The 56,590-nt window shown below is 62.7% G+C and carries 53 protein-coding genes (1 of these 53 cut by a window edge); 24 read left to right on the forward strand and 29 right to left on the reverse strand.

The annotated features are described in order from the left end of the window. Window positions 1-713: 713 nt before the first annotated feature. Window positions 714-1,511: a nucleotidyltransferase domain-containing protein gene (locus FIV39_RS21935; RefSeq protein WP_090403603.1), complete on the reverse strand. Its 798-nt coding sequence runs from the start codon at window positions 1,509-1,511 to the stop codon at window positions 714-716. Further along, the gene (locus tag FIV39_RS21940) at window positions 1,508-1,987 is read right to left on the reverse strand and encodes an AAA family ATPase (RefSeq protein WP_090403601.1); all 480 of its coding nucleotides are present in this window, start codon (window positions 1,985-1,987) and stop codon (window positions 1,508-1,510) included. The genes FIV39_RS21935 and FIV39_RS21940 overlap by 4 nt, the downstream gene beginning before the upstream one ends. Window positions 1,988-2,144: 157 nt before the next feature. Between FIV39_RS21940 and FIV39_RS21945 the strand changes: the two genes are divergently transcribed. Together FIV39_RS21945 and FIV39_RS21950 are read left to right on the forward strand one after the other, a co-directional pair. Next, window positions 2,145-2,558 (forward strand): DUF2231 domain-containing protein, encoded by a 414-nt coding sequence (locus tag FIV39_RS21945; protein ID WP_090403599.1) that lies wholly within the window; start codon window positions 2,145-2,147, stop codon window positions 2,556-2,558. Continuing rightward, window positions 2,555-3,847, forward strand: coding sequence for a PQQ-dependent sugar dehydrogenase (locus FIV39_RS21950; RefSeq protein ID WP_090403597.1), 1,293 nt, complete (start codon window positions 2,555-2,557; stop codon window positions 3,845-3,847). Before FIV39_RS21945 ends, FIV39_RS21950 begins: the two co-directional genes overlap by 4 nt. 30 nt (window positions 3,848-3,877) lie before the next feature. Here FIV39_RS21950 and FIV39_RS21955 read toward each other — a convergent pair whose 3' ends face one another. Next, the gene (locus FIV39_RS21955; protein ID WP_090403595.1) at window positions 3,878-4,786 is read right to left on the reverse strand and encodes a LysR substrate-binding domain-containing protein; all 909 of its coding nucleotides are present in this window, start codon (window positions 4,784-4,786) and stop codon (window positions 3,878-3,880) included. Between the two features lie 93 nt (window positions 4,787-4,879). Here FIV39_RS21955 and FIV39_RS21960 point away from each other — a divergent pair, with 93 nt between their 5' ends. Then, window positions 4,880-5,869 (forward strand): DMT family transporter, encoded by a 990-nt coding sequence (locus tag FIV39_RS21960; protein WP_090403593.1) that lies wholly within the window; start codon window positions 4,880-4,882, stop codon window positions 5,867-5,869. 56 nt (window positions 5,870-5,925) lie between these two features. Further along, window positions 5,926-6,846 carry a bifunctional helix-turn-helix transcriptional regulator/GNAT family N-acetyltransferase gene (locus FIV39_RS21965; RefSeq protein WP_090403591.1) on the forward strand — a complete coding sequence of 307 codons (921 nt, stop codon included), beginning with the start codon at window positions 5,926-5,928 and terminating at the stop codon, window positions 6,844-6,846. A 257-nt stretch (window positions 6,847-7,103) separates the two neighbouring features. Here the strand turns inward: FIV39_RS21965 and FIV39_RS21970 are convergent, their stop codons facing one another. Beyond that, the gene (locus FIV39_RS21970) at window positions 7,104-8,507 is read right to left on the reverse strand and encodes an MFS transporter (protein WP_090403589.1); all 1,404 of its coding nucleotides are present in this window, start codon (window positions 8,505-8,507) and stop codon (window positions 7,104-7,106) included. A 520-nt stretch (window positions 8,508-9,027) separates the two neighbouring features. On the opposite strand from FIV39_RS21970, the gene proP reads away from it, so the two are divergent. Then, window positions 9,028-10,530, forward strand: a complete 1,503-nt coding sequence (gene proP, locus FIV39_RS21975) for a glycine betaine/L-proline transporter ProP (RefSeq protein WP_090403587.1) — start codon at window positions 9,028-9,030, stop codon at window positions 10,528-10,530. A gap of 51 nt (window positions 10,531-10,581) precedes the next feature. Then, window positions 10,582-11,088 carry a GAF domain-containing protein gene (locus FIV39_RS21980; RefSeq protein ID WP_090403585.1) on the forward strand — a complete coding sequence of 169 codons (507 nt, stop codon included), beginning with the start codon at window positions 10,582-10,584 and terminating at the stop codon, window positions 11,086-11,088. On the opposite strand, the gene FIV39_RS21985 is transcribed toward FIV39_RS21980, so the two are convergent. After that, window positions 11,063-11,986 (reverse strand): AraC family transcriptional regulator, encoded by a 924-nt coding sequence (locus tag FIV39_RS21985; protein WP_090403583.1) that lies wholly within the window; start codon window positions 11,984-11,986, stop codon window positions 11,063-11,065. The genes FIV39_RS21980 and FIV39_RS21985 overlap by 26 nt on opposite strands. A 169-nt stretch (window positions 11,987-12,155) precedes the next feature. On the opposite strand from FIV39_RS21985, the gene FIV39_RS21990 reads away from it, so the two are divergent. Both FIV39_RS21990 and FIV39_RS21995 read left to right on the forward strand, forming a co-directional pair. Further along, on the forward strand, window positions 12,156-13,178 hold the full coding sequence (locus FIV39_RS21990) for an alpha/beta hydrolase (RefSeq protein WP_090403580.1): 1,023 nt from the start codon (window positions 12,156-12,158) through the stop codon (window positions 13,176-13,178). Beyond that, window positions 13,175-14,380 carry an MFS transporter gene (locus FIV39_RS21995; protein WP_090403577.1) on the forward strand — a complete coding sequence of 402 codons (1,206 nt, stop codon included), beginning with the start codon at window positions 13,175-13,177 and terminating at the stop codon, window positions 14,378-14,380. Before FIV39_RS21990 ends, FIV39_RS21995 begins: the two co-directional genes overlap by 4 nt. Here FIV39_RS21995 and FIV39_RS22000 read toward each other — a convergent pair. Then, entirely contained in the window at window positions 14,332-15,075 is a 744-nt protein-coding gene (locus FIV39_RS22000; protein WP_090403574.1) for an SDR family NAD(P)-dependent oxidoreductase, read from the reverse strand. The two genes, FIV39_RS21995 and FIV39_RS22000, sit on opposite strands and share 49 nt — an antisense overlap. A 138-nt stretch (window positions 15,076-15,213) precedes the next feature. On the opposite strand from FIV39_RS22000, the gene FIV39_RS22010 reads away from it, so the two are divergent. Next, window positions 15,214-15,546 (forward strand): winged helix-turn-helix transcriptional regulator, encoded by a 333-nt coding sequence (locus FIV39_RS22010; RefSeq protein WP_208603998.1) that lies wholly within the window; start codon window positions 15,214-15,216, stop codon window positions 15,544-15,546. Window positions 15,547-15,612: 66 nt separating this feature from the next. Beyond that, window positions 15,613-18,222, forward strand: coding sequence for a bifunctional diguanylate cyclase/phosphodiesterase (locus FIV39_RS22015; protein ID WP_090403570.1), 2,610 nt, complete (start codon window positions 15,613-15,615; stop codon window positions 18,220-18,222). On the opposite strand, the gene FIV39_RS22020 is transcribed toward FIV39_RS22015, so the two are convergent. After that, the gene (locus FIV39_RS22020) at window positions 18,179-19,000 is read right to left on the reverse strand and encodes an AraC family transcriptional regulator (protein ID WP_090403569.1); all 822 of its coding nucleotides are present in this window, start codon (window positions 18,998-19,000) and stop codon (window positions 18,179-18,181) included. The genes FIV39_RS22015 and FIV39_RS22020 overlap by 44 nt on opposite strands. A 111-nt stretch (window positions 19,001-19,111) precedes the next feature. Here FIV39_RS22020 and FIV39_RS22025 point away from each other — a divergent pair, with 111 nt between their 5' ends. Continuing rightward, complete coding sequence (locus FIV39_RS22025) at window positions 19,112-20,323, forward strand: MFS transporter (protein ID WP_090403567.1); 1,212 nt, start codon at window positions 19,112-19,114, stop codon at window positions 20,321-20,323. Window positions 20,324-20,432: 109 nt separating this feature from the next. Further along, window positions 20,433-21,608: a GGDEF domain-containing protein gene (locus FIV39_RS22030; protein WP_090403565.1), complete on the forward strand. Its 1,176-nt coding sequence runs from the start codon at window positions 20,433-20,435 to the stop codon at window positions 21,606-21,608. Here FIV39_RS22030 and FIV39_RS22035 read toward each other — a convergent pair. Both FIV39_RS22035 and FIV39_RS22040 read right to left on the reverse strand, forming a co-directional pair. After that, on the reverse strand, window positions 21,590-22,033 hold the full coding sequence (locus FIV39_RS22035; protein ID WP_090403562.1) for an MAPEG family protein: 444 nt from the start codon (window positions 22,031-22,033) through the stop codon (window positions 21,590-21,592). The two genes, FIV39_RS22030 and FIV39_RS22035, sit on opposite strands and share 19 nt — an antisense overlap. Then, a complete protein-coding gene (locus tag FIV39_RS22040) occupies window positions 22,026-22,331 on the reverse strand; it encodes a DUF2834 domain-containing protein (RefSeq protein WP_090403559.1) in 306 nt (101 codons plus the stop codon). Before FIV39_RS22040 ends, FIV39_RS22035 begins: the two co-directional genes overlap by 8 nt. 83 nt (window positions 22,332-22,414) lie before the next feature. Here FIV39_RS22040 and FIV39_RS22045 point away from each other — a divergent pair, with 83 nt between their 5' ends. Next, complete coding sequence (locus FIV39_RS22045) at window positions 22,415-23,200, forward strand: helix-turn-helix domain-containing protein (protein WP_090403557.1); 786 nt, start codon at window positions 22,415-22,417, stop codon at window positions 23,198-23,200. A gap of 56 nt (window positions 23,201-23,256) precedes the next feature. Beyond that, the gene (locus FIV39_RS22050; RefSeq protein ID WP_090403555.1) at window positions 23,257-24,963 is read left to right on the forward strand and encodes an amidase; all 1,707 of its coding nucleotides are present in this window, start codon (window positions 23,257-23,259) and stop codon (window positions 24,961-24,963) included. 350 nt (window positions 24,964-25,313) lie between these two features. Here the strand turns inward: FIV39_RS22050 and FIV39_RS22060 are convergent, their stop codons facing one another. From FIV39_RS22060 to FIV39_RS22070, 3 genes are all read right to left on the reverse strand, one after another. After that, window positions 25,314-25,598 carry a RidA family protein gene (locus tag FIV39_RS22060; RefSeq protein ID WP_090403554.1) on the reverse strand — a complete coding sequence of 95 codons (285 nt, stop codon included), beginning with the start codon at window positions 25,596-25,598 and terminating at the stop codon, window positions 25,314-25,316. Then, the gene (locus tag FIV39_RS22065) at window positions 25,595-25,813 is read right to left on the reverse strand and encodes a DUF6434 domain-containing protein (protein WP_090403551.1); all 219 of its coding nucleotides are present in this window, start codon (window positions 25,811-25,813) and stop codon (window positions 25,595-25,597) included. The genes FIV39_RS22060 and FIV39_RS22065 overlap by 4 nt, the downstream gene beginning before the upstream one ends. A 101-nt stretch (window positions 25,814-25,914) precedes the next feature. Then, complete coding sequence (locus FIV39_RS22070; RefSeq protein WP_090403549.1) at window positions 25,915-27,009, reverse strand: SMP-30/gluconolactonase/LRE family protein; 1,095 nt, start codon at window positions 27,007-27,009, stop codon at window positions 25,915-25,917. Between the two features lie 222 nt (window positions 27,010-27,231). Here FIV39_RS22070 and FIV39_RS22075 point away from each other — a divergent pair, with 222 nt between their 5' ends. After that, window positions 27,232-27,660, forward strand: a complete 429-nt coding sequence (locus FIV39_RS22075) for a nuclear transport factor 2 family protein (RefSeq protein ID WP_024075865.1) — start codon at window positions 27,232-27,234, stop codon at window positions 27,658-27,660. A gap of 23 nt (window positions 27,661-27,683) precedes the next feature. Here the strand turns inward: FIV39_RS22075 and FIV39_RS22080 are convergent, their stop codons facing one another. Next, window positions 27,684-29,009, reverse strand: a complete 1,326-nt coding sequence (locus FIV39_RS22080; protein WP_090403548.1) for an aminotransferase-like domain-containing protein — start codon at window positions 29,007-29,009, stop codon at window positions 27,684-27,686. An 89-nt stretch (window positions 29,010-29,098) separates the two neighbouring features. Here FIV39_RS22080 and FIV39_RS22085 point away from each other — a divergent pair, with 89 nt between their 5' ends. Further along, entirely contained in the window at window positions 29,099-29,989 is an 891-nt protein-coding gene (locus FIV39_RS22085; protein WP_090403546.1) for a DMT family transporter, read from the forward strand. Here the strand turns inward: FIV39_RS22085 and FIV39_RS22090 are convergent. Next, on the reverse strand, window positions 29,986-30,543 hold the full coding sequence (locus FIV39_RS22090; RefSeq protein ID WP_090403544.1) for a YceI family protein: 558 nt from the start codon (window positions 30,541-30,543) through the stop codon (window positions 29,986-29,988). The two genes, FIV39_RS22085 and FIV39_RS22090, sit on opposite strands and share 4 nt — an antisense overlap. 87 nt (window positions 30,544-30,630) lie before the next feature. Here FIV39_RS22090 and FIV39_RS22095 point away from each other — a divergent pair, with 87 nt between their 5' ends. Next, the gene (locus FIV39_RS22095; protein WP_090403542.1) at window positions 30,631-31,125 is read left to right on the forward strand and encodes a PaaI family thioesterase; all 495 of its coding nucleotides are present in this window, start codon (window positions 30,631-30,633) and stop codon (window positions 31,123-31,125) included. Window positions 31,126-31,169: 44 nt separating this feature from the next. Beyond that, window positions 31,170-32,057 (forward strand): YghX family hydrolase, encoded by an 888-nt coding sequence (gene yghX, locus FIV39_RS22100; protein ID WP_090403540.1) that lies wholly within the window; start codon window positions 31,170-31,172, stop codon window positions 32,055-32,057. Between the two features lie 159 nt (window positions 32,058-32,216). On the opposite strand, the gene FIV39_RS22105 is transcribed toward yghX, so the two are convergent. Then, window positions 32,217-33,095, reverse strand: a complete 879-nt coding sequence (locus FIV39_RS22105; RefSeq protein WP_090403538.1) for a LysR family transcriptional regulator — start codon at window positions 33,093-33,095, stop codon at window positions 32,217-32,219. A 127-nt stretch (window positions 33,096-33,222) separates the two neighbouring features. Here FIV39_RS22105 and ampC point away from each other — a divergent pair, with 127 nt between their 5' ends. Further along, window positions 33,223-34,377 carry a class C beta-lactamase gene (gene ampC, locus FIV39_RS22110; RefSeq protein ID WP_090403536.1) on the forward strand — a complete coding sequence of 385 codons (1,155 nt, stop codon included), beginning with the start codon at window positions 33,223-33,225 and terminating at the stop codon, window positions 34,375-34,377. A gap of 55 nt (window positions 34,378-34,432) precedes the next feature. Here ampC and dctM read toward each other — a convergent pair whose 3' ends face one another. The 8 genes from dctM to FIV39_RS22150 all read right to left on the reverse strand — a co-directional run bounded on the left by dctM (window position 34,433) and on the right by FIV39_RS22150 (window position 42,935). Then, a complete protein-coding gene (gene dctM, locus FIV39_RS22115; protein WP_090403534.1) occupies window positions 34,433-35,713 on the reverse strand; it encodes a C4-dicarboxylate TRAP transporter large permease protein DctM in 1,281 nt (426 codons plus the stop codon). Continuing rightward, entirely contained in the window at window positions 35,713-36,345 is a 633-nt protein-coding gene (locus tag FIV39_RS22120; protein ID WP_090403532.1) for a TRAP transporter small permease, read from the reverse strand. The genes dctM and FIV39_RS22120 overlap by 1 nt, the downstream gene beginning before the upstream one ends. Window positions 36,346-36,393: 48 nt before the next feature. Next, window positions 36,394-37,377: a TRAP transporter substrate-binding protein gene (locus tag FIV39_RS22125; RefSeq protein ID WP_090403531.1), complete on the reverse strand. Its 984-nt coding sequence runs from the start codon at window positions 37,375-37,377 to the stop codon at window positions 36,394-36,396. A gap of 156 nt (window positions 37,378-37,533) precedes the next feature. Continuing rightward, entirely contained in the window at window positions 37,534-38,346 is an 813-nt protein-coding gene (locus tag FIV39_RS22130; RefSeq protein WP_090403529.1) for an HpcH/HpaI aldolase/citrate lyase family protein, read from the reverse strand. Window positions 38,347-38,360: 14 nt separating this feature from the next. Continuing rightward, window positions 38,361-39,554 carry a CaiB/BaiF CoA transferase family protein gene (locus FIV39_RS22135; RefSeq protein ID WP_146371608.1) on the reverse strand — a complete coding sequence of 398 codons (1,194 nt, stop codon included), beginning with the start codon at window positions 39,552-39,554 and terminating at the stop codon, window positions 38,361-38,363. Between the two features lie 9 nt (window positions 39,555-39,563). Beyond that, complete coding sequence (locus FIV39_RS22140) at window positions 39,564-40,913, reverse strand: MmgE/PrpD family protein (RefSeq protein ID WP_090403525.1); 1,350 nt, start codon at window positions 40,911-40,913, stop codon at window positions 39,564-39,566. Between the two features lie 10 nt (window positions 40,914-40,923). Beyond that, window positions 40,924-42,087 carry an acyl-CoA dehydrogenase family protein gene (locus FIV39_RS22145; protein WP_090403523.1) on the reverse strand — a complete coding sequence of 388 codons (1,164 nt, stop codon included), beginning with the start codon at window positions 42,085-42,087 and terminating at the stop codon, window positions 40,924-40,926. A gap of 29 nt (window positions 42,088-42,116) precedes the next feature. Then, window positions 42,117-42,935, reverse strand: a complete 819-nt coding sequence (locus FIV39_RS22150; protein ID WP_090403521.1) for an FAS1-like dehydratase domain-containing protein — start codon at window positions 42,933-42,935, stop codon at window positions 42,117-42,119. An 805-nt stretch (window positions 42,936-43,740) separates the two neighbouring features. On the opposite strand from FIV39_RS22150, the gene FIV39_RS22155 reads away from it, so the two are divergent. Together FIV39_RS22155 and FIV39_RS22160 are read left to right on the forward strand one after the other, a co-directional pair. After that, window positions 43,741-44,631, forward strand: coding sequence for a LysR family transcriptional regulator (locus FIV39_RS22155; RefSeq protein ID WP_090403519.1), 891 nt, complete (start codon window positions 43,741-43,743; stop codon window positions 44,629-44,631). Between the two features lie 33 nt (window positions 44,632-44,664). Continuing rightward, window positions 44,665-45,153, forward strand: coding sequence for a GFA family protein (locus FIV39_RS22160; RefSeq protein ID WP_090403517.1), 489 nt, complete (start codon window positions 44,665-44,667; stop codon window positions 45,151-45,153). Between the two features lie 79 nt (window positions 45,154-45,232). Here FIV39_RS22160 and FIV39_RS22165 read toward each other — a convergent pair whose 3' ends face one another. Beyond that, window positions 45,233-46,510: an ATP-binding protein gene (locus FIV39_RS22165; protein WP_090403515.1), complete on the reverse strand. Its 1,278-nt coding sequence runs from the start codon at window positions 46,508-46,510 to the stop codon at window positions 45,233-45,235. Further along, complete coding sequence (locus FIV39_RS22170) at window positions 46,511-47,218, reverse strand: response regulator (RefSeq protein ID WP_065928008.1); 708 nt, start codon at window positions 47,216-47,218, stop codon at window positions 46,511-46,513. A 157-nt stretch (window positions 47,219-47,375) separates the two neighbouring features. Between FIV39_RS22170 and FIV39_RS22175 the strand changes: the two genes are divergently transcribed. Beyond that, window positions 47,376-48,575, forward strand: coding sequence for an MFS transporter (locus FIV39_RS22175; RefSeq protein WP_090403513.1), 1,200 nt, complete (start codon window positions 47,376-47,378; stop codon window positions 48,573-48,575). On the opposite strand, the gene miaE is transcribed toward FIV39_RS22175, so the two are convergent. Continuing rightward, entirely contained in the window at window positions 48,531-49,133 is a 603-nt protein-coding gene (gene miaE / locus FIV39_RS22180; RefSeq protein WP_090403510.1) for a tRNA-(ms[2]io[6]A)-hydroxylase, read from the reverse strand. The genes FIV39_RS22175 and miaE overlap by 45 nt on opposite strands. 148 nt (window positions 49,134-49,281) lie before the next feature. On the opposite strand from miaE, the gene FIV39_RS22185 reads away from it, so the two are divergent. Further along, the gene (locus FIV39_RS22185; protein ID WP_090403508.1) at window positions 49,282-50,145 is read left to right on the forward strand and encodes a universal stress protein; all 864 of its coding nucleotides are present in this window, start codon (window positions 49,282-49,284) and stop codon (window positions 50,143-50,145) included. Between the two features lie 133 nt (window positions 50,146-50,278). Here the strand turns inward: FIV39_RS22185 and FIV39_RS22190 are convergent, their stop codons facing one another. Next, entirely contained in the window at window positions 50,279-50,749 is a 471-nt protein-coding gene (locus tag FIV39_RS22190; RefSeq protein ID WP_090403506.1) for a DUF1289 domain-containing protein, read from the reverse strand. Between the two features lie 395 nt (window positions 50,750-51,144). On the opposite strand from FIV39_RS22190, the gene acnB reads away from it, so the two are divergent. Beyond that, window positions 51,145-53,754, forward strand: a complete 2,610-nt coding sequence (gene acnB / locus FIV39_RS22195) for a bifunctional aconitate hydratase 2/2-methylisocitrate dehydratase (RefSeq protein ID WP_090403504.1) — start codon at window positions 51,145-51,147, stop codon at window positions 53,752-53,754. Between the two features lie 126 nt (window positions 53,755-53,880). Here acnB and FIV39_RS22200 read toward each other — a convergent pair whose 3' ends face one another. Beyond that, entirely contained in the window at window positions 53,881-55,530 is a 1,650-nt protein-coding gene (locus FIV39_RS22200; RefSeq protein WP_146371610.1) for a SulP family inorganic anion transporter, read from the reverse strand. Window positions 55,531-55,674: 144 nt separating this feature from the next. Continuing rightward, window positions 55,675-56,590, reverse strand: the 3' portion of a protein-coding gene (locus FIV39_RS22205; RefSeq protein WP_090403500.1) for a serine/threonine transporter. 362 nt of this gene lie beyond the right edge of the window; the window shows 916 of its 1,278 coding nt (coding positions 363-1,278); its start codon lies beyond the right edge, outside the window — the gene reads right to left on this strand; the stop codon is at window positions 55,675-55,677.

The raw sequence follows: 56,590 nt of genomic DNA on the forward strand, positions 1-56,590 counted from the left end.
CGCTGCCGATTCAAGCTCGAGTCGCGACCGACGCAGCCTCGCCGGGGCTCGGCAGCTGCTACGAATGCCAATCCACATCAAGGCCTCCCCCCGTAGCAGCTGCCGAGCGCAAGCGAGGCTGCGTCAGACGCGCTGCCGATTCAAGCTCGAGTCGCGGCCGACGCAGCCTCGCCGGGGCTCGGCAGCTGCTACGAATGCCAACCCCATCAAGGCCTCCCCCCGTAGCAGCTGCCGAGCGCAAGCGAGGCTGCGTCAGGCGCGCTGCCGATTCAAGCTCGAGTCGCGGCCGACGCAGCCTCGCCGGGGCTCGGCAGCTGCTACGAATGCCAATCCACATCAAGGCCTCCCCCCGTAGCAGCTGCCGAGCGCAAGCGAGGCTGCGTCAGACGCGCTGCCGATTCAAGCTCGAGTCGCGGCCGACGCAGCCTCGCCGGGGCTCGGCAGCTGCTACGAATGCCAACCCCATCAAGGCCTCCCCCCGTAGCAGCTGCCGAGCGCAAGCGAGGCTGCGTCAGGCGCGCTGCCGATTCAAGCTCGAGTCGCGGCCGACGCAGCCTCGCCGGGGCTCGGCAGCTGCTACGAATGCCAATCCACATCAAGGCCTCCCCCCGTAGCAGCTGCCGAGCGCAAGCGAGGCTGCGTCAGGCGCGCTGCCGATTCAAGCTCGAGTCGCGGCCGACGCAGCCTCGCCGGGGCTCGGCAGCTGCGGGGTTTTACGCGGTGCTGGATAAGACGGTATCTACGGTGGGTGAAGCCATCCAGTCCAGAAAAGCTCGAAGCCGCGTGGTGAAGTTTTCCAGCGTAGCGCCAGGGTTCCTGGCCTCAAAGAGAAAGAACGCAATGTGCGTGATCCGCTGCGGATACTCCCGGACGAACATCGCCACATGTTCTTCGAGGGTGTGCGGCCATGTCGACGCCTCTTGCGAACGCAATACCTGCGTAGACCTGATCAGCTTGCGTGAAGCCTCGCGCTGCAAGCGAAGTCGATCTGTCTCGGTATTGGCGCAGGCGATGCGCGTGAGGTAGGCGCTCAATACGGTGTGGAAATCACCATTGACCGCCAGCGCGATGTCACGGGATGGCCGAAACCGTTCGAACTGCAGCGATAGATCATTGCCCCATAGGCAGCGGCACTGGTGCTTGAGCCAGAAGCCCCAACTGTTGCGGTTTTCAGCCGCCACTACTTGCGCACGGTGGCCGATATCGAAATCCACCTTGGTGACATGCGGATGCCGCTGCTCCAGCGCACAGCGGACTACCTCCAGCCGCGCCGATAGATCCGCCGTCGCCGGCTCGCGCAGCACCAGGGTGAGGTCGAGGTCGGAAACACCGGGAGTGGCGCAGCCCCTTGCGACGCTGCCATAGAGGTAGATGCCGTCCAGGCCCAGGTCTTCCGTCGAGAGCGAGGCGCAGACATCCGCCAACAATGGCTGGTACTCACGCTGCACGGGGGTGTCGGCGACGGTGAGGATAAAGCCGTCCGCGTCGAGGCCCGTAGAAGGGTTATTCATGAGCGATGCACCTCGATCACCAGCCCCTCCTCCTCACTCGGCACGCAGAAATGCCTTGTGATTAGATCAAACTCGGCGTCCGTCGCCGCAAAATCGTGGTCGCCCCGCGCATTGCGCGCATGCAGCCGGGCGCGGCAGGTGGCGTCGTCCCGTTCGAGGTAATGCAGCCGATGCGGCACCTCGGCGGCTTGCGCCAACCCCAGCAGCCATTCGCGATTGGCCAGGGTGTTGGCCGGAAAATCCAGCACCACGTTGACCCCGGATTCAAGCAGGTTGATCACCAGCGGCCCCAACACCCCGCGAATCCGCTGGGCACAGCGCAGGTAGTCGGCAATCGAAAGGATTTCGCCGGGGTACAGTTGGGCGAGCCAGGTGTCTTCGCTGAGCAGGACAGCGGCGTGTCCGGCCACCAGGGTTTTGGCAAGCGTTGACTTGCCCGAGGCGATCTTGCCGCACAGCAGGTGCAGGGTTGGCATGAAGACGGCTCCTTATGTCAGGCCCCGAGCATGCCAGCTTTCAGGCTGATTCTTAATATTTCGACACGAATTATGCTGAACTATCTGACACCTAAGGCGTTCATTTCCTATGCGCAGCCCCGACCAGGGGCGTTGTACAACAAGGAGCCGCCTTACCATGACAACCCTCCCCGCCTATCGATACACACCGGGCCCGCTGCACGCGACCCTGCTGGCCGGCAGCGTGCCGCTGTTTCTCGGTGCGTTGCTCAGCGACATTGCCTACGCCCAGACCTACCAGATTCAATGGGCCAACTTCGCGTCCTGGCTGATCGCCGGGGCGTTGGTATTCAGTGGATTTGCGCTGTTGTTCGCACTGGTCAACCTGGTGCGTGCCCAACACAAGGCTGGGCAACCGCTCGCGTATTTCCTGCTGTTACTGGCGACCTGGGTCATCGGGCTGATCAACGCCTTCCAGCATGCCAAGGACGCCTACGCCATGATGCCCGCCGGCCTGGTGCTGTCGGTGATCGTGACGGTGCTGACGCTTGCAGCGACCTGGACCGGCCTGCGTTCGGGAGGTGCCCAATGAAAACGTCCAGCGCACTGACCCTGTTGAGCGCCGCGCTGTTGCTGAGCGCCTGCGGTGGCGAAGGTGACAAGACCCAGGCCCGTGGCCCCGACCCCAAGTTGCCGGAGCAACAAAGCAGCCTGTTGCCGAGCATGAAGATCGCCGAGCCCACTGCCTGGGGCGATCAGAAACCCAAGGTCCCCGACGGCTACAGCGTCACGGCCATCGCCACCGACCTGGCCATCCCGCGTCAGACCCTGGTGCTGCCCAACGGCGACATCCTGATCGCCGAAGGCCGTGGCGGCAGCGCGGCCAAGCTCAAGCCCAAGGATGTGATCGCCAGCCTGATCAAGGCCCAGGGTAATACCAAGGTCAAGGGCGGCAACCGCCTGACGCTGCTGCGCGACGCCGACGGTGACGGCACCTACGAGCTGAAAACCGTGTTCGCCGACAACCTCAACGCGCCCTACGGCCTGGCGTTTGCCGATGGCAAGCTCTACGTGGCCAACCAGGATGCGCTGGTGCGCTTCGATTACACCGACGGCCAGACCAAGGCCAGCGGCGCGCCGGTCAAAGTCACCGACCTGCCGGCGCAGATCAACCATCACTGGACCAAATCCCTGGCGGTGAGTGCCGATGGACGCCAGCTCTACGTGGGTATCGGCTCCAACAGCAACGTGACCGAACGCGGCATGGAAGTGGAAATCGACCGCGCCATGGTCTGGCAGATCGACGCTGCGACCGGCGCGCACAAACCTTACGCCACAGGCCTGCGCAACCCCACGGCACTGACCATTCAACCCGATTCCGGCCAACTGTGGACAGTGGTCAACGAACGCGACGAACTCGGCCCCGACCTGGTGCCCGACTACCTGACTTCGGTGAAAGAAGGCGCGTTCTACGGCTGGCCCTACAGCTATTGGGGCCAGAACGTCGACCCGCGCGCGCAACCGCAGAACCCGGCCAAAGTCGCCGCCGCGATCAAGCCCGATTACAGCCTTGGTTCCCACGTGGCCGCGCTCGGCGTGGACTTCTCCATCCCGGCCATGGGCGAGCAATTTGCCGACGGCGTATTCGTCGGCGAGCACGGCAGCTGGAACCGTGACAACCCGGTGGGCTACAAGGTGATCTTCGTGCCGTTCAGCAACGGCAAGCCATCGGGTGAGCCGATTGATTTCGCCACCGGTTTTCGCGGTGACGACGGCAAGACCCGCGGGCGCCCAGTGGGTGTGACGGTGGACCCGAAAGGCGCGCTGATCATCGCCGATGACCTGGCCAACACCGTGTGGCGGGTGACGCGAAACCGATAGCGCTGCATGACAGGGGCGATGACGCCCCTGTCATGCTTCACCCTGCAATTGCACCTTCAGCCAGTCGAGCAATGCCGTGATCTCGGCCCGACTGCCGCCGCCCTGCTGCCGGTAGACCGAAATCGCCTCGGGCAAATGCACACTCTCGGTACAGGGCCTGACCAGCGCCCCCGTTTCAATCAACCTGCTCGCGGTGCGCCGCCAGCCCATGGCGACACCATGTCCCTCCACCGCCGCCTGCAACATCAGCGGGTAACTGTCGAAGGTGGCTCCGCGCGTATCCGCGGCCACGGCCTGGTCGAACACCTGCAACCAACGGTCCCACTCCATCAAGTGCGGAGGATGGGAGCTGTGGTGCAACAAGGTGCATGCCTGCAGCCCGGCGAGCGACAGTGGTTTTGTCGTGCGCAGGTAGGCAGGGCTGCACACCGGGAACACTTCGTCAGCAGCGGTGAACATCAGCGGATGGGCGCCGCTGGCGCGGCCGGTACTTTGCAAGGCCACATCGAAGTGGTTGGTGAACTCCGTCAGGGGCCGGGTGGAGGTCACCACTTGGATTTCGATATGTGGGTATTGCTGGTGGAACGTCGACAGGCGCGGCATCAGCCAATAAAACGCTTCGCACAACTGACAGAGCAGCACCACCCGATGACTGTGCGGTGACATCCGCAGGCTGACGGCACTTTCGCTGATGCTGCGCAACGCTTCGCCGACCACCCTGCCCAGCTCCCGCCCCTCCTGGGTCAGGAACACCGCTCGGTTGCGCCGACTAAACAGCTTCACCCCCAGGTTGTCTTCCAGCCCGCGAATCTGGCGGCTGATGGCGGCCTGGGTGATGTGCAGTTCATCGGCAGCCTTGGAGAAACTGCCCAGGCGTGCCGCCGCTTCAAACGGCAACAGGCTGGCCAGGGGCGGTAGGGTCTTGCCGAGTGTATTCATAATCTGAGGTTATACATCCAGGGCCGAGAACTCGTTTGTAGCATACCCGCGTGACTGGGCACCATGGATCCATTACCTGATGGATGCCTCCAGATGAACGCTGCACAGACCTCCATTGCCGTCGGCGTGCTCCTCGCGATTGTCGCGACACTCGGCTGGGCGCTGAACTTTATCGCGCCCTACGTCACCGCTGGCTACAGCCTCTATGACCTGATGGCGGTGCGGTTTTTGATCGCAGGTGTGCTGGGCGTCATGGGGGTGCTGCTATGCCGGGCTCAGCTGCGCTTGCTTCGGCCCGGCCAGCGATACCTCGCCGCCGCCCTTGGGGCATTGGGTTGCCTGGGCTACGGCGTATGCATCGCCGCCGGGGTGATATTCGGCGGGCCGGTAATGACCCCGGCGTTTATCGGCACAGTGCCGGTGTTGTTGGCGCTGATGGGCAACGCCAGTACCAGGACAGTCCCGTGGCGTCGACTGGCAGCGCCCTTGTCATGCCTGACGGTGGGCCTCTTGCTGTCGAACATCAGCAGCTTCCATCAGCCTTCATTGGATACACGCTCTTGGTTGGCGGGGTTGTTTTTTTCCCTGGGTGCGATTGCTCTCTGGTTGTGGTTCAGCGTGATCAACCAAAAGCAGTTGACGCACCTTGCGGCGCAAGCCACCGGCCTGTGGACTGCTCTGATGATGGTTGGCACCGGCGTCGCTACGCTGTGCCTGCTGCCGTTCATACAGGTACTCGGCGTGTTCAAGCTGCCGACGCTCGGCTTCGGCCTTTCCCAGGCAGGCCCGCTCTATGCCTGGAGCCTGATCATCGCGGTGATGTCGACCCTCGTCGGCGCCTGGGCCTGGAACGCCGCGACCCGACGCCTGCCGATGGTACTCAGCGGCCAATTGATCGCCCTCGAATCCCTCTTCGCCACGCTGCTCGGCCTGGGTTTCCACGGGCGCTGGCCCACGTTCATGGAGGCCGCGGGCCTGGGCGCGGTGCTGATCGGCGTGGTCATGGCGATTCGGATCATGTTGACGAGCCCACGGGTGGCGGGCAGTGCTGGGATGAAGATGATCGGTGATCAAAGCCGTTGACATGCTTGCCTGAGGCAACAATATAATTGACTCAGGCAACCATTCGAGCATCCACCATGTCCACTCCCCTGCTTGTGGAACGCGCCGGCATCGTGCGCGGCTTCAATCGCTTCTATACCCATCAGATCGGCGTGCTGCAGGAACACCTGCTGCACAGCGATTATTCCCTGACTGAAATTCGCGTGATGTATGAGCTGTCGTCCCGTGGTGACCTCACCAGCGCCGACCTGTGCCAGATGCTCAGCCTCGACGCCGGTTACCTGAGCCGCCTGACCAGTGGCTTCGAGAAAAACGGCCTGATCCAGAAAGTCCGCTCCGCCACCGACGCGCGCGCGGTGCAATTGCACCTCACCGATCTCGGCCGCGCGGTCCTGGCGCCGCTGGAACAGCAGACCCAGGATGAAGTCATTGCCCTGCTCGACGGCCTGCCCGAACCTCAGCAACGGCAACTGACCGACGCCATGCAACGCATCCAGGCGCTGCTGCAAGGCAGCACGTCGAGCTACCTGCTGCGCGATCCACGGCCTGGGGATATGGGCTTGGTGGTGCGGCAGCAATCCGCGCTGTATGCCCGCGAATACCACTGGAACTGGGAGTTTGAAGCGCTGGTGGCGGAGATCGTCGCCAAGTACCTGCGCGAGTTCGACCCGACGCGGGAGCGCTGCTGGATCGCGGAGAAGGATGGCGAGGTGGTGGGTTCGGTGTTCGTCGTGCGCCATGACGAGACCACCGCCAAACTGCGCATGCTCTACGTGGATGCCAGTGCGCGGGGCCTGGGCATCGGCCAGCGCCTGGTGGACGAATGCCTGCGCTTTGCCCGCGATGCGGGCTACACCCGCATGATGCTGTGGACCATGAGCGCCTTGACCGATGCGCGCAAGCTCTACCAGAAGGCCGGTTTCGAGTTGGTGGAAGAGGAGCCCACCTTGAGTTTCGGCAAGCAGCTGGTCAGCCAGACCTGGGCGCGCATGTTGTAGAAAAGGCGCTTGAAGGAATGGGTCTCTACACAACGTTATGGGTGATTCGACGGACCTGTGGCGAGCGGGCTTGTCCCGCGTTGGGCTGCGCAGCAGCCCAAAAACCAGGCGCAGATGAGTGCCTGATACACCGCATCCAGCTTCATCAGGGGTGCTTCGCCCCCCAACGCGGGACAAGCCCGCTCGCCACAGAGGTCCCGGTTTGCTGCGCGACAGCGCTGCGGCGACGAGGTAATGGGGTCTCCCTCGCCACGGGTTTACAGGTCAGTGATTTCCTTATGGCGCGGCACCAGCGTCTTCATCACGCTCCAGGCCACCAGGTACGCCAGCGCACAGATCGCGAACATGATCATGTAGCCGGTGTGGATGTCATTGATGGACTTGTAGTAGTCGAACACCCAGCCGCCGATCTTGGTCATCACCACGCCGCCCAGGCCGCCAGCCATACCGCCGATGCCGACCACCGAGGCCACGGTTTTCTGCGGGAACATGTCCGACACGGTGGTGAAGATGTTGCACGACCACGCCTGGTGCGCCGAGGCGCCCACGCCGATCAGCAATACCGGCACCCAGAAGCTGATGTAGCCCAACGGCTGCGCCAGCAATACCACCAACGGGAACAGCGCGATCACCAGCATGGCTTTCATGCGGCCGTCATAAGGCGCATCGCCACGGGCCATGAAGTAGCTGGGGAACCAGCCGCCGCCGATGCTGCCGACCATGGTCATGCTGTACAGCACGGCCAGCGGCATCACGATATCGGCGCCTTTCATGCCGTATTGCGCCGACAGGTAGGTGGGCAGCCAGAACAGGAAGAACCACCACACGCCGTCGGTCATGAACTTGCCGAAGGCAAACGCCCAGGTCTGGCGGTAGGTGAGCAATTTGAACCACGAGACTTTTTTCTGCGCCGCGCCTGCAACCGGCGGGGTGAATGGCTGCTGCGTCTGGTCGCTGCGGATATAGGCCAGCTCTTCGGCCGACAAGCGTTTTTGCTGCTCCGGCTTTTCATACACTGCCGCCCACACCGCTACCCACACAAAGCCCAGCATGCCGATGACCATGAAGGCCGCTTCCCAGCCCCACACCCCGGCAATCAGCGGTACACAGATCGGCGCCAGGATCGCGCCGACGTTGGCGCCGGAGTTGAAGATCCCGGTGGCCAGCGAGCGTTCTTTCTTGGGGAAATATTCGGCGGTGGCCTTGATCGCAATCGGGAAGTTACCCGCCTCGCCAATCGCCAGCACCGCACGGGACAGCATGAAGCCGGCGATGGACACCGGGATCACCGCCAGGCCAATCGCCCCGCTGACCGCGGCGATGCCCTCGCCCATCGGCACCGAGAACGCATGCATGATGGCGCCGGTGGACCAGATCGCAATGGCGATCACATAGGCTGCCTTGGTGCCGATCTTGTCGACAAAGCGCCCGGCAAACAGCATGGAGATCGCATACACAAACTGGAACACCGCCGCGATGTTGGCGTAATCGGTGTTGCTCCAGCCAAATTGCGTCGACAACTGCGGCGCGAGCAGGCTGAGCACCTGACGGTCGAGGTAGTTGACGGTGGTCGCGAAAAACAACATCGCGCAGATGGTCCAGCGATAGTTGCCTACCGCTTGGCCAACGCGTTGGGCGTTGATGGGCTCGATCAAGTTCATGGCATCACTTTTTATTTTTGTTAGGTAGGACATATGTAACGTCATATGTCGTCGTACAACTGAGGCTTTTATATCGGGCCTCCTACCCGCTGTCAATCTGAAAGATTGCGGCTTTTGTGGGCTATCCGACGGATGTGAAAAGTGTCAGGTGCGGCTAGGTTGTAGGACGACAAACGCGCATAACCGTGGCGAACAGGCTTCTTGTGGCGAGCGGGCTTGCCCCGCGTTGGGCTGCGAAGCAGCCCCAAAACCAAACACCGCATTTCTGTCTGAAGGAAAGCGGAGACTCAATTGGGGCCGCTTCGCAGCCCAACGCGGGGCAAGCCCGCTCGCCACAGAATGCCGGATCGCCACAGGGTAGGTGCTCACCCCGAAAACCCAGGCGATTGCAGGCAAATTGCACCCCCAGCAAAAAAACGCAAATAACGGTGAATTATTTCATGTCCGCTTGTATCTGAACTGACAGAGCGGTGCCATCGCGGCGATGGCACCTCCCCAGTTCAGCTTTAGAGTGGTCCGCATGAAATTACGTAAGAAAAGCGTCAAACCCATCGGTTTGAAAGACATCACCATCGTCGACGATGCCAAGATGCGCAAGGCGATCACCGCCGCCGCACTGGGTAACGCCATGGAATGGTTCGACTTTGGTGTCTACGGGTTTGTCGCCTATGTGTTGGGCAAGGTGTTCTTCCCCGACGCTTCCCCCAGCGTACAAATGATCGCCGCACTGGCGACCTTCTCCGTACCGTTCCTGATTCGCCCCCTGGGCGGCCTGTTCTTCGGTGCCCTGGGCGATAAATACGGACGACAGAAGGTCCTCGCCGCGACCATTGTGATCATGTCGCTGAGCACCTTCGCCATCGGCCTGATTCCCGGATATGCCTCCATTGGCATCTGGGCACCGATCCTGTTGCTGCTGTGCAAAATGGCCCAAGGCTTCTCGGTGGGCGGTGAATACACCGGCGCTTCGATTTTCGTCGCCGAATACGCACCGGACCGCAAGCGCGGCTTCCTCGGCAGTTGGCTGGACTTCGGTTCCATCGCCGGTTTCGTCCTCGGTGCCGGCGTCGTAGTGCTGATCTCCAGCGTGCTGGGCGAAGCCGACTTTGAGGCCTGGGGCTGGCGCCTGCCCTTCTTCCTCGCCCTGCCCCTGGGCATGATCGGCCTGTACCTGCGCCACGCGCTGGAAGAAACCCCGGCGTTCCAACAGCATGTCGACAAGCTCGAACAGGGCGACCGCGAAGGCCTGACCCACGGCCCCAAAGTGTCATTCAAGGAAATCGCCACCAAGCACTGGCGCAGCCTGCTGACCTGCATCGGGATCGTCGCGGCCACCAACGTGACCTACTACATGCTGCTCACCTACATGCCCAGCTACCTGTCGCATAACCTGCACTACAAAGAAAACAGCGGCGTACTGATCATCATCGCGATCATGGTCGGCATGCTGTTCGTGCAACCGTTCATTGGCTTTGTCAGCGACAAGATCGGCCGCAAGCCCTTCATCATCGCCGGCAGCATCGGCCTGCTGTTCCTGTCCATCCCGGCGTTCATGCTGATCACCAGCGGCAAGATCGGCCTGATCTTCGCCGGCTTACTGATCCTGGCCATCGTGCTTAACTTCTTCATCGGCGTCATGGCCTCGACACTGCCGGCGATGTTCCCCACGCACCTGCGCTACAGCGCGCTGGCCAGTGCGTTCAACGTCTCGGTATTGATCGCCGGTGTCACCCCTACCGCCGTGGCCTGGCTGGTGGAAAGCACCAACGACCTGTACATGCCCGCCTACTACCTGATGGTGTTTGCGGTGGTCGGCCTGATCACCGGCCTGACCATGAAGGAAACCGCCAACAAACCCCTGCGCGGCGCAGCACCGGCGGCGTCGGATATGGCCGAAGCGAAGGAATTGCTGCAGGAGCATCACGACAATATCGAGCAGAAAATCGAAGACATCGACGCCGAGATTGCCGCACTGGAAGCCAAGCGCCAGAACCTGGTGCAGCAGCATCCGCGTATCAATTAAAACCTGACCAAGCGTGGCGGCAAGGGCCGCCACGCCACTGGAGTGTTCACCATGCTTGCAAGCTTCACCGCCACACACTCGTTACTCAGCGCCGACGAACGCGCTGCCATCGCCGAAATCGAAGCCACCACCAGCATCCTGCAATTGGTCACCCGCCTGACGGGCATGCGCTTCGCCGGCATCGCCAAATTCACTGACCTGGAATGGATCGTATGCTCGGTGCACGACCCCCTCGACATGGGTATTCACGTCGATGACGTGCTCGACCTGGAAACCACCCTGTGCAGCGAGTTCTGCATCAACCCGCAGACCTTGTTCATCCCGCAGGTCAGCGCCAATGGGCGCTTTGCCGCACGCCCGGTGGTCAAGCAATACGCCATCGAGAGCTACGCCGGCGCGCCGATCTTCCTGCCTGATGGCCGTCTGTTCGGCGCGCTGTGTGCGCTGGATTCCCGGGCGATGCTGTTTGACGACCCCAACCTGCCGGAAACCCTCAGCCTGTTTGCGCGGCTGATCGGCTGCATCTTCTACGCTAACTTGACGCCAGGGGATCGCTGACCGGCGCTTTGCCGCGCAACACAGCCATATCGCGCTTGGGCGGCACACCAAACAGCCGACTGTACTCGCGGCTGAACTGCGACGGGCTTTCATAGCCGACCTTGAACGCCGCGCTGGACACGTCCTGATGTTCGTTCAACATCAAGCGCCGCGCCTCATTGAGGCGCAGCCACTTCTGATACTGCAACGGGCTCATCGCCGTCAGCTGGCGAAAGTGATGGTGAAAGGTCGCCGCGCTCATCTGCACGCGCGCAGCCAGCTCATCCACACGCAGAGACACGTCGTAATTGAGCTTGAGCCAATCGATTGCCCGCGCAATCCGATAACCCTGCCCATCCACGGAACAGATCTGGCGCAGTCGGCCGGCCTGGTCGCTCTGCAATAGCCGGTAGTGAATCTCGCGCTGGATCAAGGGCGCGAGCACCGGTATCGATTCGGGCTCATCAAGCAATTCAACCAGGCGCGCAAATGAGGCGAGCATGGCGTCGGTCACGACACCAATCCCCACGCCTTTCATCACCGCCCGCTCCCGCGTTGGCGGCAACTCCCCCTGGGCGATCAGCTCGGCCAGGATGCGCAGGTCGAGCTTGAAGGTCAGACCCAGGCACGGTCGGGTCGGGCTGGCCACCAGCACTTCGGAGTTGGCCGGTATATCCAGCGACGTGACCAGGAACCGTGCCGTGTCATACGGGTACCCCTCGCCGCCGACCCACAACTGCTTCTCGCCCTGGGCAACCAGCACGATGCTCGGCTCGACCATGCACACCACGGGCGTCGCGGGCTGCTCGCGCCGATAAAAGCCCAGGCCGGGGATGGGCATGGGGTAGTCGCCGGGTACGCAGACCCTTGAGCCGATGGCGTGGACCAGCACGTCCAGGGGCGTTTGATTGAGCTTCATACATAAAGGGCCCTTTGCTCTGATCGTTGGACTTTACCCCGACCGGCCCGCTTGCGTCGCCGGCAACGCGCCAGACTCAGAGGATCAGGCAAGTAATCCAGTGGAACGCACTACAGAACCCTCAGTCACACCAGGAAAATGTGCCGACCCCCTTCTCAAGGATCCATCCATGAAAAGCCTCTTGCTCACCCTGAGTCTGCTGGTGATTTCGTTCTCTACTCTGGGAGCCGACATGTCCAACGGTGCAAACAACTTCTACACAAGCGACAAGGTGACCGTCGAAAAAGTCACCTTCAACAATCAATACGGCATGCCGGTGGCGGGCAACCTGTTCGTGCCCAAACAACTCGCCCCGGCCTCGAAGAATGCCGCCCTGATCGTCGGCCACCCGATGGGCGCCGTCAAAGAACAGAGCGCCAACCTCTATGCCACCAAAATGGCCGAACAGGGCTTTGTCACCTTGTCGCTGGACCTGTCGTTCTGGGGCGAAAGCGCAGGCACACCACGCAATGCGGTGCTGCCCGACCTCTACGCCGAAGACTTCAGCGCCGCCGTGGACTTCCTCGGCACCCGGCCAATGGTCGACCGTGAACGCATCGGCGTGATCGGCATTTGCGGCAGCGGCAGCTTTGCCATCGCGGCGGCAAAGATCGACCCACGCCTCAAGGCCATCGCCACCGTCAGCATGTACGACATGGGCGCCGCCAACCGCAACGGCCTCAAGCACGGCATGACCGCGGAGCAACGCCAGCACGTGCTGGTGCAGGCGGCCAACCAGCGTTACGTGGAATTCCAGGGCGGCGAGACCCTCTACACCAGCGGCACACCGCTCAAGCTGACCGGCAACCCGATTGGCGATGAGTTTTTCGATTTCTACCGCACACCACGCGGCGAAGTCAGACCAGCCGGCGCGTCGCCGCAGACCACCACCATGCCGACGCTGACCAGCAACGTGAAGTTCATGAACTTCTACCCGTTCAACGACATCGAGACGCTCTCGCCCCGCCCACTGTTACTGATTACCGGTGCGGATGCGCACTCCCGCGAGTTCAGCGAAGACGCCTACAACCGTGCGGCCGAGCCCAAGGAGCTGGTGATCATCCCGAACGCCGGCCACGTGGACCTCTACGACCGGGTCAACCTGATCCCCTTCGCCAAGCTCACCAGCTTCTTCAAAAGTAACTTGAAGTGATCTCGATAACCCCTCACGCGCCCCGCTGGGGCGCAGTCTTCGCCCTGTCCCTGGCGGCCTTTGCCCTGGTCGCCTCGGAGTTCATGCCGGTCAGCCTGCTGACCCCGCTGGCCGCCGACCTGGGTATCAGCCAAGGCCAGGCCGGCCAGGGCATTTCGGTGTCGGGCCTGTTTGCCTTGCTCACCAGCCTGGTGATCGCCCGAGTGGCGGCGCGCGTGGATCGCAAGCGCCTGCTGGTCGCGCTGACCTTGCTGATGATCGTTTCCGGCAGCGTGGTGGCATTCGCGCCGAACTACCTGATCTTCATGCTGGGCCGCGCCCTGATCGGTGTTGCCATCGGCGGCTTCTGGTCGCTGTCGGCAGCCACTGCCATGCGCCTGGTGCCCGAGGGCCAGGTGCCGCGCGCCTTGGCAATCGTCAATGGCGGGAACGCACTGGCAACCGTGATCGCGGCACCGCTGGGCAGCTTCCTCGGTGGTTTGATCGGCTGGCGTGGTGCGTTTTTCTGCGTGGTGCCGGTGGCCGTGGTCGCGGTGCTGTGGCTGCTGCTGAGCCTGCCGTCGATCACGCCCCGCAGCCAGGCCGACAACGGCAACCTGTTGCGCTTGATCAAGCGTGCCCCGGTGGCCCTGGGCATGCTGGCCGTCAGCGTGTTTTTCATGGGCCAGTTCATGCTGTTCACCTACCTGCGTCCGTTTCTGGAAGGTGTTACCCAGGTGAGTGTGTCGCTGCTGTCGTTGATGTTGCTGGTACTCGGGCTGGCCGGCCTGGCGGGCACGCTGCTGATCGAGCGCTTCCTGAAGCACAGCCTGTACCCCACGCTGATTGCCATTCCCGTATTGATGGCGTTGATTGCCCTGGCGTTGGTGGCGTTCGGCAGCTCGACCGTTATCACCGCCGCGCTCCTCGGTGTGTGGGGCCTGATGGCCACCGCCGCGCCGGTGGGCTGGTGGACCTGGCTGGCAAGAACCCTGCCTGACGATGCCGAGGCAGGGGGCGGCTTGATGGTCGCAATCATCCAATTGGCAATCGCTGCCGGTGCGACGCTGGGCGGCCTGGTGTTTGACCTGTCCGGCTACCAGGCGACGTTTGCCTTGAGCGCCGCGCTACTGTGCATCGCAGCGATGCTCGCCTGGGCCGCTGCACGCGTCAGTCAGCGCGCGCTGTCGATGATCTGTCCGCCATCCGGTGTCAGGCTGTAGCCGGTGATGAACTGCGCGTCCTGGCTGGCCAGGAACAGCGCCACGGGGGCGATGTCGTCTTCCGGCGAACCATAACGCCCGAGCACATTGGTCGGCGCCGGGGCGTCATAGCTATCGCCCCAGGTATCGGCCACCGGCAGCAGGTTATTGACGGTGATGTTATCCACGCCCCACTCCCGCGCGGCCGAACGCGTCAGTGCACGTACCGCCTCCTTGGCCATGTTGTAGGGCGCGTAGCCTTGCATGCCGATGATGCCGGCCAGCGAGCCGAAGTTGATCACCCGCCCAGCGCCGCTGGCCTTGAGGTACGGGTAGCAGGCTTGCATGGTGCGCAGGTAGGCGATCGGGCCCATGTCCAGGTTGCGTTGCAGTTGTTCGACCGGCAGCTCGAGCACCGAGGAAAACACCACCGACGGGTCGAATGCATTGTTGACCAGGATGTCGATGCCGCCATAGGTGGCCACGACGTTCGCTACCGCCGCGCTGACCTGCGCCGCATCGGCCAGGTCGCACACCACGCCAAGCGCGGTGCCGCCGGCGGCCTGGATGTCGGCCACCACCCGCGCGACATTTTCCGGAGTGCGCGACACCACGGCGACCTTGGCGCCCTCGGCCGCGAACAGTTTGGCCGTGGCGCGGCCGATACCGCGCCCGGCACCGGTGACGATCGCGACTTTTGCGTTGAGTCGGGACATGTGTGTTCTCCAATCTATGGGGGCTGAATTTCAGCTAAGATCGGCGCCAAGATGAATTCGCACAAGTAGGATGAAAAAGTGGCAGTTAGTATGGAAAACCAGACTAAAAGCGTTGAAAAACTCAATATGCATGAAGAAATGCGGCGTGCCTTCGCGCTGCTTTCGGGCAAGTGGAAACTGGAGATCATGTGGCTGTTGAATCAGCGCGTTTACCGCTTTGGCGAGCTGCGCAAGGCGATCAGTGGCATCACCCAGCACATGCTCACCGCGCAACTGCGCGAACTGGAAAACGACGGGCTGGTAACCCGCACCGTATTTGCCGAAGTACCGCCTCGAGTCGAATATGAAATGACCGAAAAGGCCCGTGCACTGGGGCCGACGATGCAGGCGTTGATGCAGTGGTGGAGCGAGTACGGCGACAGCGTTCCAGTGAAGCCCAACCCTCGGGGGCGCACGGCGCTGAAGCGCTAATTATTTTGCCCAGGCCGCCGATACCCAGGCATATCCCTTACTTGCAGCGACGTCCTGCGGGAAACTATGCCGAACTCTCTCGCCCCTATTGTGCGCAAGCTCTCCAATCGCACCAGCCTGTCGCTGACACGGACGTCGCTGTTCAATTTCATGGTCTTGCTAGCCCTGGTATTTACAGCGGCCGCGTACTCGCTGGTTTACCTCGCCCATGAGCTGGACCACGCCGAGCAGGAAGAAAGCGCGTTCTACACCCGTAAAGCGGTGCAATCCCTGGAGAAATCCCTGCGGGTAACCGTCAAGGATTACGCCTTCTGGAGCGATGCCTACAAGCACCTGCACATGCAGGTCGATACCGATTGGGCCTACACACGCGGCAACGTCGGGCCCACGATGTATGAGGACTTCGGTTTTCAGGGCCTGTTTGTGGTCAACGACGACAACCGCACGGTTTACTCGGTGATCAAGGGCGAACTGCAAACCATCGATCTCTCGCAGTGGCTCGACCAACCCCTGACCGAGATTATCGAGCAGGCGCGCGCCGGGGCTGAAAACGAAACACCGGTCACGGCCTTCATCAACGTTCGCGGCAGCCCCGCGCTGGTGGCCGCTGCCGCGATCACGCCCGGCACCGACCCCACGGTCGAGCCCGATGGCCGGCCGGCCTCGGTGTTGATCTTCGTTGACGTCCTCAACAGCGCCAAACTGACGGCGATCGGCGATGATTTCGGCGTGGGCAAGCTGCACGTCGCCACGCCCGATGACATCGGCAAGACCCTGGTTTTCCCCCTCGGCGATAACGGCGCCGCCGGTAGCCTGCACTGGGAGCCTGCGCGACCCGGCCTGCGGCTGATGGGCGTAGGCCTGCCGCTGCTGGGGCTGGCGGCGCTGCTGGTGTGCCTGATGACCTGGGTGATTCTGCGCCGCACCACCGCCGCCGCCCTCGCCCTGGACGCCAGCCACACCTCACTGCTGGACAGCCAGAATGCCCTGGCCACCAGCGAAGCACGCTTTCGCGATGTGGTGGAGGCGAGTTCCGACTGGGTCTGGGAGATCGACGCCGATTGGCGTTTTACCTACCTGTCGGAGCGCTTCGAAAGCGTCACCGGCCTGGCCCGCCAAGCCTGGCTCGGGGCTGCGATGAGCGACCTGCTGGACACCGAAGCCGGCCTGCTGTCGCAATGGTTGAGCACCCCGGGCCGGCGCGTGGACATCAGCGTGCAGTGTCGCTATATGGACGCCCAGGGACAGGAACGCACCACCCGACTGTCGGCGCGGGAAATGCCCTGCGGCGGTTTTCGTGGTACGGCCACCGATGTGACTGAAGAAGTCGAATCCCGCCGGCGCATCGAATACCTGTCCCAGCACGACACCCTCACCGGGCTGCCCAACCGCACGCGCCTGCAAGCGTTCCTGGACGGCAAACTCAAGGCCCTGCCCACTGCGGAGCAGCCGCTGGTGATGCTCAGCCTCGACCTGGACCGGTTCAAGCCGGTCAATGACCTGCTCGGCCACGCTGCGGGTGATCGGGTGCTCAATGAAGTGTCCGGCCGCCTGGCCGACTGCGTGCGCCATGGTGATCTGGTCGCCCGCGTCGGCGGCGATGAGTTTGTGCTGATCCTCAGCGAAGCCGGCACCCCGGACGAAGTCGAAAGCCTGTGCAGTCGCTTGATCGAGTCCATCGAGCAGACGATCAAAATCGACGAACAAGAGGTGTTCATCAGTGCCAGTATCGGCATTGCCATGGCCCCCAACGACGCCAGCGACGCCACCGAACTGCTGCGTTATGCCGATATTGCGCTGTATGAGGCCAAGGCTGCCGGGCGCAATACCTGGCGCTTTTACTCCGGGGAAATGAATACGCGGATCATCGAGCGGCGGCGCCTGGAGAGCGATCTGCGCTTCGCGATCAAGCACGCCGAACTGCGCCTGCATTTCCAGCCGCGCTACCGGATTGCCGATGGGCAGATGGTCGGCGCCGAAGCCCTGGTGCGCTGGCAGCATCCGGTGCGCGGCCTGATCGCGCCGGACACCTTTATTCCGATTGCCGAAGAGTCGGGGTTGATCCTGTCGCTGAGCGACTGGGTGCTCGAAACCGCGTGTGCATGCGCGGCACAGTGGCCGGACACGCTGTTCGTCTCGGTGAACCTGTCACCCACCGAGTTCAAGCGCGGCAACCTGGTGGAGCGCGTGCGCTACGCCCTGGACGCCTCCGGCATCGACCCTGCTCGCCTGGAGCTGGAAATGACCGAAAGCGTCATGCTCGAGGATGCCGTCGGCGCACTTGAGGTGATGCGCACGCTCAAGCAGCTGGGCATCCGTATTGCCATGGATGACTTCGGCACCGGCTATTCGTCCCTGAGCTACCTGCGTGCGTTCCCGTTCGATGGTTTGAAAATCGACCGCAGTTTCCTGACCCGACTGGAGGACAGTGCCGACGACAAGGCGATCATCCAGGCCATCGTGGGCCTGGGTCGCGCCCTCGCGCTGACGGTCACCGCCGAGGGCATTGAAACCGCCGAACACCTGGCCCTGCTCAAGGCGGTGGACTGTGAAGAGGGCCAAGGCTATTTCCTCAGCCGGCCGCTGGACCTCAATGCCTTCAATAGCCTGCTGGACGTGTATACCGACGGCGTCAGCGGAAAAAATGACTCGGCGTCTTGCCAAACTGTTTCTTGAACATGCTGGTAAAGGCGCTTGGGCTTTCGTAGCCCAGCTCCAGGGCCACGTCGATAATCTTCTGACCCACCGCAATGCGCTCCAATGCCAGCAGCAGCCGCGCCTGCTGGCGCCATTGGCCGAACGTCATGCCGGTTTCCTTGCGGAACAGGCGCTGGATGGTTTTCTGGTCGAGCGCCAGGCGCTCGCTCCAATCCGCCACGGTGGAGGCGTCGCCCGGATCATCCTGCCACGCCAGGCAGATCTGGTTGATTCGCGGGTCGGCCGGTTGCGGCAGCGACAGCGGCAAGGCCGGCAACAGCGCGAGTTCGTCGAGGATCAGGTGCATGATCCGTGCATCCCGTGAGTCTTCGGCATACGGCGGTTTCAAACTCACCGAGGCCTTGATCAGCTCGCTCAGCAGCGGCGAAATACTCACCGCCTTGGTCTCGGTCGGCAGGTTGGGGAAACTGTCGGGGCGTACAAACACGCTGCGCATCTTCAGCGCGCCCACACAGCGCAGGGAATGCACATGCCCGCAGGGCATCCAGAAGCCGCGATTGGACGGCACCGTCCATTGGTTGTGCGCCGAATGCACCACCATCACGCCTTCGGTGGCGTAGAGTAATTGGTGCTTCTCGTGGCTGTGTTCGGGGATCACCCAGTTTTCCGGATAATCGGTGGCCGAACTGATGACGGCCCAGGCGCCCTCATCGATCTCCTGCAAAAATTTATCCAGTGATTTGATCATTTCGCCCTTTTTACGATGGTTTCCGCCCGAATTACGCGAGACAGGCATTTTTGCCGAATCTAGCATAAGCTCCGAAACATTAGCTCCGAAACAAATTGAAATAGGCCGCGAGCTTAAGTACTCGCTGCCCCAGTTCGCTGCCTTGTATGGAATGCCTGCATGTCGACCTTGACCGCATCACCTGCCGCTACATCGAGTCCGCCTCAAGTAAGCCCGTTAGTCATGCGTATCCTCGGCGCCTGCGCCCTGGCGCATCTGATCAACGACCTGATCCAGGCCGTTCTGCCGTCGATCTATCCGATGCTCAAGGCCAATTACGGGCTGAGCTTTACCCAGGTCGGCCTGATCACCCTGACCTTCCAACTGACCGCCTCGCTGCTGCAACCCTGGATCGGTTACCACACCGACCGGTATCCCAAGCCGTGGCTGCTGCCGGCGGGCATGGTCTGCACGCTGGTCGGCATCCTGATGCTGGCGTTTGTCGGCAGCTTCCCGGCGATCCTGCTGGCGGCAGCCCTGGTGGGCGTCGGCTCATCGACCTTCCACCCGGAAACCTCGCGCGTCGCGCGCCTGGCCTCCGGCGGGCGCTATGGCCTGGCGCAATCGACCTTCCAGGTCGGCGGCAACACCGGCAGCGCGCTGGGGCCGTTGCTCGCGGCGGCGATCATCATTCCCTATGGCCAGGGCAACATCGCCTGGTTCGGACTGTTTGCCGTGTTCGCGATCCTGGTGCTGTACGGCTTGAGCCGCTGGTACCGCAACCACCTCAACCTGTTCAAGCTCAAGCAAGGCGGCAAAGCCACCCACGGCTTGTCCAAAGGCCGCGTGACGTTTGCCCTGGTGGTGCTGGCGGTGCTGGTGTTCTCCAAGTACTTCTACATGACCAGCCTGACCAGCTACTTTACGTTCTACCTGATTGAAAAATTCCACCTGTCGGTATCGAGTTCCCAGATGTACCTGTTCCTGTTCCTCGGTGCGGTGGCCGTAGGCACCTTCGCGGGTGGACCGATCGGCGACAAGATCGGGCGCAAGAAAGTCATCTGGTTCTCGATCCTCGGCGCCGCGCCGTTCACCCTGGCCCTGCCCTACGTCGACCTGTTCTGGACCGCCGTGCTCAGCGTGGTGATCGGCTTTATCCTCGCCTCGGCGTTCTCGGCCATCGTGGTGTTCGCCCAGGAACTGGTGCCCGGAAACGTCGGCATGATCGCCGGGATCTTTTTCGGCCTGATGTTCGGCTTCAGCGGGATTGGTGCGGCCTTGCTCGGCTTGCTCGCCGACAGCCACGGCATCGAGTACGTCTACACGCTGTGTTCATTCCTGCCGCTGGTGGGGATCCTGACGATACTGCTGCCGTCGACCAAAGGCGTCTAGACCGCCGATTATCGGATGGCTGTATGCCATTATCCTTTGTGCTCTGAAAAACCTGCGTGTGCGCTTACAATCCCGGTCTAAACGCACACCCAGGCAGACCCGGCACGAAATGACGCTCGACCCTCCCACGATTTTGGCACTCACGGTTGCCCTGGCCGCCGCTGCCGCCCTGTACCTGGCTATCGAATGGCGCAGCGTGCGCGAACCTTCGCTGTTGTTCTGGAGCGCCGGTTTCGCCACCATCACCGTCGGCTCCACCCTGGCCCTGCTGCGCATCAATGGCTACTTGCTCATCGGCATCTGGTTTGCCAACGGCTTGCTGGTGGCCGCGCACTGCCTGTTTTTGCTCGGTGTCGCACGTTTTACCCATGTGCGCCTGTCACCGCTGTGGCTGCTGATGCTGGTCGTCTGGCTGGGCATGCTGATGCTCCCGACCGACCTGCCGTGGTCCAAAGCCATGCTGGGCGTGCAGTCGCTGCTGGTCGCGCTGCCGACCCTGCGCGCCAGTTTCCTGCTGCGCCCCCATGGCCGATCATTGAGCATCGGCGCGGTGCAACTGCGCTATGTGCTGCTGATCCACGGAGTGTTCTACGTGGCCAAGGCGCTGTCGGTGGTGATCCCCGGCACCTTGATCGACCTCGCCGCGTTCAAGGGCGAGATCATCCAGGTGTCCCTGGTGGAAGGCGCCATGGCGATCATGCTGATTGCGCTGTCGATGACCGGCTCCGAACGCTACCGCCGCGAGCAGCAGATCGCCCGCCTCGCCGCCCGCGACCCGCTCACCGCCCTCTACAACCGCCGCGCCCTGGACCTGCGCGCGCCGCGCCTGCTGGCCCAGGTGTCGGTGCAACACCCGGGTGCCCTGCTGCTGATCGACATCGACAACTTCAAGTCGGTCAACGACCTCCACGGCCATACCGCCGGCGACCGCCTGCTGATCGCATTGAGCGAAATGATCCGCGGCGTGGTCCCCCAAGGCGCATTGGCCGCACGCCTGGGTGGGGACGAATTCGTGATCCTGCTGCACTCGGCCTCGACCGAGCAGATCGTTGAACTGGGCAGCAGCCTGCGCGAACAGTTTCAGCAACTGGCCGCGCATACCTTCACCACGCCTGCGCCGGTGACCCTGAGCATTGGCGCCAACCTGTTCGACCAACCGCAGGCCAGCCTGGCAGCACTGATCGAACAGGGGGACACCACGCTGTATGAGTCCAAGCGTGGCGGACGGGATTGCATCCGGTTGGTGGATCGGACGGGGTCTGGTTCCTACAGCGAAAGGTCGTAATTGACCGCCACACTGCTCCCCGCCATTACGCCCAGCCCGAACAGGCACGCCACCCCCAGCCCATACGCCAGCGTGCGCCACGGCTGCCATCCCGCCAGATACATGAGCGTATGGGCCATCCGCGCCAGGGTGAAACCGCCGCACAACCAGGCAGTGGTCGCACCGGCAGTGCCCAACGCCACACACAACCCGCCGAGCACAAAGAACAGCGGGATATTCTCCAGGTCATTGGCCCAGGCCCTGGCCGCGCGACTCACCTGGGGTAACTCCACGGAACGCGCAGCACGCTTGAAGACCGCCGCATCCTCACGGTTGGTGAACGCCAGCCCGCGAAGCCGGAAAAATCCCTGATAGCAGGAAATGCCAAACATCTTCAGGCACAGCACCAGTACGCACAGGGCGTAGATGTGCAACAGCTCATTCATCCCGAAGTCCCTTCAGCACGATGTAGAGCAACGGCCCGACCGAGACGAACACCGCCGTCAGCAAGAAGTAAGGCAGCACCGACGCCAGCGACCGCCCCCGCGACCGTGCATCCCGGTACATCCACACACACGCCAGCGCAGCCATCAGGTACAGGTCGATCACCACCTGCGCGGTGTCCGGGCGCGACATCAACTCCCGTCCGAAGGCCAGCAGTGATTGTTCTGCCGTGAGCAGCGTGAACAGGGTGTACAGCGAAAAGCCCAGCAGGGCGGCGAGTGGCAGATAAGGTGTGCGCATGGTCTGTTCCTTGACGTGATCGAGGCCCACCCTAGTGATAAGGTTGCTCCCCTCGCAATGACCTCGGAGGTCATAGTCACGCCATGGATAACCCCGCTACTGCCGGCGAACACTTGCGCCAGCTACGCCGACAGGCTGGTCTGAGCCAGCTCGACCTGGCCCTGATCACCGGCGTTTCCCAACGCCACCTCAGTTGCCTCGAAACCGGCCGCGCCAAGCCGAGCCCAGGCACCTTGCATCACCTGCTCAGCGCGCTGGAAACACCGCTGGAGCAATGCAACCGCGTATTCCTCGCCGCCGGTTTCGCGCCCCGCTACACCGCCACCCCGCTGGCCTCCCCGGCCATGACCGCGATTCGCGAGGCGGTCAGCCATGTCCTGCACGCCAACAATCCGGCCCCGGCGATCCTGCTGGGCAGCCACTGGGAAGTGCTGGCGGCGAATGCCAGTACTGGCGTGCTGTTGGAACTGGTGGGGGTCACGCCGCCGATGGAAGGCCTGAACCTGCTGACCACCCTGCTGCAGCCCGGAGGCCTGGGCGACCACCTGATCAACGCCGAAGAAATCCGCACCCTGGCCTGGCAACGGGCAAGCCGCGAAGCGTTGGGTAACCCCGTATTGGCCGCGTTACTGGCGAGCTTGCCCGCCCCCGCCCACACAACGCCGCCGGCTGAAATGCCGCCGCTGGTGTTGACCCGCCTGGATTCCAGTCGGGGCGAGCTGAACTTCCTGTCCACTTTCACCACCTTCGGCATGCCCCAGGACATCACCCTCACCGCCCTGCGCATCGAACATCTGATTCCCGCTGACGACGCCACCTGGCAGGTGATGCGCGCCGCCTATGGGGAAAATGCCGCACTGGTTTTGTGAAATATCTGTACGTAGACTGCCGCCATACCTCAACTTAAGGCGGCGAAGAAAACGTCATGCAAGTTACCGAAGTCTCCATTGCCCAATTGCGCGCGGCCCTCGAATCCGGCCAGACCACGGCCGTTGAACTTGTCCAGGCTTACCTCGCGCGGATCGATGCCTACGACGGTCCACAGACCGCTACCGCACTCAACGCCGTCGTCGTGCGCAACCCCGACGCCCTGAAGGAAGCCGAGGCCTCCGATGCACGCCGGGCCAAGGGCGAAACCTTGGGGCCACTGGATGGCATTCCCTACACCGCCAAGGACAGCTACCTGGTCAAAGGGCTGACGGCCGCCTCGGGCAGCCCGGCCTTTGCCAGCCTTGTCGCCCAGCGCGATGCGTTCACCATCGAGCGCCTGCGCGCCGGTGGCGCCATCTGCCTGGGCAAGACCAACATGCCGCCGATGGCCAATGGCGGCATGCAGCGTGGTGTGTATGGCCGCGCGCAAAGCCCGTATAACGCCGACTACCTCACCGCGCCATTCGCCTCCGGCTCCTCCAACGGTGCCGGCACAGCCACCGCCGCCAGCTTTGCCGCCTTCGGCCTGGCGGAAGAAACCTGGTCCAGCGGCCGTGGCCCGGCGTCCAACAATGGCCTGTGCGCCTACACCCCGTCCCGTGGGGTGATTTCGGTGCGCGGCAACTGGCCGCTGACCCCGACCATGGACGTGGTGGTGCCCTACGCCCGCACCATGGCCGACCTGCTGGAAGTGCTCGACGTGGTGGTGGCCGACGACCCGGACACCCGTGGCGACCTCTGGCGCCTGCAGCCGTGGGTACCGATCCCCAGTGTCGCCTCGGTGCGCCCGGCGTCTTACGCTGAACTGGCGGTCAACACTGAAGCCCTGGCCGGCAAGCGCTTCGGCGTGCCGCGCATGTACATCAATGCCGACCCCGAGGCCGGCAGCAGCGAAAAGCCCGGCATCGGCGGCCCGACCGGGCAGAAGATCAACACCCGCGCCAGCGTGATCGACTTGTGGCATGCCGCGCGCCAGGCCCTTGAAGCCGCTGGCGCCGAAGTCATCGAGGTGGATTTCCCGCTGGTGTCCAACTGCGAAGGCGACCGCCCTGGCGCGCCAACCGTGTTTACCCGTGGCCTGGTGTCCAAGGAATTCCTGCACGATGAACTGTGGGAACTGTCGGCCTGGGCCTTCGATGATTTCCTGCGCGCCAACAACGATCCGGCCCTGAACCGCCTGGCCGATGTGGACGGGCCGAAGATCTTCCCCCACGACCCCGGCACCTTGCCCAACCGTGAAGACGACCTGGCTGCCGGCATGGACGAATACGTGCGCATGGCCGAGCGCGGCATCACCCCGTGGAACGAGATCAGCACCGTCCCCGATGGTCTGCGCGGCCTCGAGCAAACCCGGAGGATCGACCTGGAAGACTGGATGGATAAGCTCGGTCTCGACGCGGTGCTGTTCCCGACCGTGGCCGATGTGGGCCCTGCGGATGCCGATGTGAACGAAGCCAGTGCGGATATTGCCTGGAGCAACGGCGTGTGGGTGGCCAACGGCAACCTCGCCATCCGCCACCTGGGCGTACCCACTGTTACCGTGCCCATGGGCGTGATGGCGGACATCGGCATGCCGGTCGGGCTGACCTTTGCCGGGCGGGCCTACGAGGATTCGGCATTGCTGCGGTTTGCTGCGGCGTATGAAGCCACCGGCAGCAAACGCCTGATCCCGCCGCGCACGCCGCCACTGACCACACACTAACTGGCGCAATGCAATCCAACTGTGGGAGGGGGCTTACTCCCGATGAGCATGGGTATCTACACAACTTGCAGATCCTGACAAATCTCCCTGCCCTATCTGCCGGGGGTTCAGCGTTGAGCCAAAGTTGTGTAGATACCTATGTCCCGATGAGGGAGTGTCAGTTGATGCATCCGTGGCTGACCCACTGCAATCGGGAGCAAGCCCCCTCCCACAGTTCTAACCGCATTTCAAGTCAGGCCATATAGGGCACGGCAATCAGCAGGATTGCCGTGCCATGGCAGCCCGTCGCCGCCAACACGCCATGACGCATATTGAGCAACACCACCACGCCTTGACTGATCATCGACGGTTCAACCGTGGGCCACCGCGATCATGTCGATCTCCACCGCCGCCGACTTCGGCAACTGCATCACCCCCACTGTGATGCCGGCGGCGATTTGTGCCTGGGCCAGGGTCAAGGTGTCACCGACTTTACCCGGCAGCATGATCGTGTCGCCGACGCGCGGGATCTGCCCGCTGATGTACAGGTGGTTGCCGTCGCGCACCAGCGGCGTGTAGTCGCCGCCGACTTTGAATTCATCCAATTGATAGCCGAGGCGTTGTTGCACGGCCTGGTATTTTTCATCCGGTGTCATGGGCGTGAGTCCTCGTTGCGACGCTGCCACTCATCCACCACGTCACCCATCGTCTTGGGCGTGGTGCTGCGGATCCAAGCCATGAAGGGCCGGTCGAACTTGAACTCCGTGCCGCAGTGCTCACGCATGAAACGGCGTACGTTCTGGGTGTTTTTGTAGTGTGAAGTGACAGGCGTGCTGCGGGTGATGGGGGCGCTGTGCCAATCGAAGTCCATTTGCGTAACGCTCTGATGTTTCAGGAGCACGCAGCATAGCGCTAAATAGCCACTGTGAACGCCGGCCAAGCGGCGCTGACAATGGCTTTTTTCAGCGCCTATCAGGCGAAATCCGCACCTCGCGTATTGACGAACAACGCGTAGATCGAATGGCTGCCGGCCATGAACAGGCGGTTGCCTTCGCGCCCCCCAAAGCACAGGTTGGGGCAGCGTTCCGGCAGCGAGATATGCCCGATGGCCTTGCCCTGAGGGTTGAACACGCGCACGCCGTCGAGCTTTTCCAGGTCGGCCTTGGGGTCGCCATTGCCGCCCCAGCCACACCAGAGATTGCCACTCTCGTCGCACTTGATGCCGTCCAGCGCGGCGTATTCCAGGCCTTCGATATGCTTGCGCCGCTCGCCGAGGGTGCCGTCGTCCTTGACGTCAATGGCCCAGATCAGCCGGTTGGGCTTGGCGCGTCCTTCCACCACGTAGAGGGTCTTTTCATCCGGCGAAAAGCACAGGCCGTTGGGACCGTTGAGGTCGTCGATCACCCGCGTGACCTTGCCGCTGTCAGCGTCGATGCGATACACGCCATGGGGCTGGGTGGGGGTGATCTTGTGGCCTTCGTAGTTGTTGCCGGTCTGGAATGGCGGGTCGCTGAACCACACCGATCCATCGCGCTTGCACACGATGTCGTTGGGCGAGTTGAAGGGCTTGCCGTCAAAGCTGTCCGCCAGCACGGTAAGGCTGCCGTTGTGTTCGGTGCGCGTGATACGCCGCCCCTGGCCAGAGGTGGTCGACCCTTCGCACACCAACAGACGGCCCTGGCGATCGCGGCACATGCCGTTGGAAAAATTGGCGTTTTCGCGGTACACCGACAGGCTGTCGGTCACTTCGTCCCAGCGCACGATGCGGTTGTTGGGAATATCACTGAGCAGCAGGTAGCGGCCATCGCCGATCCACACCGGTCCTTCGGCCCAGCGCAAGCCGGTCGCCAGGCGCTCAACGCTGGCATTGAACAGACGCAGTTCGAGAAAACTGTCGTCGAGCACCTTGATCAGCGGGTCTGGATAACGCTGGCTCAACGGCTCGGCCGCGTCTGCCAGGCGAGGCAGGTTGCCCAGCACCGCCACCGACGCGGAAACCGCCAGGGAGCGCTTGAGAAAGACTCGGCGGCTGTGTTCGGAGCGGGCAGGCGAAGGGGGAAAATCCATGGGTATCTCCGTTATTTTATTGTTAGACGGGAGACTAGTTTTAACCTGTGATGAGACATCGTACAAGATTGAAAGCGTCGCGAATCCCATACAAAGCAAGGCAATGCGCAAATAGTCTAAATTTTACTTTCCAAAAGCCTTCTGACTATTGCAATGTTGTACGATGACATGCCTAGTAACATGTTGCCCGTACACCTCCCCAACAACAATAAGGAAACACCCATGCAAAACGTCAAAGTGCTGATCGGTTTTCTCTGCCTGTTCAGCGGGTATGTGGCCGCTGCCCCTGCCGCCGACAAAGATGTCGCCCAAGCGGTCGACCACCTCACCCAGGCCATGCTGCATAAAGACCTCAAGCAGCTCCAGAGCCTGACCGCCGAGAACCTCACCTACGGCCACTCCAGCGGCAAGATCCAGAACAAGCAGGAATTCATCGCCGATATCGAGACCGGGCGCAGTGGTTTCAAGACCCTCGAAATGCAGAAGCAGACCATCACCTTGAGCGGCGACACCGCCCTGGTGCGCAACCACTTCTCCGCCCTGGCGGTGAACAGTGGCAAAGAAGTGCCGACCGAAATCGAGAACTTCCAGATCTGGCAGAAGCAAAAAGGCCACTGGCTGCTGATCGGCCGCCAGGCGTTTAAATTCTGATGGCTAGCGGTGAGCCATCGGGCTCACCACTGCACCACCTTGCGCACCTTCACTAACGCCTCGCGCAGCGCCGGCATGTCCACCGACCCCAAGGCCAGTCGCAACGCGTGGGGTACGTGGGCCGAAACGGCGAAGGGCTCGGCGGTGGAGACGGAAATGCCGTCGCGCTGCAGGGTCATGGCGACTTGATCGGCGCGGGCCTCTTCCGCCAGGGGCAACCACAAGAAATACGATGACGGGTGGCTGGTGTAGGCCACCCCCTTCAACACCTGCGCCGCCAAGGCTTGCCGCGCCCGCGCATCCTGGCGCTTTTGGGCTTCAAGTTGCGCCACCGTGCCATCCTCGATCCAGGCAACCGCAATCGCGCTCATCACCCCCGGTACGTTCCAGGTAGTGGCCATGATGGTGCGCTCCAGTGCTTTGACCCAAGCCAAAGGGGCGGCGATAAATCCCACACGCAGGCCGGTCGCGACACTTTTGGACAGCCCGCCCACGTAGACCGTGCGCTCCGGTGCCAATCTCGCCACGGGCAGCGGCACGTCCTCGGCCAGGAACGCGTAGGCCGCGTCCTCGATGATCATCAGGTTGTGCTGACGGGCAATCGCCACCAACTGCTCACGCTGCGCCAGGCTCATCACCCAGCCCAACGGGTTATGCAAGGTCGGCATGCTGTACACAGCACGCACCGGGCGCTTGCGACACAGGTTTTGCAGGTAGTCCAGGTCCGGGCCGTCGGCGGTGACCGGGACGGCGACGATCTCCAGGTGCAGCGTCTCGGCCAGCACCTTGAACCCCGAATACGTCAAGGCGTCGACGGCGATCACATCACCGGGCTTGAGCAAGGCCATCATCGTCACGGCCAACCCGTGCTGGGCGCCGCTGACCACCAACACCTGTTCGGCCTCCACCGTCAGCCCTCGACTCAACAGATGCCGCGCGACGGCGGCGCGCTCATGCAGGCGACCGGCGTGGGGCTGGTAACGCAGCAGTGCTTCGAGGTCGCCGGACAGCGCCAACTGGCGCAATGCGGTGCGCAGCAAGTCGGCCTGGCCCGGCAAGGACGGGTAGTTGAAATTCAAGTCCAGCACGCCCGCCGCCACGCTCATCTGCCCGCTGCCCTGCCCCGGCGGCAGCGAGATTTCGCGCACAAAGGTGCCTCGACCGGTCTCGCCACTGACCAGGCCCATGGCCTCCAGCTCGGCGTATACCCGGCTGGCGGTGACCAGCGCCAGGCCATGCTCGGCGGCCAATTGGCGATGGGTCGGCAGCCGCGTGCCGGGTGGCAGGCTGCCTGAGCGAATGGCCTCGGCGAAGCGATCGACCAACGACTTGTAACGCGCGCGCGGCATAAGCGATGTATCCATGACAATTTTTTGATTGTCTTTATCTTCGACCCTAGGATGCCTGCCACGCAACTCATCCTTCTCGGGCACCGCTCATGGACCGTACCTCTCCCCTCAGTACCCTGGACACCCGTACCCAAGGCTGGATCAACGGCTTTATCGGCGTGGTGATTTTCAGCGGCTCGTTGCCGGCCACGCGCCTGGCGGTGATGGAATTCGACCCGGTGTTCCTCACCCTGATCCGCGCCGCCATTGCCGGCCTACTGGGGCTGGCCTTGCTGTGGCTGTTCAAGGAAAAACGCCCCGCGCGCCCTCAATGGATGCCCCTGGCCATCGTCGCCCTTGGCGTGGTGATCGGTTTCCCCCTGCTCACTGCGCTGGCGCTGCAATACGTAACCTCCGCGCACTCCATCGTGTTCATCGGCCTGCTGCCGCTGGCGACCGCTGTGTTTGGCATACTGCGCGGCGGCGAGCGCCCGCGCCCGGTGTTCTGGCTGTTTTCGATCCTCGGCAGTCTGCTGGTGATGGGTTACGCCTTTGCCCAAGGCTTGAGCGCCGCGCCTGCGGGTGACGTGCTGATGCTGTTGGCGGTACTGGTGTGCGGACTGGGGTATGCCGAAGGCGCCAAACTGTCGCGCAGCCTGGGCGGCTGGCAGGTGATCTGCTGGGCGCTGGTGGTGTCGTTGCCGGTGGTGGTGCCGCTGAGCCTGCTCCTGGCGCCGCCTGGCTTCAGCGGCATCAGCCTGCCGGCCTGGTTGAGCCTGGGCTATGTATCGCTGTTCAGCATGCTGATCGGTTTTGTGTTCTGGTATCGCGGCCTGGCCCAGGGTGGCATTGCCGCCGTCGGCCAGTTGCAACTGCTGCAACCGTTCTTCGGCCTGGCGCTGGCAGCGGGCTTGCTGCATGAACAGGTGAGCCTGGGCATGCTGCTGGTGACGGTCGCGGTGATCGGCTGCGTGGCCGGGGCCAAGCGGTTCGCACGCTAACGCTGCGGCGCGACCATCTTGAACTTGATGTTGATGTCGTCGGAGACCACGCTGTTGCCGGCCCACTCGCCTTCGCCGATCTTGAAGTCGCCGCGCTTGAGGATGAACTCACCGTCGAACACGCCGATGCCATCCAGCTCCTTGAGCACCACGCTGAGCGCCACCGGGCGCGTGGTGCCCTTGATCGTCAGGTTGCCGCTGATGTTGAAGCGGTTATCCCCCAAGGCCGTGACACCGGTGGACTCATACACGCCCACCGGATAGCTCGCGGTATCGAACCACGAGGCCCGTTGCAGCTCGTTGTTCGCATCGGGGCTGCCGGCATCGATACTCGCCAGCTGGATCTTGAGCAAGGCGTGTCCGGTCTCGGGCTTTTGCGTGTCAAAGCTCAGCGTGCCTTCGAAGTCGCCGAAGGTGCCATACACCCGCTGCCCCAACTGCTTATAGGTAAAACTGATCTGGCTGGCGGTGCGGTTGACGTCCGTGTATTCGGCCGCCTGGGCGCAGCCGATCAATCCAAGGACAAGGGCCAACGGCAGAATTCGACGCTTCATGCCACGCTCCGCAAAAGAATGGATGTATTCCCATCAGGTGCCTGTCCTGCTAAACAGAATAGTCGCTCACAACAATAAGGATGCTGCATGCCCACCCCTTCTCTACAGGACCTCACCGCGCCGGAAGGCATCTGCTACGGTTGCGGCGGCAGCAACCCCCATGGCTTGCACATCAAGAGCCGCTGGGATGCCGATGGTGTGCATGTCGTCGCCGAACATCACCCCGAGGCAAAATACAGCGGCTGGCCCGATCTGGTCTACGGCGGCTTGATCGCGATGCTGGTGGACTGCCACTCCAACTGGACCGCCATGGCCTACCATTACCGTGCCGAACAGCGCGAACCCGGCAGCCTGCCGCGCATCGACTGCGTCACCGGCAACCTGGGCATCAAATTTATCAAGCCCACGCCGATGGGCGTGCCCCTCACTTTGCGCGCTCGGGTCGAAGGCGAAGTGGGCCGCAAAAGCCGCGTGGTCTGCGAGGTGTACGCCGGCGAGGTGCTCACGGCCATCGGCGATTCGCTGTTCGTGCGCGTCGACACCCGCGAACTGGCTGCGGCCGCCCATGGCCGTGAAGGCTGATCCTGGTCTACATTGACTGGCACCGCTAATCGAGGACCGAACCGATGACTCGTCTCACCGCGAAAGACTTTGCCCCCGAACTGCTGGAACTCTATGACGGCTATGCGCACGGCAAGCTCAACCGCCGCGAATTTCTCGACCGCGCGGCGCTGTTCACCTTTGGCGGCCTCACCGCCTCCGCCCTGCTGGCGGCCCTGAGCCCCAACTATGCCCTGGCCGAACAGGTGAAATTCACCGACCCGGACATCGTCGCTGACTACATCACCTACCCGTCGCCCAAGGGCAACGGCACGGTGCGTGGCTACCTGGTGCGCCCGGCCAAGGCCGCCGGCAAGCTGCCTGCGGTGGTGGTGGTCCACGAAAACCGTGGCCTCAACCCCTATATCGAGGACGTCGCGCGGCGCCTGGCCAAAGCCGGGTTTATCGCCCTCGCGCCGGACGGCCTGACCTCGGTGGGCGGCTATCCCGGCAACGATGAAAAAGGCGTGGCGCTGCAACAGACAGTCGACCCGACCAAGCTGATGAACGACTTCTTCGCCGCCATCGAATGGCTGATGCACCACGACAGCAGCACCGGCAAGGTCGGCATCACCGGCTTCTGCTATGGCGGCGGCGTGACCAATGCGGCGGCGGTGGCTTACCCGGAACTGGGCGCGGCGGTGTCGTTCTACGGGCGCCAGCCGGAAGCCAAGGACGTACCGCGCATCAAGGCGCCGATCATGCTGCATTTCGGCGAGCTGGATACGCGGATCAACGAGGGTTGGCCGGCGTATGAAAAGGCCCTGAAGGCTGCCGGCACGACCTATGAAGCGTATATCTACAAGGGCGCCAACCATGGTTTTCACAATGATTCGACACCGCGTTATGACGAGGCGGCGGCGAATCTGGCGTGGGAAAGGACACTCGGTTGGTTCCGTAAATACCTGGCCTGAGTGCAGTCCAAATGTGGGAGGGGGCTTGCCCCCGATTGCGGTGTATCAGCAACAATTGAGGTAACTGACCCGCCGCTATCGGGGGCAAGTCGAATCGTCGCACCGCCCCTCCCACATCGACCATCACTACCTTAATGTTTCTTTATGCTCCAAGAAAACTCAGACACTCCCACCCTCCCCCAGCAACCAGTCCTTGAACACCAGCATCGCCGAGGTCTCGGCCCGCGACTGCAAGCGCGTCAGCCAGTAGCTGCCAGTGGTGATGCCGACGTCGAATGGCTGGCGAATCACATCACTTTCCAGTTGCCGCGAAAACATCAGCGCTGGCGCCAGCGCGACACCGCTGCCTTGCAGCGCCGCTTCCATCATCGCCAGCGACGAGTCGAACACGATGCTGCGCGGCACCAGGGTGTCGGCGGGCAGCCCGGCAGCCTGGAACCACAGGTTCCACTCATCGGCGCGGTAGGAGCGCAGCAGCGTGTGTTTCAACAGGTCGGCCGGCGCGTGCAACTGTTCGGCGAGTGATGGCACGCACAGTACCGTGAGCGGCGACTCCAGTAATTCAACGGCCTCCGTGCCGTGCCAGGCGCCGGCACCAAAACGGATCGCGTAATCCAGGCCTTCGGCAGCCACGTCGACGCGGTTGTTGTGGGTGGACAGACGCAGGTCGATGAACGGATAGCGGCTTTGGAAGTCCGGCAGACGTGGCAGCAGCCAGCCGACGGCAAAGGTGCCGACCGCCCCCACAGTCAGCACCTCGCGGTAATGCCCGCCCTCGAACTGGCCTAGGGTATGCGCAATGCGGTCGAACGATTCGCGGACTACCGGCAGCAGGGTTTCGCCTTCGCGGGTGAGCATCAGCCCGCGCGGCAGGCGCTTGAACAAGGTGACAGTGAGTTGCGCCTCCAGGCTTTTGACCTGATGGCTGACCGCCGCCTGGGTCACGCACAACTCGATGGCGGCGCGGGTAAAGCTCAAATGCCGGGCAGATGCCTCGAAGGCGCGCAAGGCATTGAGAGGTAAATGGGAGCGGAGCATGCTGACCCCAGATTTTCTAATGGCTGGTGCGAGATATCATCGTTTGCCCAGGGCCGGCGAACTGCCTACATTTGCCTCGCCCGCGCAGGCTCTTCATTCAATCGATCATTCTCATGGAAGCGTTATCATGCCCCAACATTTAGTGTCTGGCGTGCGTAATTTCACCGCCCTCGCGGTGTTTATCGCCGCTGGCAACTGCCTGGCCGCCACCGACCTGCAGGCGGTGGTCGATGCCAACGTCAAACCACTGATGCAGCAGCAGTCGATTAACGGCCTGGTGGTCGGCGTGGTACGGGACGGCAAGGCGCAATACTTTAACTACGGCGTCGCGGCCACCGACACCCGCCAGCCGGTCAGCGAAAATACCCTGTTCGAAGTCGGTTCGGTGAGCAAAACCTTCACCGCGACCCTCGCCGGTTACGCGGTAGCCAGCGGCAAACTGACGCTCTCGGACCCGGCCAGCCGCTATCTGCCGGCACTGGGCGGCGGCAAGTTCGACCACATCAGCGTGCTCAACCTCGGCACCTACACCGCCGGCGGCTTGCCCCTGCAGTTCCCCGCCCAGGCGGATAACAGCCAGCGCATGATCAGCTACTTCCAGCACTGGAAACCCGACTTCGCCCCTGGCACCCGGCGCCTGTATTCCAACCCGAGCCTGGGGTTGTTCGGCTACCTGGCGGCGCAGAGCCTGAAGCAGCCGTTCGATCAGGTGATGGAGAAAACCCTGTTACCCGCACTCGGGCTCAAGCACACCTTCGTCAAGGTGCCGCAGAGCCAGATGAGCCTGTACGCCCAAGGCTATGGCAAAGATGGCAAACCGGTGCGCGTCGGCCCCGGCGCCATGGACAGCGAAGCCTACGGCATCAAGACCAGCGCTGCGGACTTGCTGAAGTACGTTGACGTGAACATGCACCCGGCGAATCTGGATAAAACCTTGCAGCAGGCGATTACCGTCACTCACACGGGTTACTACAGCGTGGACGGCATGACCCAAGGCCTGGGTTGGGAAATGTACCCCTACCCCATCCAGCTCGATGCGTTGATTGCCGGCAACTCCACACCCATGGCAATGGAGCCGCACAAGGTCGACTGGCTGACGCCATCGCAAGCACCTCACGCCGACACCCTGGTGAACAAGACCGGTTCCACCAACGGGTTTGGCGCCTACGTGGCGTATGTGCCGAGCAAGGGTTTGGGCGTGGTGATATTGGCGAACAAGAACTACCCGAATGCCGAACGGGTAAAAGTCGCCCATGGGATCTTGAGTGCGATGGACCACTAACTGTGGGAGGGGCGGTGCGACGATTCGACTTGCCCCTCCCCCCTGTTGACCCGCGCTACATCCCCAACCAGTGCGGCAAGGCCAGCGAGATAAACGGCAAGTACGTGACCATGATCAGGAACACCAACAGGATCATCAGCCACGGCAACGCCGCTCGGATGGTCTGCCCCAGTGTCAACCCAGTCACCGCCGAGGTCACGAACAGGTTCAGCCCCACCGGTGGGTGCACCAGGCCGATTTCCATGTTGACCACCATCACGATGCCCAGGTGAATCGGGTCGATGCCGAGTTTCATGGCGATCGGGAAGAAGATCGGCGCCAGGATCAGCACGATGGCCGAAGGCTCCATGAAGCTGCCGGCGATCAGCAGCACCACGTTGACCATGATCAAAAAGCCAATCGGCGTGAGCCCCTCGGACAGCACCCACGCGGTGATTTCCTGGGGGATCTGCTCGGTGGTCAGCACATGGGCGAAGAGCATGGCATTGGCGATGATAAACATCAGCATGATCGCCAGGCGCCCGGACTCCAGCAGCACCTTGGGGCAGTCGCGCAGCTTCATGTCCTTGTAGACGAATAACGCCACGAACGCCGAGTACACCGCCGCCACCGCCGCCGCTTCGGTGGGGGTAAACATGCCGCTGTAGATGCCGCCGAGGATGATCACCAGCAGCAACAGGCCCCAGAACGCGCGGCGCGCGCAGGTCAGCCATTCACCAAACGTCGCCCGTGGCTGGGCCGGCAGCTTCTTGATGCGCGCGACAATGTAGATCGCGACCATCAGCATCAGGCCCAGCAGCAAGCCCGGAATCACCCCGGCCATGAACAGCTTGCCCACCGAGGTTTCCGTCGCCGCCGAGTACACCACCATCACGATCGACGGTGGAATCAGGATGCCCAGGGTGCCGGCGTTGCAGATGATCCCCGCGCCGAATTCCTTCGGGTAACCGGAACGCACCATGCCCGCCACGGCAATCGAACCCACCGCCGCCACCGTTGCCGGGGATGAGCCGGACAGCGCCGCAAACAGCATGCACGCCAGCACCGCCGCAATCGCCAGGCCGCCACGGATATGCCCGACACAGGCGTTGGCAAAGTCGATCAGCCGCTGCGCCACGCCGCCGGTGGTCATGAACGCACCGGAGAGCAGGAAGAACGGGATCGCCAGGAAGGTGTAGGCGTCGGAGGTTTCGAACAGCTTGATCGCCAGGGAGCTGACCGAGTCCGGGCTGAACATCAGGATCGATACCGCCCCCGACAAACCCAGCGCAATGGCGATCGGCACGCCCAGGAACATGAACACGAACAACAGCAGGAACAGATAGAGCACGGCCATCAGTGACGCTCCTCATGGCTGCCGGCCAACTTGCTGGCCTCACCGGCCTCGTCGGCCAGCCCCAACCCAACCTGACGGCGGGTAAAGAGGCGGTAGAAAATTTCCAGGTAGCGGATAAACACCAGGGCAAAACCGATGGGCACGATGACCACGATGTCACCCACGTCGATACCGAACTGGTCGAGGTCTTCGGCGCCGATATGGGCGGTCATCACCGCACTGACCCACTTGTAGCTGGCGACCATGAACAACCCGGCATAGGCCAGGCAGCACAGGCAGGCGAGCATACCCAGCACGCGCTGCACCGGGCGCGGGGTCAGCTTGACCAGCGCGTCCACCCCCAGGTGGCCGGCGGTGCGCACGCCATAGGAAATGCCGAAGAAAATCAGCCAGCCGAACATGGCCTTGGTCAGCGCCACGCTCCAGGTCATGTCCTGGGCCCAGGTCATGGTGTGGTCGCCCAGGGCGCCGAAGAACGTGCTGCTCCACGCCCACTTGTCAGACAGGGCAAAGAACAGCGTGTAGATGTTGTTGAGCATGACGTAGACGAATGTCACCAGGGTCATGGCGGCTAGCAGGAAGGCAATAAAGCCTTCCTCCAGGTGCTCCCAGACGCGCCTTAGCGTTTGCATGGCAAAACCTCGCGAAAGCAAAATGAGATGTCAGGGTGGAAACCGGCATTACTGGTTGGAGGCATCCGCCGCCTTGATCAGGTCGGCCCCGATCTCGCCTTCGAACTTCTGCCACACGGGGCGCATCGCTTCACGCCACAACTGGCGTTGCTCGGGGGTCAGCTCGATGATTTCGCTGGTCTTGGCGTCGATGATCTTCTGCCTGGCCGACTGGTTCAGCGCTTCGGCCTGTTTGTTTACCTCGACGGTGACCTCGGCCATGACCTGCTCCAGGGTGCTGCGGATGTCCGGCGGCAGGCCGTTCCAGAACGTAGCATTGGTGATCACCATGTAGTCGATCAAGCCATGGTTGGACTCGGTGAAGTACTTCTGAACCTCGTTGACCTTCTGGCTTTCGTAGTTCGACCAGGTGTTCTCGGTGCCATTCACGGTGCCGGTCTGCAAGCCCTGGTACACCTCGGCAAAGCTCATCTTGCGCGGGTTGGCGCGGATCGCCTTGAACTGCTCTTCCAGCACGCTGGAGGCCTGCACGCGGAACTTAAGGCCACGGGCGTCCTTGGGTTCATGCAGCGCCTTATTGGCGGAGAGTTGCTTGAGGCCGTTGTGCCAATAGGCCAGGCCGAGGATGTTCTTGTTCTGCATCGAGGTCAGCAGTTGCTTGCCCTCGGCGGCCTGGAAGCGGTCGACGGCGGCCAGGTCGTTGAACAGGAACGGCAGGTCATAGATCTGCACTTGCTTGGTGTATTGCTCGAACTTGGCCAGGGACGGTGCGAGCATCTGCACGTCGCCCAGCAGCAGGGCTTCCATTTCCTTACCGTCGCCGAACAGTGACGAGTTGGGGTACACCTCGACCTTGACCTTGCCTGGCAAGCGCTCTTCGGCAAGCTTCTTGAACAGCAACGCGCCCTGGCCCTTGGGGGTGTTTTCAGCGACCACGTGGGCGAACTTGATCACGATCGGGTCCGCCGCCTGGGCCAGGCCTGCGGCAAACAAGGTGGCGGCGCAGAACAGCGCCCGAGAAAGCTTGAGCATGGAAAATCACCTTCTTATTGTTGTGTTGTAGGGCAAGGTGCCTGATATGACGCGTGTAGTGAATTTCGAATTTTTGATACCTGCGTTCGGCCAGGCCGAACACCAACCTCAAGAAAAATGGAGATCCCCCTCCCACATTTGATTCGGTTTCGTCAGCTATAACTGTGCGAGCAGCCGCTGCGCCCGCAACAGCACCGGCGCATCCACCATCTGCCCATCAATCTGGTAAGCCCCTGCCCCATGCGCCCCGGCGTCCACCACCCGCCGGGCCCAGGCCAGGTCCGCGGCGCTGGGTGCCAACGCTTCATGGATCACCGCCACCTGCTTGGGATGGATACACAACGCGCCGGCAAAGCCCATTTCATAGGCATGCCGGATCGAGCGGCGCAGGCCTTCGGGGTCGTCGATGGCCGGATGCACGCCGTCCAGGGGCGCCACCAGGCCGGCGGCACGGGAGTGCACGATCAGCGCCAGGCGTGCCTGGTCGAGGGCGAACTGCGCGGCCGGGGAGTTGCTGCTCAGGTTAAGGTCCAGCGCCAGGTCCAGGCCGCCGAATGACAAACGTTCGACCTGCGGCGAATGGGCGATTTCAGCCACCGCCAGCAAGCCGCGTGCGCTTTCGATAATCGGCCAGATCACTTTACCGGCGGCGGCGACCACGGCGACCTGGGCCGCGCTTTCCACCTTCGGCAGCAGCACACCCGCCACGTTGGCGTGGGCTTTGCAAAACGCCACATCTTCGAAATGCTCGGCATGTTCCGGCGCGTTGATGCGCACCCACACCTCGGCCTGCGGGTGACTTTGCAGGAATGCCCCAAGGTTAGCCCGTGCCTGGCGCTTGAGCGGCTCTTCCACCGCGTCTTCAAAATCCACGATCACGGCGTCGGCGCCACTGGCGAGCGCCTTGGAAAATCGCTCCGGTCGGCTGCCGGGAACAAACAGCGCAGAGCGCACAAGAGAGTTTGGCATAACGGATTTCCTTATTAGATAACGCCGCGCGCGCGCAGGCTGTCGATGGCGTCGACGGAGTAACCGAGCTGATCGAGGATGCCCTGGCTGTACTGCCCCAGCGCCGGCACGGCATCCATGCGCGGGGTAAACGCCGCATTGCGCGCCGGTGGCAGCAGCGACGGCAACGGCCCGGCAGGGCTCGCCACTTCACGCCAACTGTCGCGGGCCTTGAGTTGCGGGTGGTCCCACACGCCTTGCATATCGTTGACGCGCGCGCTGGCGATCTGCGCGTCTTCCAGGCGCTGGATCACAGCCTCGGCGTCGAGCTGCGCAAAACTGTCGACGATGATCTGGCGCAGCGCCTCGCGGTTGGCCGAGCGTTTGAAGTTGGCGCTGAAGCGCTCATCCGTCGCCAGCCCAGGCGTGAGCAGCACCTTGTCGCAGAACGCCGCCCATTCGCGCTCGTTCTGCAAACCGAGCATCACCGTGCCGCCGTCGCCGGTGGGAAACGGCCCGTAAGGGTAGATCGTCGAATGCGCCGCGCCGGCACGTGGGGGCGGAGGCGCACCGTCGAACGCGTAGTACATCGGGTAGCCCATCCACTCCACCAGGCTTTCGAGCATGCTCACGTCGATGCGGCTGCCCTGCCCCGTCTTGCCACGCAGCAGCAGCGCCGAAAGGATGCCGCTGTAGGCGTACATGCCGGCGGAGATGTCAGCGATGGAGCAGCCGGCCTTGGCCATCTGGTCGTCACCCGGGCCACCGGTCACCGACAGAAAGCCGCCCTCGCTCTGGATCAGCAGGTCATAGGCTTTCTTTTTCTCGTAGGGCCCGCCTTCGCCGTAGCCGGAAATGTCGCAGACGATCAGCCGTGGAAACCGTGCATGCAGCGCCTCGAACGACAGGCCCATGCGGGCCGCCGCGCCCGGTGCAAGGTTCTGCACCAGCACATCGGCATCCGCCAGCAGGCTGTCGAGGATAGCGCCGGCTTCGTCCTGCTTGAGGTCCAGGGTGAGGCTTTCCTTGGAGCGGTTGGTCCACACGAAATGCGAGGCCAGGCCACGCACGCGCTCGTCGTAGCCACGGGCGAAGTCACCGGCACCGGGGCGCTCGATCTTGATCACACGGGCGCCGAGGTCGGCCAGTTGACGGGTGCAAAATGGCGCGGCAATCGCGTGTTCCAGGCTGACAACAGTGATGCCGTCCAGCGGTCGTTGGTGAGTCATGATGGTTCCTCAGAGCCAGTGGGCCATGGACGCGGCGTTGCGCAAATTCCAGACTTTGGCGATCAATGCGGCGGCCTGGGCCGGTGTGCGAGCGCGACTGAACTGGGTGAGGCGCTGGAATTTATCCGCCAGTTCTTCACGGCTCAGGGTGTTGCCTGGGTCGCCCTTGGGTTCATCGATGGCGCCGTGCAGCGTGCGGCCGTCAACCGTGGTGACAGTGACGCGGCCGAGCCAGCGCTGCGGGTAGGCGCCATCGACCTCGGGGTCGAGGGTCATGCTGACCTTGTCGCGAAAGGCGGCGACGGCGGGATCGGTCAACGCCTGTGCGTGGAACTCGGTGAGCCCGGCCTTGCCATGGACGGCGATCAACCCCAGTACGGTGCCCATGGAGAACTTGGCCTGATGCACGCTGGCAGGCACGCCCACGCGGCCCAGCACGTCGATGGCGCCTTGGTGCACGCGGGTTTCCACGCGCGCGACATCGTCGGCATGCAGGCCTTCGCGTTGCATCAACTGCAACAACGCATCGGCGGCCGGGTGGGTATGGCGGCAGGAGGCGTGGAACTTGAACGAGGTTTCCAGCAGCGCCCATCGGCTGCCCAGGTCGGCCGACAACTTGCTCGGCTCGGCATCCGTGGACATGCCCGCCGCCAACCCTTGGTCGCCTTCGAGGATATTGCGCGCACCGGTCAGGCCATCCGCCGTCAGGTAGGCAGCGAGCAAACCGTCTGCGGCCGCCTTGGCCGTGTGCAGTTGCTTGGAGTCGGCGGCATCGCGCAGGAACTCCCACAACCCGGCGGCCTGGGTGCCGGCGCTGCCGAGCAGATTGATGAACTGTTCCTCATTGAAATCCAGCAATTTACCCACCGCCACTGCTGCCGCCAGGGTGCCCACCGTGGCCGTGGTGTGGAAGATGCGGTAGTGGGAACGGCCCATGAATTCGCCGATGCGGATCCCGGCTTCATAACCGGCCACCGAGGCCAGCAACACGTCGCGGCCGGATTTACCGAGGTCTTGCGCGGCGGCCAAGGCGGCGGGAAACACCACGGTGGCCGGGTGCAGCACGGAGCTGTTGTGCAGGTCATCCTGCTCCACCAGATGGGACGCGGCGCCGTTGACCAGCGCGGCGAAATACGCGCTGCTGCCGCTGCCATTGACGATCACCTGCGCCGGGCCGCTGCTCGGCCCCATCTTTTGCGCATAGCGTTCAAACAACGGGATCGGGTGCGCGCCCTGGCTGGCCAACGCGGACGCCAGCCAATCCAGGAACAGGTCTTCGGTGCGCGCCAGCACGGGCTCGGGCAATTGCTCGTAGGTCATCTCGGCCAGGAACCGACACAGGGCTTGGGTATGGCTCATGCGCAGGTCCTCAGAAGCTGCGTGGCAGTTCGAGCAGGTGCTCGGCCACGTAGGACAGGATCAGGTTGGTCGAGATCGGCGCCACCTGGTACAGGCGCGTCTCGCGGAATTTGCGCTCCACGTCGTACTCGCAGGCAAAGCCAAAGCCGCCGTGGGTTTGCAGGCAGGCATTGGCCGCTTCCCAGGACGCCTTGGCTGCCAGGTACTTGGCCATGTTCGCGCTGGCGCCGGCATTCACACCGCTGTCGTATTCCTTGCAGGCGCGCCAGCGCATCAGGTCGGCCGCTTCGATCTCGATATGGGCTTCGGCAATCGGAAACTGCACGCCCTGGTTCTGCCCGATGGGCCGGCCGAACACCACGCGGTCGCGGGCGTAGGCGCTGGCCTTTTCGATAAACCAGCGGCCGTCGCCGATGCATTCGGCGGCGATCAGGGTGCGTTCGGCGTTGAGGCCGTCGAGGATGTATCTGAAGCCCTTGCCCTCCTCGCCGATCAGGCTGTCTGCGGGTAGCTCAAGGTTGTCGAAGAACAACTCGTTAGTCTCGTGGTTGACCATGTTCGCGATGGGTTGCACGGTCAGGCCGTTGCCGATGGCCTCGCGCAGGTCGACCAAAAAGATCGACATGCCTTCGGACTTTTTCTTCACCTCGGCCAATGGCGTGGTGCGCGCCAACAGGATCATCAGGTCGGAATGCTGCACCCGCGAGATCCAGACTTTCTGGCCGTTGATCACGTAGTTGTCGCCACGCTTGATCGCGGTGGTCTTGATCTTGGTGGTGTCGGTACCGGTGGTGGGCTCGGTGACGGCCATGGATTGCAGGCGCAATTCGCCGCTGGCGAGCTTGGGCAGGTAGAAGCGTTTTTGCGCCTCGCTGCCGTGTCGCAACAGGGTAAACATGTTGTACATCTGGCCGTGCACGGTGCCGGAGTTGCCCCCGCAACGGTTGACCTCCTCAAGGATCACCGAGGCTTCGGCCAGGCCCAGGCCGGAGCCGCCGTACTCTTCGGGGATCATGGCCGACAGCCAGCCGGCCTCGGTCAACGCCTTGACGAAGGCTTCGGGGAAGCCTTTTTCCTCGTCGACCCTGCGCCAGTAGGCCGCATCGAATTCGGCGCACAAGGCGCGCACGCCGTCGCGGATGGCATTGAGTTCTTCGTTGTCATTCGGGTTCATCTAACGGCTCTCCGCCTGTTGTTCTTGGATTATTCGAAATGCACTTCAGCGGTTTGCGCCAGGCCGTCGGCATTCCCGGCCCACAACGCCGCCACCCCGGTTTCGCGGATGCGCCCGCCCACTGCAAACGGCTGCGGCGCAATCAACGGGCGCACGCCGCGATAAGCAAAACGACGCACGTTGGCTTCGGGATGGGCGCGGCAAAACGCGCGCAGGCTCAAGGTCGCGATCAGCGGGCCATGCACCACCAGCCCGGCGTAGCCTTCGGTGCCGGTGACATAGGGGTAGTCGTAGTGAATGCGGTGACCGTTGAAGGTCACGGCGCTGTAGCGAAACAGCAGGGTCGGCGTGGGCTCGATCGCCTCGGACCACTCGCCCTGGGCGAGGGCCTCGCCGCTGCCCTGCTTGGGCGGCGTGGGCTCGCGGTAGACGATGTCCTGTTCTTCACGGATCGCCAGGCGACCGTCCTGGGCATAGTCGTGGCGCACGGTGACAAACAGCAGTGAGCCGCTGCGGCCGGTCTTTTCTTCGACCTGGGTAATGGTCGACACGCGGGTCGCCGCTTCGCCGGCACGCAGCGGGTGCAGAAACTCGATACGCCCACCGGCCCACATGCGGTTGCGGTTATCCGCCGGCGGCAGGAACCCACCACGGGCCGGGTGGCCGTCGCCGCCCAGGGCGCTTTCCGGCAGCGGGTCCTGGAAGAAGCACCACTGCCACAGCGGCGGCAGGTTCGCACCCTGCTCGGGAACGGCTTCGCCAAAGGTGGCGGCAATGCGTTTGAGCAGGTTATGGCTCAGGTGGTCGTGGGCGGTCTCGCTTCGGCCGATCCAATCAGTCGCGCTCATCAGGTGCAGGTCCTCGGGCAGTGAGTGTCTGCCCCGGATCATGCAAGCGCCGGCCCGTTCTGAGAATTTGCATTTCAATAAACCAGCGTTCGGTTATGCTGAACGCTCTTTTCCCGACATAACACCCGCGCGGCCCAGATCCGCAGCTGTCGAGCCCTGGCGAGGCTGCGTGAGGTCCTCACAAATACCCAGCATCACGGTGAATCGCCGCGAGAACGTGGATGGTCAGTGATGTCGGCGATGTGCCCAACGCAGCCTCGCTTGCGCTCGGCAGCTGCTACGGGAGCGTGAGATGGCGCAGCTGTCGAGCCTTGGCGAGGCTGCGTGAGGTCCTCACAAACACCCAGCATCACGGTGAATCGCCGCGAGAACATGGATGGTCAGTGACATCGGCGGTGTGCCCAACGCAGCCTCGCTTGCGCTCGGCAGCTGCTACGGGAGCGTGAGATGGCGCGCAGCTGTCGAGCCCTGGCGAGGCTGCGTGAGGTCCTCACAAACACCCAGCATCACGGTGAATCGCCGCGAGAACATGGATGGTCAGTGATGTCGGCGGTGCGCCCAACGCAGCCTTGCTTGCGCTCGGCAGCTGCTACGGGTGAGATGGCGCGTAGCAGCTGTCGAGCCCCGGGCGAGGCTGCGTCGGGCGCGCTGTCGATTCAGGACCGAGTCGCGGCCTACGCAGCCTCGCTTGCGCTCGGCAGCTGCTACGGGGATTGCGCGGTGTTGGATAAGACAGTATCTACGGGGATTTGGGCGGTGTTGGATAGGACGGTATCTACCGGGTTCATTCATACGGGAGTTTTGCATGCACTTCGACTTGGCCGACCTGCGCCTGTTTATCCATATCGCCGAATCCCCCAGCCTGACCCAGGGCGCCAAACGCGCGTTCCTCTCGCCGGCCGCTGCGAGTGCGCGGATCAAGGCACTGGAAGGCCAGCTCGACACACGCCTGCTGTACCGCGACAGCCGTGGCGTAGAGGTCACCCCGGCGGGCGAACGGTTGCTGCACCATGCACGGTTGATCATGCGCCAGGTGGATTACCTCAAGAGTGAGTTCACCCAATACGGCGCAGATTCCGCCGGGCATATCCGCATCTTCGCCAACACCACGGCGGTCACCGAGTTCCTCCCGGAAGTGCTGGCGGGCTTCCTGTCCCAGCGCCCTGGCGTGACCGTCGACCTGCAGGAGCGCTTATCCCGCGATATCGTGCGCGGCGTGCTGGATGGCACCAGCGACATGGGCATCATCGCCGGCCCCGTGGAGGCGGCGGGTTTGCAGGTGCTGCACTTCAGCACCGACAAACTGGTGCTGATGGTGCCCGTCGGTCACGCCTTGGCCGATCAGGCCTCGGTCACGCTGGAACAGACCCTGGCCTATCAGCATATCGGCCTGCATGAAGGCAGCACCTTGCTCAGTTTCCTGCGTGAACACGTCGAGCGGCTGGGCAAGCATTTGTCGCTGCGTATCCAGGTATCGAGCTTCGAGGCGATTTGCCGGATGGTCGAAGCGGGCGTGGGCATCGGCATCATCCCCGAGTCCGCTGCCGTACGGCACAGCCGCACCATGCAACTGGTGGCGGTGACGCTGGACGAGCCGTGGGCGATTCGCGAGCGCAGTATTCTGGTTCGCGAGTTGGAAGCGTTGCCCGGCACGATCCGGGCATTGATTGCCACGCTGATGCCGGAAAGCACCTAAGCTCAGAAGTCACCTAGCCAGAGGAAACCTCCCATGCAGCTTGAAGGATCCTGCCACTGCGGCGCCGTGACGTTCAGCCTCACCAGTGCCCACCCCTACCCTTACCAGCGTTGCTATTGCTCGATCTGCCGCAAGACCCAGGGCGGCGGCGGTTATGCGATCAACCTGGCCGGGGATGCCAATAGCTTGCGGGTGCGCGGGCGCAAACAGATTTCGATCTACCACGCCCGGCTCAAGCCGGAGGGCGCCAGCCGTGCGCATGTGAGTAGCGCGCAGCGGCATTTCTGTTCGCAGTGCGGCAGTGCGCTATGGCTGTTCAGCCCGGAGTGGCCGGAGCTGATCCACCCGTTTGCCTCGGCCATCGACACGCCGTTGCCGGTGCCGCCCGAGCATACGCACCTGATGCTGGGCTCGAAGGCGCCGTGGGTCGAAGTCAGCGTGCGCAAAGGCGACCTGCAGTTTGATGAATACCCCGAAGAATCCATCGCACAGTGGCATGAACGCCTGGGGTTGAGCCGTTAACAGTCTTTGGCCGTTTCGCCACAAAGCTGTCGAATGCCTCAGCCCCTCCCAGCGTTAACCGCCACCTTATGCAAACCAATTACTCGGCATACGCCCACGTCATGCGAAACGACGCCCCGCCCCACTCCGAATCCATCACTTGCACCTGCCCGCCATGCCACTGCGACACCCGCTGCACCAGCGCCAGGCCGAGGCCGAAACCGCCGGTGCGGCGATCGCGGCTGGCATCCAGGCGCGTGAAGGGCTGGAAGATCCTGGCCCGGCCTTCCTCGGGCACGCCGGGGCCGTCGTCACACACGCGCACTTCGTAGCCCTCGCCGAACTTGACCAGCGACACCTCGACCCGACGCTCGGCATAACGAATGGCATTGCGCAGCAGGTTGATCAAGGCGCGGGCCATGAAGCGCGGCTCGATCTGGATAAAGTCGACCTCGCAGGTGCGCAACGACAGCTGGATACCGGCGGCCTCCGCCTCCAGCGCAACGCTGCCGATCACGCTGTCGAGCCAGCTGTGGGCCTCGATGCGTTCGCGGGTGACCTGGGTGGCGCCGCGCTCGAGGCTGGCGTAGGTGAGCAGTTCGGAAACCATCTCTTCCAGCTCGCCCAGGTCGGCGTACATGTCGGCGATCAATTCGCCCCGCTGGCGCGGGTCGGCCTGTTGCTTGAGTTGGTCGAGTTCGAACGATAACCGCGCAATCGGCGTGCGCAGTTCGTGGGACACAGCGTTGGTGAGTTCGCGCTGGTTGGCGATCAGGCTTTCGATGCGCTCGGCCATGTGATTAAAGTGCCCGGCCAGTGCACGCACGGTGGAGCTGCGCGGCAGCAGGATGCGCGAGCCGAGGTCGTTGTCGCCGAAGCGTTGCGCGGCCAGGCGGATGTGCTCTAGGTCGCGCCAGTGCGGGCGCACCCAGAAATACAGCACGATGGCCAGGCACACCCCGAGAAAACCATAGGCCCACAGGTATAACCACTTGGGCTCTTCCGGCAGCTTGATTTCCAGCAGTTGCGGGCCACCGTCGATGGCCGCCAGAAACTCCATGAAGTCGCCGCGCACCACCAGCAGCCCCTGGTCCAACAGCGTTTGTTCGCGCTCGGTCAGGGCCTGGGAGTCCTTCTGCACCAGCTTCAGGCGCAGCCCGTAATGGGGCTGCAGCTCGGCCAGCCGGGCCTGGCGCTCATCCCCGCGCAGCGCACGCAATTGCTCCACCAACCCATACGCCGGGCCACGCAGGGCTTCGCGGTTATAGGTTTCGTTGGCTTCGGGGAGCAGCTCGTCGAAGGTGTAGTTGACTAGCCAGATCGCCCCTGCCAGGCCGATCGCCAGAATCACATACAGGCGTAGAAACAGGCGCAGCATCTAGACCTCCCACGCAAACGGATTGAACAGATAGCCCTTGCCCCAGATGGTCTTGATGCACACCGGCTCACGGGGGTTGTCGTTGAGCTTGCCGCGCAACTTGCTGATGTACACGTCGACGCTGCGGTTAAGGCCGTCGAAGGCGATGCCGCGCATGCGATTGAGGATGTCGTCGCGGGAAAGGATCTTGCCCGCGCTGCTGGCCAGCAACCACAGCAGTTCGAACTCCATGGTGGTGAGGTCGATCTGCTCGTCGCCCAGGCTGACCACCCGGCAACTGCGGTCAATCGCCAACCGGCCGAACGCGAGGGCGCCGCGTACCGTCGGCTCCGGCGCCTGGCGACGTTGCAGGGCGCGCAGGCGTGCCAGCAGTACCGGCGGTTTGATCGGTTTGATCACATAGTCGTCGGCACCCGACTCCAGGCCGAGGATGTGGTCGAGGTCGTCTTCCTTGGCGGTGAGGATCACAATGGGTGTGTCGGACACCGTGCGGATCTCGCGGCACACATGCAGGCCGCTCTGGCCCGGCAGCATCAGGTCGAGCACGACGATCTTGGGTTTGAAGTCGAGGAATGCCGCCAGGGCTTCGTCGCCGCGGTGCACCACGCGCACCTCAAAACCATGCTGTGACAGAAAATGCGCGATCAGCCCTGCCAGTTTCTCGTCGTCCTCAACGAGCAGGACCTTGCCCAGACCCAGGTTTTCCATAAGTTCTCAGTGTGCAGACGCGGATTGAAGAGCGGGCATTATAGGTGGCAAGCTGGGCAACTAAAGCAACTGGCCAGCTGGCGCCACCGAAGCTTCATGCTTTTAAGAGTTTTTAACAAATAGCCCGCAATCTTTAACGCCATTCACAGGGAGTTGTATGCGCAAGGATTACCTGGCGTTCTTCGTTTCACTGTTCCTGTCTCGCCTGGCGGACCAGATTCTGCTGTTTATCGTGCCGCTGATCGTGTTTCAGACCACCCACAGTGCGTCCTGGGCGGGGCTGGCGTTTTTCGTCGAGTCACTGCCGCGCTATCTCGCGTTTCCGGTGTGCGGGGCGTTGTGCGACAAGTTCTCTCCCGTGCGTATCCTGCATATCAGCCAGGTTTACCGGGCATTGGCCTGTGTAGTGGCGGTGGCATTGTATGGGATGTTCGACGGTATCTACTGGCTGGTGCTGCTGTCGGCGTTGTGCGGGGTGCTGACGACCCAGGGCATCATGGCTCGCGAAGTGTTGATGCCGCATGTCTTCCAGCAGTACAGCTATGCCAAGACCCTCTCCTACTCGCAGATCGCCGACCAGAGCGGCCTGGTGCTGGGGCCGCTGGTGGCCGCGCTGATGCTGGAGGTGTGGGCCTGGCATTGGGTGGTGCTGGGGATTGCCGGGCTGTTTGTGCTCGCGGACCTGGCCATGCTGGCCTGGCAGCGTAAAACCACGGCAAGCCTGGAAACCCATCAGCAGCATCGGGATATCTGGCTGCAACCGCTGCGTATCGCATTCGGGCATATCCGTAACCTGGCGGAGCTGAAGCGGATCATTACCCTGGCGGTCGGTGTGAACCTGATCATCGGTGTGACGCTGGCCACCTCCGCCGCCATGGTCACCGGCCTTTACGCCGCCAACAAGGACACCTATGCCTTGCTGCAGGCGGCCGGCGCGGCGGTGACCATCGCGATTCTGTTTTACCTGGCGCGCGCCACCTTGCCTTTGAAAGTGCTGGGCGGGCTGTCTTATTCGATGATCGGCGCCGGCGCGTTGATCATGGCGGTCAGTCCCAACCTGTGGGCGTACACCCTGGGCTTCCTGCTGGTCACCGGCTTCGACAAGATGTTCAACGTTTACCTGCGCAGCACCCGTCAGCGGGTCATTCCCGTGCAGGACTTCGGCAAGACCGTGGGCGTGATCACCTTGCTCAACAACCTGGCCCAGCCCTTGGCGGGCTTGTTGATTGCGCTGCTGGCAGCGCCGCTGGGGATGCAAACGGTGATCCTGCTACTGACCGGGATCACCGCATTGATCGGCGTGGCCGTGGCCTCAGGCTGGCACGCCACTGTGAAAGCGGAACTCGATGTCGGGTGATTCGATCAGTTCCTGCTCGGCCGCCCTCACCCGCTCGATCACCTGGGCGATGTCCTTGGCGTCGCCGTACTGGTAGGCCAGCTTCAGGTAACCCTGGAAGTGCCGCGCCTCGCTTTTCAGCAGGCCGAAGTAGAACTTGCCGAGTTCTTCGTCCAAATGCGGCACCAGTGCTTCGAAACGCTCGCAACTGCGTGCTTCGATAAAGGCGCCGACCACCAGGGTATCGACCAGCTTGACCGGCTCATGGCTGCGCACCACCTTGCGCAAACCGGAGGCATAGCGCCCGGCATGGAGCTGGCGCAATTCGACCTTGCGCTTTTTCATCAGGCGCATGACCTGCTCGTGGTGCACCAGTTCTTCCCGGGCCAGGCGCGACATCATATTGATCAGGTCAACGTGGCCGTGGTACTTGGCGATCAGGCTCAGGGCGGTGCTGGCCGCTTTGAATTCGCAGTTCTTGTGGTCGATCAACAGGGTGTCCTGATCGGCCAATGCGGCCTGCACCCAGGCATCGGGGGTGGGGCAACCGAGGAATTCGTGGATTTCGGGCAGGTTCATCGGGCTCACGGGCAAAGGGTCACAAAAGGCCGCCGATTATACCGACCGCGCCGCAGACCACCAGCCACCGGCCTTGATGTGCATCAACATGACGTCTGGCGAGCAGCAACTATAGTTATTCCACGTCCACCTTTTTGGAGATCCGATCATGCAAGCCATTCGCAGCATCCTGGTGGTCATTGAGCCCGAACATTCGGAAAGCCTGGCCCTCAAGCGCGCCAAACTGATCGCCGGGGTTACCGGCGCGCATCTGCACTTGCTGGTCTGCGACAAGAAACATGAGCATTCGGCGCTGTTGAGCCTGCTCAAGTCAGGCTTGCAGGAGGACGGTTACAGCGTGACCACCGAGCAAGCGTGGAACGACAGCCTGCATGACACCATTATCGACGTGCAGCAGGCCGAAGGCTGCGGGCTGGTGATCAAGCAGCATTTTCCCGACAGCCCGCTGAAAAAAGCGCTGCTGACGCCGGCGGACTGGAAGCTGTTGCGCTTCTGCCCGACGCCGGTGTTGCTGGTCAAGACGTCCACGCCTTGGGCGGAGAGAGTGATTCTGGCGGCGATTGATGTGGGCAATACCGATGGCGAGCACCGCTCGCTGCACAACTCAATCATTGACCACGGCTTTGATATTGCCAGCCTGGCCAAGGCGCAGTTGCACGTGATCAGCGCCCACCCATCGCCGATGTTGTCGGCGGCGGACCCGACGTTCCAGCTCAAGGAAACCATCGCAGAGCGTTATCGGGAGCAGTGCAAGGCGTTCCAGGCTGAATTCGACGTGGATGACGCGCACCTGCATATTGAGGAAGGCCCGGCGGATGTGTTGATTCCTTTCACAGCCCGTAAATGGCAGGCAGCCGTGACCATCATCGGCACCGTTGCGCGCACCGGGATTTCCGGGGCGCTGATCGGCAATACGGCGGAGGTGATACTGGATGCGGTGGAAAGCGATGTGCTGGTGCTCAAGCCGCAGACATTGATGGACCACCTGCAAGAACTGGCGACCAAGGCCTGACGCCGATCCCCCAGACAACCGAGATCCAATGTGGGAGGGGGCTTGCCCCCGATAGCGGTGTATCAGTCAGCTAATCTGTAGCTGACGCACCGCCATCGGGGGCAAGCCCCCTCCCACATTTGGATTCATGTTGTCAGTCAGCCAGTGCATCTTTCAGAAACCCCGGCGCGATATAGCGCTGGTAGTGGGCCTCGGACAGGATAAAGAACTCGCGGTCGATGGCATCGCGCAGTTCCGGCAAGGCCCAGTCACGGAACTCCGGCAACAGCACCATGCCGTACGCCTCGAGGCTATTGATCACCCGCGCCCCCCGGGCAATCAACTGGTACGCCCAGCAGTACTCGGACTGGTGCGGCACGAAACGGATCTTGCGCTGCTCCAGCTGAGCGCGCAGGGTCTTGGGGTCGAAAATCTCGAGCTTGCCGGCCATCACCTGCACCAGCAGTTGCTCCAGCCGCAGCCATACCGCGCGCTTTTCCTCTTCGTTATAGCCATTCCACTGAATCACTTCGTGGTGGAAGCGCTTGCAGCCGCGGCACACGAGATCGCCGTAAACCGTTGAGCAGAGGCCGACGCAGGGGGTCTTGATGGCTTGGTTGGACATGGGCAGCAACACACAAATCAGCGAAACAGTGCGCCATGTTAGCCCTTTGTCTAAGGTTGATCACCCAGCAAACTTGGCGAGGTAACTTACCTTTAGATTTTTTTTGCCGTAGAATCATCCGGCCTTGTAAGGCGCCAATAATCCGCTGGAAGCTGTTTTCAAAGCGTCACGAGCACAGTCGTTCCTTCAGAACGGTGTTGGCGCAGGTTCGACCCGCCAGGTCAGAACCCGCGCCAACCCTCATCAGCTCCGTTCTGCAGGCGTAAAACTTTGAAAGCAGCTTCTGTAAGGAATGCCGGCAGCGCTGGCTTTGCGGCCCAAAAAGCCCCCGAGCGCATGCGTGCCGTTCATTTCTGGATGAGCGTCCCGTGGGACCACTGATGAGGGTAATAACTGTGCTTGAAGCCTACCGCAAACATATCGAAGAGCGTGCAGCACTGGGTATCGTTCCCCAGCCGCTTAACGCCGAACAAACCGCAGGCCTGGTCGAGCTGCTGAAAAATCCTCCGGCTGGCGAAGAAGAATTCCTCGTTGACCTGATCACCAACCGCATTCCACCAGGCGTTGACGAAGCTGCCTACGTCAAGGCCGGTTTCCTGTCTGCCCTGGCCAAGGGCGAAGCCACTTCCCCCCTGATCGACAAGAAACGCGCTGTTGAACTGCTCGGCACCATGCAGGGCGGCTATAACATCGTGACTTTGGTCGAGCTGCTGGACGACGCCGAACTGGCGCCTGTCGCGGCCGCCCAACTCAAGCACACCCTGCTGATGTTCGATGCGTTCCACGACGTCGCCGAAAAAGCCCGCAACGGCAACGAACACGCCAAAGGCGTGATCCAGTCCTGGGCTGACGGCGAGTGGTTCCGCAACCGCCCGACCCTGGCCGACAAGATCAGCCTGCGCGTGTTCAAGGTTACCGGCGAAACCAACACCGATGACCTGTCCCCTGCCCCGGACGCCTGGTCCCGCCCTGACATCCCGCTGCACGCCCTGGCCATGCTGAAAATGGCCCGCGAAGGCATCGTGCCGGACGAGCAAGGCAAGACCGGCCCGATGAAGCAGATCGAAGAAATGCGCGGCCAGGGCTTCCCGATCGCCTACGTCGGTGACGTGGTCGGTACCGGCTCTTCGCGTAAATCCGCGACCAACTCGGTACTGTGGTTCTTCGGCGACGACGTTCCTTACGTGCCGAACAAGCGCGCCGGCGGCTTCTGCTTCGGCAGCAAGATCGCGCCAATCTTCTACAACACCATGGAAGATGCCGGCGCACTGCCAATCGAATTCGACGTGACCAACATGAACATGGGCGACGTGATCGACCTGTACCCTCATGCTGGCAAAGTCTGCAAACACGGCACCGACGAAGTCCTGACCACCTTCGAAATGAAGACCCCGGTCCTGTTGGACGAAGTTCGCGCCGGCGGCCGTATCCCGCTGATCATCGGCCGTGGCCTGACCGACAAGGCTCGCGCCGAGCTGGGCCTGGGCCCTACCGACCTGTTCAAGCTGCCTGAAGCACCAGTCGACACTGGCAAGGGTTTCACCCTGGCCCAGAAAATGGTCGGCAAGGCCTGCGGCCTGCCGGAAGGCAAAGGCGTTCGCCCAGGTACTTACTGCGAACCGAAGATGACCACCGTGGGTTCCCAGGACACCACCGGTCCGATGACCCGTGACGAACTGAAAGACCTGGCGTGCCTGGGCTTCTCGACCGACCTGGTGATGCAGTCCTTCTGCCACACCGCGGCGTATCCAAAGCCGATCGACGTGACCACCCACCACACCCTGCCTGACTTCATCATGACCCGTGGCGGTGTATCGCTGCGTCCAGGCGACGGCATCATCCACAGCTGGCTGAACCGCATGCTGCTGCCGGATACCGTCGGCACCGGTGGTGACTCCCACACCCGTTTCCCGATGGGCATCTCGTTCCCGGCCGGCTCCGGCCTGGTCGCGTTCGCCGCAGCCACTGGCGTTATGCCTCTGGACATGCCGGAATCGATCCTGGTGCGCTTCAAAGGCAAAATGAAACCTGGCATCACCCTGCGTGACCTGGTTCATGCCATTCCTTACTACGCGATCCAGTCCGGCCTGCTGACCGTAGAGAAGAAAGGCAAGAAAAACGCCTTCTCCGGCCGCATCCTGGAAATCGAAGGCCTGAACGACCTGACGCTGGAGCAGGCTTTCGAGCTGTCCGACGCCTCGGCCGAACGTTCGGCTGCCGGTTGCACCATCAAGCTGTCGAAAGAATCCGTCACCGAGTACCTGAACTCCAACATCACCCTGCTGCGCTGGATGATCGGCGAAGGCTACGGCGATGCACGTACCCTGGAACGTCGTGCCCAAGCGATGGAAGCCTGGGTTGCCAACCCGGAACTGATGGAAGCCGATGCCGACGCGGAATACGCCGAAGTCATCGAGATCGACCTGGCCGAAATCAACGAGCCGATCCTCTGCGCACCGAACGACCCGGACGATGCCCGTCTGTTGTCCAGCGTTGCCGGCGAGAAGATCGACGAAGTGTTCATCGGTTCGTGCATGACCAACATCGGTCACTTCCGCGCTGCCGGTAAGCTGCTGGAGCAGGTCAAGGGTCAGCTGCCAACCCGTCTGTGGCTGTCGCCGCCGACCAAGATGGACGCTCACCAGTTGACCGAAGAAGGCTACTACGGCATCTACGGCAAGGCTGGCGCGCGCATGGAAATGCCGGGCTGCTCGCTGTGCATGGGTAACCAGGCACGCGTAGAGCCGAACTCGACCGTTGTATCGACCTCGACCCGTAACTTCCCGAACCGTCTGGGTGATGGCGCGAACGTCTACCTGGCTTCGGCTGAGCTGGCGGCAGTCGCCTCCACCCTGGGTCGCCTGCCGACCGTTGAAGAGTACATGGGCTACGCAGCGAAACTGGACACCATGGCCAGTGACGTCTACCGCTACCTGAACTTCGACCAGATCGCCGAGTTCCGCAAAATCGCAGCAAGCGCCAACATCCCGGTGATTCAAGCTTAACCGTGTGTTGATGTGAAAGACGCCGCGTATCGCAAGGTACGCGGCGTTTTTTATGCCTGGAATACAAACACATTCAGTTGATGCATCTGTCACTGACCCACCGCTATCGGGGGCAAGCCCCAAGCGTTACGCTTTGCCCACTTCAAGCGCCAACTGCACCGCGCCATCGACGCTCAAGCCACTGAGCAGCACATAGGGCGCCAATGCTTCAGGCAACCCCTGCAACACCTCGCGGGCGTCATGCCGCACGCGAGCGAGCACCAGGCGCTTGCCCTCCCCGTGTACCTGGGCAAAAAACGCCGCCAGCGCTTCGATGCTGGTGCCGTCGAGGTCCGGCGATTCTTCCAGGCTCAACACCACCGCCTCGACCGGCGACTGACGCATCAGGCGCAAGGCCGCGCCAAGGATGCGCTCGGCATTCGCAAAAAACAGCGCCTCGCTGGGCCGTACGATCAATACCCCCGGCACGGCCAGGGCATCGACATGGTGCTGACGGTCGACAAAGTCATGGCTGTCACCCAGGCGGCCCAACACTTGAATGTCAGCTGACGACATCTGGCGCAGCATCAGCATCACACTGATCGCGACCGCGAGCAGCAAGCCATCCAGCACGCCGAGCACCAGCACTGCCGCCACCGCACAGATCACCAGCACGCGATCGCGCCGCCACAGGAAATAACGCCCCAGCGGCTGCACGCTCAAGCCTCGACCCAGGGCATAGATGACCACAGCCGCCAGCACCGGCTCCGGCGTGAGTGCCACATAGGGCAGCACCGTCAGCACAATCAGCAATATCACCAGCGCCGCGACAATCCCCGCCAGGCGCGAATAGGCGCCGGCCGCCTCATTGGCCGAGGTCGCCGAATACCCGGCACCCGCCGGCATGCCGTGGAACAGCCCGGAGACCAGGTTGGCCACACCCAGCGCCAGCAAGTCACGGTTGGAGGACACGCGGTCGCCATGCTTGAGCGCAAACGAACTGATAGAGCCGTAGGACTCTGCATAAAGGATCATCACTAGCGCAAACGCCAATTCCCCGAGGCGCAGCCAGTCGGCAAACGGCAATACCGGCAAATGCCCCAGCTCCAGGCGCAGGTCGATCATGCCGATCTGCGCCACGCCATAGGCCTGCAGGTCCAGGTACTGCCCGGCAGCGATGCCGAGCACCGCGACCACCAAGCCACCGGGCAGACGCGGGACGCGTGCGCACAGCCACAACACCAGCAACGCCAGCGCCGCCACCATTGCCGCAGGCCAGTTCCAGCGCGGTAGCTGCTCCAGCAACTGCGGCAGAAAACGGATCAGGTTGTTATCGGTCAGGTGCACGCCCACCACACTGGCCAATTGCTTGAGGATGATGGTCAGCGCCAGGCCGAAGGCAAAGCCACGCAACACCGGCTTGGCGATAAACGAGGTGACGCCGCCAAGCTTGAACAGGCCGGCCAGCAGGAAAAACACCCCGGTAAGCAACACCAGCCCGAAGGCCAGGGAAAGCCTCAGTGCCGGGTCATCCCCCGCCATGCTCGCCGTGGCTGCCGCTAACACCGCTGCCGACGACGAGGTGGCCGAGACAATCGCAAAGCGGCTGGTGCCGAACAGGCCGTAGCACACCAGCCCGGCAAACAATGCGATCACCCCGGCCTGGGGCGGCAGTGCGGCAATACTGGAATAGGCCACTGCCTCCGGCAGCAGCAAACCGGCAATGGATAAGCCGGCCAGCAGGTCTTGGCTGCGGTTCGACGGTACGGCAACGGGTGCATCGGTTTCAGTCTTCAATCGGCCCAACCCATCCTGGCAAAAAGCGTGCGTAAGCTTAGCCCTCATTGCCTGCAGGCGGTTGAGCCGCGTCAGCTTTTGCGCAGGCAAAAAAAAGCCGATTCGCGATGTGCGCGAATCGGCCTGTCTGCGTGAGCCCTGAGGTCAGGACAACAACGAGTAAATCAATGCGGTAATCGCCACCAGGCCCACCGCCGTGACAAACACGTTGGACGCCTGCCCACGGTACTTGGCCATGGCCGGCACCTTGCGGATCGCGTACATCGGCATCAGGAACAGGATCGAGGCAATGATCGGCCCGCCCAGGGTCTCGATCATGCCGAGGATGCTGGGGTTCAGCGTGGCAACGATCCAGCACACCACCAGCATGAAGGCGGCGGTCATGCGGTCCAGGGTCTTGGCGGCCGGGCGGCGACCGCTTTTGAGCACCAGGCCCTTGAGGCCTTCGCTGGCGCCGATGTAGTGGCCCAGGAACGACTTGGCAATCGCCACGAACGCGATCAACGGCGCGGCAAACGCGATGGTCGGGTTATTGAAGTGGTTGGCCAGGTACGACAGGATCGACAGGTTCTGCGCTTTCGCCTCACCCAACTGCGCCGGCGACAGGGTCAGCACGCAGCTGAACACGAAGAACAGCACCATCACCACCATCAACAGGTGCGCGCGGGACAGGATCTGCGAACTGCGCTCATCGGCGTGTTCGCCGTACTGGCGCTTCTGGTCGACCGCAAACGCCGAGATGATCGGCGAATGGTTGAACGAGAACACCATCACCGGAATCGCCAGCCACAGGGTATTGAGCAGGGCCGAAGGCGCCGGGATCTCACTCGCAGTGCGGAGGATGCCACCGTTCCAATGCGGGATCAGGTACACCGCGAGGAACAGCAAGGCGACGATAAACGGGTACACCATCATGCTCATGGCCTTGACGATCACCTGTTCACCGCAACGCACCACCGCCAGCAGACCGAGGATCAGCACAAACGCCAGCAGTACCCGTGGTGGCGGCATGATGTGCAACTGGTGCTCCATGAAGCTGCTGACCGTGTTGGTCAGGGCC

Origin of the sequence: Pseudomonas grimontii, from assembly GCF_007858185.1 — a bacterium.
GTDB lineage: Bacteria > Pseudomonadota > Gammaproteobacteria > Pseudomonadales > Pseudomonadaceae > Aquipseudomonas > Aquipseudomonas grimontii.

Coding starts and splice junctions, on each gene's coding strand:
- FIV39_RS21935 (WP_090403603.1), bottom strand. CDS start 1,511: ATGAATAACCCTTCTACGGGCCTCGACGCGGACGGCTTTATCCTCACC.
- FIV39_RS21940 (WP_090403601.1), bottom strand. CDS start 1,987: ATGCCAACCCTGCACCTGCTGTGCGGCAAGATCGCCTCGGGCAAGTCA.
- FIV39_RS21945 (WP_090403599.1), top strand. CDS start 2,145: ATGACAACCCTCCCCGCCTATCGATACACACCGGGCCCGCTGCACGCG.
- FIV39_RS21950 (WP_090403597.1), top strand. CDS start 2,555: ATGAAAACGTCCAGCGCACTGACCCTGTTGAGCGCCGCGCTGTTGCTG.
- FIV39_RS21955 (WP_090403595.1), bottom strand. CDS start 4,786: ATGAATACACTCGGCAAGACCCTACCGCCCCTGGCCAGCCTGTTGCCG.
- FIV39_RS21960 (WP_090403593.1), top strand. CDS start 4,880: ATGAACGCTGCACAGACCTCCATTGCCGTCGGCGTGCTCCTCGCGATT.
- FIV39_RS21965 (WP_090403591.1), top strand. CDS start 5,926: ATGTCCACTCCCCTGCTTGTGGAACGCGCCGGCATCGTGCGCGGCTTC.
- FIV39_RS21970 (WP_090403589.1), bottom strand. CDS start 8,507: ATGAACTTGATCGAGCCCATCAACGCCCAACGCGTTGGCCAAGCGGTA.
- proP (WP_090403587.1), top strand. CDS start 9,028: ATGAAATTACGTAAGAAAAGCGTCAAACCCATCGGTTTGAAAGACATC.
- FIV39_RS21980 (WP_090403585.1), top strand. CDS start 10,582: ATGCTTGCAAGCTTCACCGCCACACACTCGTTACTCAGCGCCGACGAA.
- FIV39_RS21985 (WP_090403583.1), bottom strand. CDS start 11,986: ATGAAGCTCAATCAAACGCCCCTGGACGTGCTGGTCCACGCCATCGGC.
- FIV39_RS21990 (WP_090403580.1), top strand. CDS start 12,156: ATGAAAAGCCTCTTGCTCACCCTGAGTCTGCTGGTGATTTCGTTCTCT.
- FIV39_RS22000 (WP_090403574.1), bottom strand. CDS start 15,075: ATGTCCCGACTCAACGCAAAAGTCGCGATCGTCACCGGTGCCGGGCGC.
- FIV39_RS22010 (WP_208603998.1), top strand. CDS start 15,214: ATGCGGCGTGCCTTCGCGCTGCTTTCGGGCAAGTGGAAACTGGAGATC.
- FIV39_RS22015 (WP_090403570.1), top strand. CDS start 15,613: ATGCCGAACTCTCTCGCCCCTATTGTGCGCAAGCTCTCCAATCGCACC.
- FIV39_RS22020 (WP_090403569.1), bottom strand. CDS start 19,000: ATGCCTGTCTCGCGTAATTCGGGCGGAAACCATCGTAAAAAGGGCGAA.
- FIV39_RS22025 (WP_090403567.1), top strand. CDS start 19,112: ATGTCGACCTTGACCGCATCACCTGCCGCTACATCGAGTCCGCCTCAA.
- FIV39_RS22030 (WP_090403565.1), top strand. CDS start 20,433: ATGACGCTCGACCCTCCCACGATTTTGGCACTCACGGTTGCCCTGGCC.
- FIV39_RS22035 (WP_090403562.1), bottom strand. CDS start 22,033: ATGAATGAGCTGTTGCACATCTACGCCCTGTGCGTACTGGTGCTGTGC.
- FIV39_RS22040 (WP_090403559.1), bottom strand. CDS start 22,331: ATGCGCACACCTTATCTGCCACTCGCCGCCCTGCTGGGCTTTTCGCTG.
- FIV39_RS22045 (WP_090403557.1), top strand. CDS start 22,415: ATGGATAACCCCGCTACTGCCGGCGAACACTTGCGCCAGCTACGCCGA.
- FIV39_RS22050 (WP_090403555.1), top strand. CDS start 23,257: ATGCAAGTTACCGAAGTCTCCATTGCCCAATTGCGCGCGGCCCTCGAA.
- FIV39_RS22060 (WP_090403554.1), bottom strand. CDS start 25,598: ATGACACCGGATGAAAAATACCAGGCCGTGCAACAACGCCTCGGCTAT.
- FIV39_RS22065 (WP_090403551.1), bottom strand. CDS start 25,813: ATGGACTTCGATTGGCACAGCGCCCCCATCACCCGCAGCACGCCTGTC.
- FIV39_RS22070 (WP_090403549.1), bottom strand. CDS start 27,009: ATGGATTTTCCCCCTTCGCCTGCCCGCTCCGAACACAGCCGCCGAGTC.
- FIV39_RS22075 (WP_024075865.1), top strand. CDS start 27,232: ATGCAAAACGTCAAAGTGCTGATCGGTTTTCTCTGCCTGTTCAGCGGG.
- FIV39_RS22080 (WP_090403548.1), bottom strand. CDS start 29,009: ATGCCGCGCGCGCGTTACAAGTCGTTGGTCGATCGCTTCGCCGAGGCC.
- FIV39_RS22085 (WP_090403546.1), top strand. CDS start 29,099: ATGGACCGTACCTCTCCCCTCAGTACCCTGGACACCCGTACCCAAGGC.
- FIV39_RS22090 (WP_090403544.1), bottom strand. CDS start 30,543: ATGAAGCGTCGAATTCTGCCGTTGGCCCTTGTCCTTGGATTGATCGGC.
- FIV39_RS22095 (WP_090403542.1), top strand. CDS start 30,631: ATGCCCACCCCTTCTCTACAGGACCTCACCGCGCCGGAAGGCATCTGC.
- yghX (WP_090403540.1), top strand. CDS start 31,170: ATGACTCGTCTCACCGCGAAAGACTTTGCCCCCGAACTGCTGGAACTC.
- FIV39_RS22105 (WP_090403538.1), bottom strand. CDS start 33,095: ATGCTCCGCTCCCATTTACCTCTCAATGCCTTGCGCGCCTTCGAGGCA.
- ampC (WP_090403536.1), top strand. CDS start 33,223: ATGCCCCAACATTTAGTGTCTGGCGTGCGTAATTTCACCGCCCTCGCG.
- dctM (WP_090403534.1), bottom strand. CDS start 35,713: ATGGCCGTGCTCTATCTGTTCCTGCTGTTGTTCGTGTTCATGTTCCTG.
- FIV39_RS22120 (WP_090403532.1), bottom strand. CDS start 36,345: ATGCAAACGCTAAGGCGCGTCTGGGAGCACCTGGAGGAAGGCTTTATT.
- FIV39_RS22125 (WP_090403531.1), bottom strand. CDS start 37,377: ATGCTCAAGCTTTCTCGGGCGCTGTTCTGCGCCGCCACCTTGTTTGCC.
- FIV39_RS22130 (WP_090403529.1), bottom strand. CDS start 38,346: ATGCCAAACTCTCTTGTGCGCTCTGCGCTGTTTGTTCCCGGCAGCCGA.
- FIV39_RS22135 (WP_146371608.1), bottom strand. CDS start 39,554: ATGACTCACCAACGACCGCTGGACGGCATCACTGTTGTCAGCCTGGAA.
- FIV39_RS22140 (WP_090403525.1), bottom strand. CDS start 40,913: ATGAGCCATACCCAAGCCCTGTGTCGGTTCCTGGCCGAGATGACCTAC.
- FIV39_RS22145 (WP_090403523.1), bottom strand. CDS start 42,087: ATGAACCCGAATGACAACGAAGAACTCAATGCCATCCGCGACGGCGTG.
- FIV39_RS22150 (WP_090403521.1), bottom strand. CDS start 42,935: ATGAGCGCGACTGATTGGATCGGCCGAAGCGAGACCGCCCACGACCAC.
- FIV39_RS22155 (WP_090403519.1), top strand. CDS start 43,741: ATGCACTTCGACTTGGCCGACCTGCGCCTGTTTATCCATATCGCCGAA.
- FIV39_RS22160 (WP_090403517.1), top strand. CDS start 44,665: ATGCAGCTTGAAGGATCCTGCCACTGCGGCGCCGTGACGTTCAGCCTC.
- FIV39_RS22165 (WP_090403515.1), bottom strand. CDS start 46,510: ATGCTGCGCCTGTTTCTACGCCTGTATGTGATTCTGGCGATCGGCCTG.
- FIV39_RS22170 (WP_065928008.1), bottom strand. CDS start 47,218: ATGGAAAACCTGGGTCTGGGCAAGGTCCTGCTCGTTGAGGACGACGAG.
- FIV39_RS22175 (WP_090403513.1), top strand. CDS start 47,376: ATGCGCAAGGATTACCTGGCGTTCTTCGTTTCACTGTTCCTGTCTCGC.
- miaE (WP_090403510.1), bottom strand. CDS start 49,133: ATGAACCTGCCCGAAATCCACGAATTCCTCGGTTGCCCCACCCCCGAT.
- FIV39_RS22185 (WP_090403508.1), top strand. CDS start 49,282: ATGCAAGCCATTCGCAGCATCCTGGTGGTCATTGAGCCCGAACATTCG.
- FIV39_RS22190 (WP_090403506.1), bottom strand. CDS start 50,749: ATGTCCAACCAAGCCATCAAGACCCCCTGCGTCGGCCTCTGCTCAACG.